General features: G+C 71.0%; 49 protein-coding genes and 2 pseudogenes (2 of these 51 running past the window's edge). 31 read left to right on the forward strand and 20 right to left on the reverse strand.

Features of this window, described 5'->3' with window-relative positions; translation table 11 throughout:
* The 5 genes from ADK57_RS13825 to ADK57_RS13845 all read left to right on the forward strand — a co-directional run.
* Positions 1-403 carry the 3' portion of an NADPH-dependent F420 reductase gene (locus tag ADK57_RS13825; RefSeq protein ID WP_053749722.1) on the forward strand. Its footprint begins 293 nt before the window's first position, so the window shows 403 of its 696 coding nt (coding positions 294-696); its start codon lies off the left edge, out of view; it ends in the stop codon at positions 401-403.
* A gap of 177 nt (positions 404-580) precedes the next feature.
* The gene (locus ADK57_RS13830) at positions 581-1,417 is read left to right on the forward strand and encodes an oxygenase MpaB family protein (RefSeq protein ID WP_234390177.1); all 837 of its coding nucleotides are present in this window, start codon (positions 581-583) and stop codon (positions 1,415-1,417) included.
* 24 nt (positions 1,418-1,441) lie between these two features.
* Entirely contained in the window at positions 1,442-3,682 is a 2,241-nt protein-coding gene (locus ADK57_RS13835) for a serine/threonine-protein kinase (RefSeq protein WP_053749723.1), read from the forward strand.
* 54 nt (positions 3,683-3,736) lie between these two features.
* The gene (locus ADK57_RS13840) at positions 3,737-5,314 is read left to right on the forward strand and encodes a phytoene desaturase family protein (protein WP_053749724.1); all 1,578 of its coding nucleotides are present in this window, start codon (positions 3,737-3,739) and stop codon (positions 5,312-5,314) included.
* 2 nt (positions 5,315-5,316) lie between these two features.
* Positions 5,317-6,159 carry a class I SAM-dependent methyltransferase gene (locus tag ADK57_RS13845; protein ID WP_078973109.1) on the forward strand — a complete coding sequence of 281 codons (843 nt, stop codon included), beginning with the start codon at positions 5,317-5,319 and terminating at the stop codon, positions 6,157-6,159.
* A gap of 127 nt (positions 6,160-6,286) precedes the next feature.
* Here ADK57_RS13845 and ADK57_RS13850 read toward each other — a convergent pair whose 3' ends face one another.
* On the reverse strand, positions 6,287-8,086 hold the full coding sequence (locus ADK57_RS13850; protein ID WP_053749725.1) for a serine hydrolase: 1,800 nt from the start codon (positions 8,084-8,086) through the stop codon (positions 6,287-6,289).
* Positions 8,087-8,326: 240 nt separating this feature from the next.
* Between ADK57_RS13850 and ADK57_RS13855 the strand changes: the two genes are divergently transcribed.
* The 4 genes from ADK57_RS13855 (at position 8,327) to ADK57_RS13870 (ending at position 14,201) form a co-directional block, all read left to right on the forward strand.
* Positions 8,327-9,436, forward strand: a complete 1,110-nt coding sequence (locus ADK57_RS13855; protein WP_053749726.1) for an NAD(P)H-dependent flavin oxidoreductase — start codon at positions 8,327-8,329, stop codon at positions 9,434-9,436.
* The gene (locus ADK57_RS13860; protein WP_053749727.1) at positions 9,433-10,986 is read left to right on the forward strand and encodes an acyl-CoA synthetase; all 1,554 of its coding nucleotides are present in this window, start codon (positions 9,433-9,435) and stop codon (positions 10,984-10,986) included. The genes ADK57_RS13855 and ADK57_RS13860 overlap by 4 nt, the downstream gene beginning before the upstream one ends.
* Before the next feature lie 220 nt (positions 10,987-11,206).
* Positions 11,207-12,073: an RNA polymerase sigma factor SigJ gene (gene sigJ / locus ADK57_RS13865; protein ID WP_053749728.1), complete on the forward strand. Its 867-nt coding sequence runs from the start codon at positions 11,207-11,209 to the stop codon at positions 12,071-12,073.
* A 607-nt stretch (positions 12,074-12,680) separates the two neighbouring features.
* A complete protein-coding gene (locus tag ADK57_RS13870; protein WP_053749729.1) occupies positions 12,681-14,201 on the forward strand; it encodes an acyl-CoA synthetase in 1,521 nt (506 codons plus the stop codon).
* Here ADK57_RS13870 and paaK read toward each other — a convergent pair.
* Positions 14,198-15,511, reverse strand: a complete 1,314-nt coding sequence (gene paaK, locus ADK57_RS13875; protein WP_053749730.1) for a phenylacetate--CoA ligase PaaK — start codon at positions 15,509-15,511, stop codon at positions 14,198-14,200. The genes ADK57_RS13870 and paaK overlap by 4 nt on opposite strands.
* 180 nt (positions 15,512-15,691) lie before the next feature.
* Here paaK and ADK57_RS13880 point away from each other — a divergent pair, with 180 nt between their 5' ends.
* Positions 15,692-16,555, forward strand: coding sequence for an alpha/beta fold hydrolase (locus ADK57_RS13880; RefSeq protein WP_053749910.1), 864 nt, complete (start codon positions 15,692-15,694; stop codon positions 16,553-16,555).
* 328 nt (positions 16,556-16,883) lie between these two features.
* Positions 16,884-17,075, forward strand: a complete 192-nt coding sequence (locus ADK57_RS51115) for an alpha/beta fold hydrolase (protein WP_234390168.1) — start codon at positions 16,884-16,886, stop codon at positions 17,073-17,075.
* A 4-nt stretch (positions 17,076-17,079) separates the two neighbouring features.
* Here ADK57_RS51115 and ADK57_RS13890 read toward each other — a convergent pair whose 3' ends face one another.
* Positions 17,080-18,990, reverse strand: coding sequence for a sulfatase (locus tag ADK57_RS13890; RefSeq protein ID WP_053749731.1), 1,911 nt, complete (start codon positions 18,988-18,990; stop codon positions 17,080-17,082).
* 125 nt (positions 18,991-19,115) lie between these two features.
* A complete protein-coding gene (locus ADK57_RS13895) occupies positions 19,116-20,735 on the reverse strand; it encodes an acyl-CoA synthetase (RefSeq protein WP_053749732.1) in 1,620 nt (539 codons plus the stop codon).
* A 178-nt stretch (positions 20,736-20,913) separates the two neighbouring features.
* Here ADK57_RS13895 and ADK57_RS13900 point away from each other — a divergent pair, with 178 nt between their 5' ends.
* From ADK57_RS13900 to ADK57_RS13935, 8 genes are all read left to right on the forward strand, one after another.
* Entirely contained in the window at positions 20,914-21,714 is an 801-nt protein-coding gene (locus tag ADK57_RS13900; RefSeq protein WP_053749733.1) for a crotonase/enoyl-CoA hydratase family protein, read from the forward strand.
* Between the two features lie 47 nt (positions 21,715-21,761).
* Entirely contained in the window at positions 21,762-22,709 is a 948-nt protein-coding gene (locus tag ADK57_RS13905) for a Zn-ribbon domain-containing OB-fold protein (protein WP_053749734.1), read from the forward strand.
* The gene (locus ADK57_RS13910; protein WP_053749735.1) at positions 22,706-23,731 is read left to right on the forward strand and encodes a thiolase domain-containing protein; all 1,026 of its coding nucleotides are present in this window, start codon (positions 22,706-22,708) and stop codon (positions 23,729-23,731) included. The genes ADK57_RS13905 and ADK57_RS13910 overlap by 4 nt, the downstream gene beginning before the upstream one ends.
* Positions 23,728-24,894, forward strand: a complete 1,167-nt coding sequence (locus ADK57_RS13915; protein ID WP_053749736.1) for a thiolase domain-containing protein — start codon at positions 23,728-23,730, stop codon at positions 24,892-24,894. Before ADK57_RS13910 ends, ADK57_RS13915 begins: the two co-directional genes overlap by 4 nt.
* Before the next feature lie 83 nt (positions 24,895-24,977).
* Positions 24,978-25,220 (forward strand): DUF397 domain-containing protein, encoded by a 243-nt coding sequence (locus tag ADK57_RS13920; RefSeq protein WP_053749912.1) that lies wholly within the window; start codon positions 24,978-24,980, stop codon positions 25,218-25,220.
* A 169-nt stretch (positions 25,221-25,389) separates the two neighbouring features.
* Entirely contained in the window at positions 25,390-26,292 is a 903-nt protein-coding gene (locus ADK57_RS13925; RefSeq protein ID WP_053749737.1) for a universal stress protein, read from the forward strand.
* A 44-nt stretch (positions 26,293-26,336) separates the two neighbouring features.
* Positions 26,337-26,936, forward strand: a complete 600-nt coding sequence (locus ADK57_RS13930; protein WP_053749738.1) for a CGNR zinc finger domain-containing protein — start codon at positions 26,337-26,339, stop codon at positions 26,934-26,936.
* 56 nt (positions 26,937-26,992) lie between these two features.
* Positions 26,993-27,490 carry a hypothetical protein gene (locus tag ADK57_RS13935; protein WP_053749739.1) on the forward strand — a complete coding sequence of 166 codons (498 nt, stop codon included), beginning with the start codon at positions 26,993-26,995 and terminating at the stop codon, positions 27,488-27,490.
* Positions 27,491-27,495: 5 nt separating this feature from the next.
* On the opposite strand, the gene ADK57_RS13940 is transcribed toward ADK57_RS13935, so the two are convergent.
* Positions 27,496-29,463: an N-acetylmuramoyl-L-alanine amidase gene (locus ADK57_RS13940; protein ID WP_053749740.1), complete on the reverse strand. Its 1,968-nt coding sequence runs from the start codon at positions 29,461-29,463 to the stop codon at positions 27,496-27,498.
* A 282-nt stretch (positions 29,464-29,745) separates the two neighbouring features.
* Entirely contained in the window at positions 29,746-30,885 is a 1,140-nt protein-coding gene (locus ADK57_RS13945) for an aminoglycoside phosphotransferase family protein (RefSeq protein ID WP_053749741.1), read from the reverse strand.
* A 245-nt stretch (positions 30,886-31,130) separates the two neighbouring features.
* Here ADK57_RS13945 and ADK57_RS13950 point away from each other — a divergent pair, with 245 nt between their 5' ends.
* Entirely contained in the window at positions 31,131-32,624 is a 1,494-nt protein-coding gene (locus ADK57_RS13950; RefSeq protein ID WP_053749742.1) for a hypothetical protein, read from the forward strand.
* A 62-nt stretch (positions 32,625-32,686) separates the two neighbouring features.
* On the opposite strand, the gene ADK57_RS13955 is transcribed toward ADK57_RS13950, so the two are convergent.
* Positions 32,687-34,117 (reverse strand): PP2C family protein-serine/threonine phosphatase, encoded by a 1,431-nt coding sequence (locus ADK57_RS13955; protein WP_053749743.1) that lies wholly within the window; start codon positions 34,115-34,117, stop codon positions 32,687-32,689.
* A gap of 415 nt (positions 34,118-34,532) precedes the next feature.
* On the opposite strand from ADK57_RS13955, the gene ADK57_RS13960 reads away from it, so the two are divergent.
* Positions 34,533-34,946, forward strand: a complete 414-nt coding sequence (locus ADK57_RS13960; RefSeq protein WP_053749744.1) for an SsgA family sporulation/cell division regulator — start codon at positions 34,533-34,535, stop codon at positions 34,944-34,946.
* Between the two features lie 16 nt (positions 34,947-34,962).
* Here ADK57_RS13960 and ADK57_RS13965 read toward each other — a convergent pair whose 3' ends face one another.
* Entirely contained in the window at positions 34,963-36,060 is a 1,098-nt protein-coding gene (locus tag ADK57_RS13965) for a hypothetical protein (RefSeq protein WP_053749745.1), read from the reverse strand.
* A gap of 96 nt (positions 36,061-36,156) precedes the next feature.
* On the opposite strand from ADK57_RS13965, the pseudogene ADK57_RS51120 reads away from it, so the two are divergent.
* Positions 36,157-36,520: pseudogene (locus ADK57_RS51120) on the forward strand (hypothetical protein); the annotation flags it as partial.
* Positions 36,521-36,577: 57 nt separating this feature from the next.
* A pseudogene (locus tag ADK57_RS47310) lies at positions 36,578-36,868 on the forward strand (arginine deiminase family protein); the annotation flags it as partial.
* A gap of 19 nt (positions 36,869-36,887) precedes the next feature.
* On the opposite strand, the gene ADK57_RS13975 reads toward ADK57_RS47310, so the two are convergent.
* Positions 36,888-38,486, reverse strand: coding sequence for an alpha/beta hydrolase (locus ADK57_RS13975; RefSeq protein WP_053749747.1), 1,599 nt, complete (start codon positions 38,484-38,486; stop codon positions 36,888-36,890).
* Positions 38,487-38,792: 306 nt separating this feature from the next.
* Here ADK57_RS13975 and ADK57_RS52225 point away from each other — a divergent pair, with 306 nt between their 5' ends.
* Entirely contained in the window at positions 38,793-39,467 is a 675-nt protein-coding gene (locus ADK57_RS52225) for a chaplin family protein (protein WP_324612190.1), read from the forward strand.
* A gap of 101 nt (positions 39,468-39,568) precedes the next feature.
* On the opposite strand, the gene ADK57_RS13985 is transcribed toward ADK57_RS52225, so the two are convergent.
* The 4 genes from ADK57_RS13985 to ADK57_RS14000 all read right to left on the reverse strand — a co-directional run bounded on the left by ADK57_RS13985 (position 39,569) and on the right by ADK57_RS14000 (position 44,434).
* A complete protein-coding gene (locus ADK57_RS13985; RefSeq protein ID WP_053749749.1) occupies positions 39,569-40,345 on the reverse strand; it encodes a methyltransferase in 777 nt (258 codons plus the stop codon).
* 13 nt (positions 40,346-40,358) lie between these two features.
* Positions 40,359-43,523 carry an aminotransferase class I/II-fold pyridoxal phosphate-dependent enzyme gene (locus ADK57_RS13990; protein ID WP_078973113.1) on the reverse strand — a complete coding sequence of 1,055 codons (3,165 nt, stop codon included), beginning with the start codon at positions 43,521-43,523 and terminating at the stop codon, positions 40,359-40,361.
* A 192-nt stretch (positions 43,524-43,715) separates the two neighbouring features.
* Complete coding sequence (locus ADK57_RS13995) at positions 43,716-44,201, reverse strand: nucleoside deaminase (protein WP_053749751.1); 486 nt, start codon at positions 44,199-44,201, stop codon at positions 43,716-43,718.
* Between the two features lie 41 nt (positions 44,202-44,242).
* Positions 44,243-44,434, reverse strand: coding sequence for a hypothetical protein (locus tag ADK57_RS14000; protein WP_234390170.1), 192 nt, complete (start codon positions 44,432-44,434; stop codon positions 44,243-44,245).
* A 61-nt stretch (positions 44,435-44,495) separates the two neighbouring features.
* On the opposite strand from ADK57_RS14000, the gene ADK57_RS14005 reads away from it, so the two are divergent.
* Together ADK57_RS14005 and ADK57_RS14010 are read left to right on the forward strand one after the other, a co-directional pair.
* The gene (locus tag ADK57_RS14005) at positions 44,496-44,873 is read left to right on the forward strand and encodes a MerR family transcriptional regulator (RefSeq protein WP_053749753.1); all 378 of its coding nucleotides are present in this window, start codon (positions 44,496-44,498) and stop codon (positions 44,871-44,873) included.
* Positions 44,874-44,913: 40 nt separating this feature from the next.
* Positions 44,914-45,690, forward strand: coding sequence for a GNAT family N-acetyltransferase (locus ADK57_RS14010; RefSeq protein ID WP_053749754.1), 777 nt, complete (start codon positions 44,914-44,916; stop codon positions 45,688-45,690).
* A 49-nt stretch (positions 45,691-45,739) separates the two neighbouring features.
* Here the strand turns inward: ADK57_RS14010 and ADK57_RS14015 are convergent, their stop codons facing one another.
* Positions 45,740-46,447, reverse strand: a complete 708-nt coding sequence (locus tag ADK57_RS14015; RefSeq protein ID WP_053749755.1) for a TetR/AcrR family transcriptional regulator — start codon at positions 46,445-46,447, stop codon at positions 45,740-45,742.
* Positions 46,448-46,582: 135 nt separating this feature from the next.
* Here ADK57_RS14015 and ADK57_RS14020 point away from each other — a divergent pair, with 135 nt between their 5' ends.
* Both ADK57_RS14020 and ADK57_RS14025 read left to right on the forward strand, forming a co-directional pair.
* Entirely contained in the window at positions 46,583-47,542 is a 960-nt protein-coding gene (locus ADK57_RS14020) for an NAD-dependent epimerase/dehydratase family protein (RefSeq protein ID WP_053749756.1), read from the forward strand.
* 53 nt (positions 47,543-47,595) lie between these two features.
* Complete coding sequence (locus tag ADK57_RS14025) at positions 47,596-48,534, forward strand: NAD-dependent epimerase/dehydratase family protein (protein WP_053749757.1); 939 nt, start codon at positions 47,596-47,598, stop codon at positions 48,532-48,534.
* Here ADK57_RS14025 and ADK57_RS14030 read toward each other — a convergent pair.
* Together ADK57_RS14030 and ADK57_RS14035 are read right to left on the reverse strand one after the other, a co-directional pair.
* Positions 48,528-49,421 (reverse strand): GNAT family N-acetyltransferase, encoded by an 894-nt coding sequence (locus ADK57_RS14030; RefSeq protein WP_053749758.1) that lies wholly within the window; start codon positions 49,419-49,421, stop codon positions 48,528-48,530. The genes ADK57_RS14025 and ADK57_RS14030 overlap by 7 nt on opposite strands.
* Positions 49,422-49,776: 355 nt before the next feature.
* Positions 49,777-50,040: a GlsB/YeaQ/YmgE family stress response membrane protein gene (locus tag ADK57_RS14035; RefSeq protein ID WP_053749759.1), complete on the reverse strand. Its 264-nt coding sequence runs from the start codon at positions 50,038-50,040 to the stop codon at positions 49,777-49,779.
* 282 nt (positions 50,041-50,322) lie between these two features.
* On the opposite strand from ADK57_RS14035, the gene ADK57_RS14040 reads away from it, so the two are divergent.
* Positions 50,323-51,771, forward strand: coding sequence for a hypothetical protein (locus ADK57_RS14040; protein ID WP_053749760.1), 1,449 nt, complete (start codon positions 50,323-50,325; stop codon positions 51,769-51,771).
* Here the strand turns inward: ADK57_RS14040 and ADK57_RS14045 are convergent.
* On the reverse strand, positions 51,758-52,309 hold the full coding sequence (locus ADK57_RS14045; protein ID WP_053749913.1) for a hypothetical protein: 552 nt from the start codon (positions 52,307-52,309) through the stop codon (positions 51,758-51,760). The two genes, ADK57_RS14040 and ADK57_RS14045, sit on opposite strands and share 14 nt — an antisense overlap.
* Positions 52,310-52,370: 61 nt before the next feature.
* Between ADK57_RS14045 and ADK57_RS14050 the strand changes: the two genes are divergently transcribed.
* Both ADK57_RS14050 and ADK57_RS14055 read left to right on the forward strand, forming a co-directional pair.
* The gene (locus ADK57_RS14050; protein WP_199830573.1) at positions 52,371-53,123 is read left to right on the forward strand and encodes a phosphotransferase; all 753 of its coding nucleotides are present in this window, start codon (positions 52,371-52,373) and stop codon (positions 53,121-53,123) included.
* 103 nt (positions 53,124-53,226) lie between these two features.
* Positions 53,227-53,994, forward strand: coding sequence for an ArsR/SmtB family transcription factor (locus ADK57_RS14055; RefSeq protein WP_053749761.1), 768 nt, complete (start codon positions 53,227-53,229; stop codon positions 53,992-53,994).
* Between the two features lie 68 nt (positions 53,995-54,062).
* Here ADK57_RS14055 and ADK57_RS14060 read toward each other — a convergent pair whose 3' ends face one another.
* The 3 genes from ADK57_RS14060 to ADK57_RS14070 all read right to left on the reverse strand — a co-directional run.
* Complete coding sequence (locus ADK57_RS14060) at positions 54,063-54,503, reverse strand: SPW repeat protein (protein WP_053749762.1); 441 nt, start codon at positions 54,501-54,503, stop codon at positions 54,063-54,065.
* Between the two features lie 348 nt (positions 54,504-54,851).
* On the reverse strand, positions 54,852-56,597 hold the full coding sequence (locus ADK57_RS14065) for a carboxylesterase/lipase family protein (protein ID WP_053749763.1): 1,746 nt from the start codon (positions 56,595-56,597) through the stop codon (positions 54,852-54,854).
* 71 nt (positions 56,598-56,668) lie between these two features.
* On the reverse strand, positions 56,669-57,671 hold the 3' portion of the coding sequence (locus ADK57_RS14070; RefSeq protein ID WP_053749764.1) for an alpha/beta hydrolase-fold protein. It continues 395 nt past the right edge of the window; only the last 1,003 of its 1,398 coding nucleotides appear in the window; the start codon falls outside the window, past its right edge; the stop codon is at positions 56,669-56,671.

Here is a 57,671-nt window from a genome sequence, read left to right on the forward strand (position 1 = left end):
CAAGGTGCTGATCGACATCGCCAACCCGATGGACGTCTCTGCCGGCATGCCGCCCACGCTGAACCCGGTGAACACCGACAGCCTCGGGGAGCAGATCCAGCGCTCCTTCCCTGACGCCCGGGTCGTCAAGACCCTCAACACCATGAACTGCCGCGTAATGGTCGAGCCCGGCCGCGTTGCCGGGGCGCACAACGTCTTCGTCTCCGGCGAGGACGACGGTGCCAAGAAGCAGGTCACCGAACTGCTGGTCTCCTTCGGCTGGCCCGAGGGCGACGTCATCGACCTCGGCGGCATCGAGACCGCCCGGGGTGCCGAGATGCTGCTGGTGCTCTGGGTACGCCTGTACGGAGCCCTGGGCCACGCCGACTTCAATTTCCATGTCCAGGGCGCGAACGCAACCTAGGGTTTGGAGGGTTTGTCTCCCCGGCCGGCATGCGACCTCAGGTCGTCCGTTGCCGGATGTGTGATGTACGTAGGCGGCCGGTTCGAGGTGTGCCATGGTGGTCGCCGACGCCTCCGGAGGTGACCCGTGAGCAGAGCCGATCCCGGGCTGTTCGGCCCCTCCTCGGTGACCTGGCAGATGCACGGCGACCCGATGATGTGGGTCGCCGGCGTCCGTGCCCTCTACCTCCAAGCCCTGCACCCACGTGCGGTCCGGGGAGTCATGCAGAACTCCGACTTTCGGAACGACGCCTGGGGCCGGCTGTTCCGCACCGCCAACTTCGTCGGCACCACGACGTACGGCACCACCCAGGCCGCCGAGAAGGCCGGCGCCCGCGTGCGGAAGATCCACAGCAGGCTGGGGGCGACCGACCCCGACACCGGCGAACGCTACGGCGTCGACGAACCCCAGCTGCTGCTGTGGGTGCACTGCGCCGAGATCGACTCGTATCTGCACGTCGCGCGACGCTCCGGGTTTCCCCTCACCGACGCGCAGGCCGACCGCTACCTGGGCGAACACCGGGTCAGCGCCCGCCTGGTGGGCCTCGACCCGGACGCCGTACCGGCGAACCAGGCCGAGATGAACGCCTACTTCGAGAAGATGCGGCCCGAACTCGCCGCCGGAGAAGAGGCACGCGCGGTGGACGACTTCCTCCTCCGCCCTCCGACGCATCCTCTTCTCATCCCGGCGCGCGAGGTGCTGTGGCGGCGTGTGGCACATCTGGCGTACGCCGCCCTGCCGCCGTACGCCCACGAGTTGTACGGCAGACCGGCCCCGGAACCCTCCACCGTCACCCGCCAGTTGCGTGCCACGGGCACCCTGCTGCGCTGCATCCCCGCACGTGTGCGCTGGCAACTCCCGCCCAAACACATCCTGCGTGCCATGGCCCGGCTCGGCCCGGGCTCCCGCCCGGCACCGTACAAACTCGGACGACAGCTCGCCATACTGGACAAGCCAGGGGAGGGCGGGACGTAGTAACGACGGGGGCGGTCGCAGGAGATGGGGGACAGCAGGCTCATTCAGGGCCGGTACCGGTTGCTCGATCTGATCGGGCGCGGCGGCATGGGGGAGGTGTGGCGGGCGCGGGACGAGTCACTGGGCCGGCACGTCGCCGTGAAGTGCCTCAAGCCGCTCGGCGCGGGCCACGACCAGGCCTTCACCCGGGTCCTGAGAGAGCGGTTCCGGCGCGAGGCCCGGGTGGCAGCCGCCCTCCAGCACCGTGGAGTCACCGTCGTCCACGACTTCGGCGAGTACGACGGCGTCCTCTACCTGGTCATGGAACTCCTGGAGGGCCGCAACCTCAGCCAGCTCCTCGAGGACAACAAGCAGCACCCGCTGCCCGTCGCCGACATCGTGGAGATCGCCGACCAGGTGGCCGCAGCCCTCGCGTACACGCACCGGCAGGGCATCGTGCACCGCGACCTGAAACCCGCCAACATCGTCCGCCTCACCGACGGCACGGTGAAGATCTGCGACTTCGGCATCGCCCGCCTCGGCGCCGACATCGGCTTCACCTCCCGGCTGACCGGCACCGGCATCGCCATGGGCACCCCGCACTACATGTCGCCGGAGCAGATCGGCGGCACCGAGGTCGACCAGCGCAGCGACCTGTACTCGCTGGGCTGCGTGCTGTACGAGATCGCCACCGGGGCGCCGCCGTTCGATCTCGACGACGCCTGGGCGATCCTCGTCGGCCACCGCGACACGCCGCCCCGTCCGCCGCGCAGCCACCGCTCCGAGCTGCCTGCCTACCTGGACAGAGTCATCCTCGACCTGCTGGCCAAGCAGCCCGAGCAACGCCCCCACGACGCCCGAGAGGTGGGCCGCCGGATCAACGCCGGCCGGTCCACACCGACGTACGTGCCGACCGTCGTCACCCCGCAGCCGGACCTCCGCCCGCCCGAGCCCGCACGGCCCCGCGAGCTGCGCCTGCCGTCCTGGACCCGCGGCATGACGACCGGCCACAAGGCCACCGGCGCCGGCCTGGGCACCGCACCCCCGGACGCCGGAGCGGGCCTGACCGGTGAGTGGATCCCACGAGCCCTCACGGGCCGGACCGAGGAACCCGTGCCGGACGCGCCGCCCACCCCTTCCGCGGAGGCGGTCGCAGCGCTCTCCGGACGGCACAACGCCGGGCTCAGCCTGGGGCGGCTGGGCCGCTGGGCCGAGGCCGGTGAGGTGCACCGCGCGGTCTCCGCCGAACGCGAGCACCTCCTCGGCCCCGACCACCCCGACACCCTCGCCAGCCGCTACGAGGTCGCCTTCACCCTCAGCCGCACCGGCCGCGCCGCCGACGCCCTGCGCGAGTACAAACACGTCACCCGCGCCAGAAGCATCGCCCTCGGCCCGGACCACCCCGACACCCTCGCCGCCCGCCAGGAAATGGCCTATGTGCTGGGCCAGCTGGGCCGTCACTTCGACGCCCACCAGGTCTACAACTCCGTCCTCGCCGCCCGCGAGCGCGCCATGGGCGCCGACCACCCCGACACCCTGCGCTGCCGCCACAACCTCGCCTTCAACCTCAGCAGGCTCGGCCGTCTGGAGGACTCGTACCGCATGGCCTGCGAGGTGGCGGCCGCGCGCGCCCGGGTCCTGGGCCCGCATCACCCCGACACCCTGGTCACCCGCTACGAAGTCGCCTACGCACTCGGCCAGTTGGGCCGCTGGCCGGAGGCCTTGCAGACCTACCGTGAGGTCGCCGAGGCCCGCGCCCAGGCCCTCGGCCCCGACCACGCCGACACCCTCGCCGCCCGCTACGAGATCGGCATCAGCCTCGGCCGGCTCGGCCGCAGCACCGAGGCCCTCCAGCTCTACCGCGACCTGATCGACGACCGCACCCGCGTCCACGGCCCCGCCCACCCCGAGACCCTCCGCGCCGGCCACGGCCTCGGCGTCAACCTCGGCCGCCTCGGCCACTGGGAGGAGGCCCTCGCCGAGGCCCGCGACGTGTGCGCCATCCGCGAGCGCGTCCTCGGCCCCGACCACCCGGACACCCTGGTGAGCCGCCGCGAGGTCGCCGTCGGCCTCGGCTGGCTGGGCCGCTGGGCGGACGCGCTGACCGAATACCGCCGCGTCGCCGCCGCCCGCGAACGCGTCCTGGGCGCCGACCACCCCGACACCCTCGCCAGCCGCAACGACGAAGCCCACTGCCTGGAACAGCTCGGGCGGGGCGCGGAGGCCGTCGAGCTGTACCGGAGAGTGGCGGTGCTGCGCCAGCAGCGGACGACGGGCGGTCACTGACCCCGACGCGGCCCATCTCTGGCCGATGTGGATCACCCCGTGTTACCAAGAACCATGCCTGCACACGAGGGACACCCGGCACACCGCACGTACGACGCCGTCATCGTCGGCGGCGGCCACAACGGCCTCGTCGCCGCCGCCTACCTGGCCAGGGCCGGACGATCCGTGCTGGTGCTGGAACGGCTGGACCACACGGGCGGCGCCGCCGTCTCCACGCGGCCCTTCGCCGGCGTGGACGCGCGGCTGTCGCGCTACTCCTACCTGGTCAGCCTGCTGCCGAAGAAGATCGTGCGCGACCTCGGCCTGGACTTCCGCGTCCGGACCCGCACCGTCTCGTCGTACACCCCCGTCGAACGGGACGGCCGGCCGACCGGACTCCTGGTCGGCGGCGGCGAGCGACGCACCCGGGAGGCGTTCGCGCGGCTCACCGGCGGCGAGCGCGAGTACGAGGCCTGGCAGCGCTTCTACGGCATGACCGCCCACGTGGCCCAGCGGGTCTTCCCGACCCTCACCGAACCGCTGCCCACCCGCGCCGAACTGCGCGACCGCATCGACGACGAGGACGCCTGGCGGACCCTCTTCGAGGAACCCATCGGGTCGACGATCGAGGATCGCTTCACCGACGACCTGGTGCGGGGCGTGGTCCTCACCGACGCCCTCATCGGAACCTTCGCCGACGCCCACGACCCCGCACTCCCGCAGAACCGCTGCTTCCTCTACCACGTGATCGGCGGCGGCACGGGTGCCTGGGACGTACCCGTCGGCGGCATGGGCGCCCTCACCGACGCGCTCGCCACCGTGGCGCGCGACGCGGGCGCCGTCCTCGCCACCGGGCACGAGGCCGTGCGGATCGACACGGACGGACGTACCGCAGAGATCACCTACCGCACCGCCGACGGGGAGGGCGTCGCCACCGCACGGCACGTCCTCGTCAACGCCTCCCCGCAGGAACTGGCGGCGCTCACCGGCGACGCCCCGCCCACCCCCGCCGAGGGCGCCCAGCTCAAGGTGAACATGCTCCTCACCCGGCTGCCGAGGCTGCGCGACGAGACCGTCGACCCCCGCGAGGCCTTCGCCGGCACCTTCCACATCGCCGAGGGCTACGAGCAACTGGCCACCGCCCACGCCCAGGCCGACGCCGGCGAACTGCCCGCCGCCCCGCCCTCGGAGATCTACTGCCACTCCCTGACCGACCCGACGATCCTCGCCCCGGACCTCGTCGAACAGGGCTACCAGACACTGACCTTGTTCGGCCTGCACACGCCCGCCCGGCTCTTCGACCGGGACAACGACGCCGTACGCGAGGAACTCCTGAAGTCGACGCTCGCACAGCTGGACGCCCACCTCGCCGAGCCCCTCGCCGACTGCCTGGCCACCGACGCCGACGGACGGCCGTGCATCGAGGCGAAGACCCCGCTCGACCTGGAGAGGGACCTCCGACTCCCCGGCGGCAACATCTTCCACCGCGAACTGACCTGGCCGTACGCCCAGGAGGGCACCGGCCGCTGGGGCGTGGAGACCCGCCACCCGAACGTGCTGCTGTGCGGGGCGGGCGCGGTGCGTGGGGGAGGGGTGAGCGGGGTGCCGGGGCACAATGCGGCGATGGCGGTGCTGGAAGGCAGTGACGACTGACGATGTCCGAGTTCTCGGAGTTCTCGGAGTTCGCGGAGCTCTCAGAGTCGTCGCGGTCGTCGCGGTCGTCGCGGTCGTCGGTTCGCGACTTCTACGACCAACTGGCCGCCTCCTACGACCTGATCTTTCCGGACTGGGACGCGAGCATGGCCCGCCAGGCCGAGGCGCTGAACGGACTCGTCCGCCGACGGCTGGGCGAAGGTCCGCAGGCGATCCTGGACTGCTCCTGTGGAATCGGCACCCAGGCGATCGGGCTGGCACTGTCCGGACACCGGGTCGTGGGCAGTGATCTGAGCCCTGCCGCCGCGTCCCGGGCCGCGGTCGAGGCCGCGGCCCGTGGCGTCCGTCTTCCTGCGGCCGCCGCGGACATGCGTGGGCTTCCCTTCCGGGCCGCCGCCTTCGACGTCGTGGTCTGTGCCGACAACTCGCTTCCGCACCTGCTCTCGACGCACGACGTCGGGGCGGCCCTGCGCGGCATGCGGCGGGTGCTGCGCGACGACGGACTCCTGATCATCAGTGTCCGGGACTACGACGAAGCGCGCCGGACCCGGCCGACGTCCGCCCCTCCCCAGGTCTCCCGGACCGCCGACGGCCGAGCGATCGCCTTCCAGCTGTGGCACTGGCACGACGACGGCGAACGATACGACCTCGAACACTTCCAGCTCGTTCCCGCCGGAAGCGGATGGGACGTCCGCGTCCGCCGGACCACCTACTGGGCACTGACCCGGCACCAGTTGACGGACGCGGTTGGGGGCGCCGGCTTCACCGACATCACCTGGCACACGCCGGAGACCAGCGGCTTCTACCAGCCCGTCCTCACGGCAAGGCCGCTCAGGCCCGCATAACACCGTCCACCCTGAGTCCGGTCCGGTGACGTAGGACGCGCGGTCGCTCAGCAGCCACGCCACGGCCTGGGCGACCTCGTCCGGGGCGGCGGACCGGCCAGCAGGGGCTGGGCGTTGAGCGGAGCCGTCAGTCCGCGGACGCCGTCCAGCCGATCGGCGCGATCCGCGCCGCGTCCGCCGGCCGTGCCTCGTCGAAGAGGACACCGTCGGCCGTCTCGACGCGCAGCCCGTCGACATAGGCACCCCGTCCGACGTACAGCCGGTCGGTCGCGTACCGCCAGCGCAGGCCCAGTTGCCGGGTGGCCGGAAGCTCGGCCGCGAGCCGGTGCCAGACGCGGCCGGACCAGCCCGTGACCGTGCCCGCCCGGTGCTCCTGCGGCCGGTCGCCGTGGCGCGTGGTCGTGAACGGGACGGGCTGCCAGGTCGTGCCGCCGTCCGTCGTGGCCTCCAGGGCGAGGACATCGGCCTGGGGCTCGGTGTCCCACCACAGCGCGCAGTGCAGCCGGGCGCCGCCGGAGGACGTGTCGAGCGAGGGCAGTGCGAGGGTGGCGGCGGTGGAGCTCGCCATACCGGAGAACCAGGCGGTACGCCCGTACGCGGGGCGGACCGGCACGGCGCGCGCCAGGTTGTTCCCCGCGGCCACCCGGGGAGCGGAACCGGAGCGCCAACTGCGCACCGGATGAACGGAGTTGCCGAGCACGACGAGGAAGGAGTCGGTCGTCGGGTCGAGCACCAGCGAGGTGCCCGTGAACCCGGTGTGCCCCGCCGTGCGCGGTGTGGCCATCGCACCCATGTACCAGTGCTGGTAGAGCTCGAAGCCGAGACCGTGCTCGTCGCCGGGGAAGGCGGTGTTGAAGTCGGTGAACATCAGCTCCACCGACTCCGGCCGCAGGATACGGACCCGGCCGTAGGCGCCGCCGTTGAGCAGCGTCCGGCCCAGGACGGCAAGGTCCCACGCGCGGGAGAACACACCGGCGTGGCCTGCCACACCGCCGAGGCTGAAGGCGTTCTCGTCGTGCACCTCGCCCCAGACGAGTCCCCTTTCGAGCCCGGACCAGGGCCTCCGCGCGTCCTCCGTGGCGGCGATCTTCGGCTTCCAGGAGGCGGGCGGGTTGTAGCGGGTGTGGTGCAGGCCGAGCGGGGCGGTGACCTCGTCGTGGAGAAGTGTGTCCAGCGGGCGCCCCGTGACCTCCTCCAGCACCAGCTGGAGCGAGATCAGGTTCAGGTCCGAGTAGAGGTACGCGGAGCCGGGCGGGTTGAGCGGCGCCTCCTTCCAGATGAGCTGGAGCTTCTCCTCGTAGGTCGGGGCGTTGTACAGCGGGATCCAGGCACGGAAACCCGAAGTGTGGGTGAGGAGCTGACGGATCGTGATGTCCTGCTTGCCCGCCCCGCCGAACTCCGGGAGGTACGCGGCGACCTTCTCCTCCAGCTCCAGCGCGCCCCGTTCGATCTGCTGCACGGCGAGGATCGACGTGAAGAGCTTCGACACCGAGGCGAGGTCGAAGACCGTGTCCTCGGCCATGGGGATCTGCCGGTCGGCCGGGAACTCGACGCCGGTGTCCGTCTTCTCGTCGTACGCCTGGTAGCGCACCGCCATGCCGATCGGCTGATGCAGGGCCACCGTGCCCCCGCGGCCGGCGAGCAGCACGGCGCCCGCGTACCAGGGGTGCTTGGGGGAGGGGGCGAGGAACGCCCGGGCGTCGGTGACGAGTTGACGCAGGTGGGCGGCGAGGAGGCCGGCGCGCTCGGCTGAGCCGTGGTGCAGGGTGCGGTGCGCGGTCGTCGGGGCGGCGGACGCCGGGCCCGCGGGGAAGGGGGCGATGGCGAGGGCGCCGCCCAAGGCCAGGGCACGTCTGCCCAGTTGGCGACGAGTGGGACCGCGTCCTTCCCGCCCGTCCGGCGCTCTGCCCGCCGCGTCTTCCGTCATGGGTGAACCTCCCGCTGCCTGAAAGTATCTTTCCGGGATCACCTTGCGCTGTGAAACTTTCGTGTCAGGTGCGCGGTGTGTCAACGGGGCGGGCGGCCATCCGTATGGCCATCTGTGCGGGCGTCCGTGTGGCCATCCGTACGGGGCGTCCGTGCGGCCATCCGTGCGGGGCGTCCAGAAAACTGACGGAGCATCAGAAATACTCTTCCGTCGTCCGGAGGACTGCGGCATCCTGCGCCCATGCAGACGGAGCTGAGCAAGACACTGGGAGTCGAGCACGCCGTCTTCGGCTTCACGCCGTTCCCCGCCGTCGCCGCGGCCATCAGCCGGGCCGGCGGCTTCGGAGTGCTCGGCGCGGTCCGCTACACGGCACCCGACGACCTCAAACGCGACCTCGACTGGATCGAGGCCCATGTCGACGGGAAGCCGTACGGCCTGGATGTCGTCATGCCCGCGAAGAAGGTGGAAGGGGTCACTGAGGCCGACGTAGAGGCGATGATTCCCGAGGGACACCGGCAGTTCGTCCAGGACACCCTCGCCAAGCACGGCGTCCCCGAACTCGCCGCGGGCGAGGCCTCCGGCTGGCGCATCACCGGGTGGATGGAGCAGGTCGCCCGCAACCAGCTCGACGTCGCCTTCGACTATCCGATACGGCTGCTCGCCAACGCCCTCGGCTCACCTCCCGCCGACGTGGTCGCCCGCGCCCACGACCAGGACGTGCTCGTCGCCGCGCTCGCCGGCAGCGCCCGGCACGCCCGCAAACACGCGGAGGCGGGCATCGACGTCGTCGTCGCCCAGGGCTACGAGGCCGGTGGCCACACCGGCGAGATCGCCTCCATGGTGCTCACGCCCGAGGTCGTCGAGGCCGTCGATCCCCTGCCCGTGCTGGCCGCCGGCGGGATCGGAAGCGGTCAGCAGGTGGCGGCCGCACTGGCACTCGGCGCCCAGGGTGTGTGGCTGGGCTCCATATGGCTGACCACCACGGAAGCCGACATGCACTCGCCCGCCCTGACCCGGAAGCTGCTCGCCGCCGGTTCCGGGGACACGGTCCGCTCCCGCGCCCTCACCGGGAAACCGGCCCGACAGCTGCGCACCGAATGGACCGACGCCTGGGACGACCCGGACGGACCCGGCACCCTCCCCATGCCCCTTCAGGGACTGCTCGTCGCCGAGGCCGTCTCGCGCATCCAGAAGTACGAGGTCGGGCCGCTGCTGGGCACGCCCGTCGGTCAGATCGTCGGCCGGATGACCAGTGAACGCAGCGTCCAGGCCGTCTTCGACGACCTGACCCGCGGCTTCGAGCGGGCCGTCGACCGCATCAACCTCATCGCCGGAAGGAGCGGCAAGTGACGAGCACACCTCCCGCGGGCTTCTGGGCCCAGGCCACCCAAGACCCCTCACGCCAGGTCCTCGTCGCCCCGGACGGCGAGCAGTGGACCGCCGGACGCCTGCACGCCGCCGCCAACCGGCTCGTCCACGGCCTGCGCGCGGCCGGGCTGGAGCGCGGCGACGCCTTCGCCGTCGTCCTGCCCAACGGGGTCGAGTTCTTCACCGCGTACCTCGCCGCCTCCCAGGCCGGGTTCTACCTCGTCCCCGTCAACCACCACCTCGTCGGCCCCGAGATCGCATGGATCGTCGCCGACTCCGGCGCCAAGGTGCTCCTCGCCCACGAACGGTTCGCCGGCCCCGCCCGCCACGCCGCCGACGAGGCCGCACTCCCGGCCACCCACCGGTACGCCGTCGGCACGGTCGAGGGCTTCAGGCCGTACGCCGAACTCCTGGACGGGCAACCGGAGTCGCCGCCCGCCGACCGCACCCTCGGCTGGGTCATGAACTACACCTCGGGCACCACCGGCCGCCCGCGCGGCATCCGGCGCCCCCTGCCGGGCAAGCTCCCCGAGGAGGCGTACCTCGGCGGTTTCCTCGGCATCTTCGGCATCCGGCCGTTCGACGACAACGTGCACCTCGTCTGTTCGCCGCTCTACCACACGGCCGTTCTCCAGTTCGCCGGCGCGTCCCTGCACATCGGCCACCGCCTGGTCCTGATGGACAAGTGGACGCCCGAGGACATGCTCCGCCGCATCGACACCCACAAGTGCACGCACACACATATGGTCCCGACACAGTTCCACCGTCTGCTGGCCCTCCCGGACGACATCAAGGCACGCTACGACGTGTCGTCCATGCGGCATGCCATCCACGGTGCCGCCCCCTGCCCCGACCACGTCAAACGGGCCATGATCGACTGGTGGGGCCACTGTGTGGAGGAGTACTACGCGGCCAGCGAGGGCGGTGGTGCCTTCGCGACCGCCGAGGACTGGCTGAAGAAGCCCGGCACCGTCGGCAAGGCCTGGCCCATCAGCGAACTCGCGATCTTCGACGACGAGGGCAACCGGCTGCCGCCCGGCGAACTCGGCACGGTCTACCTGAAGATGAACACCGGCGGCTTCTCCTACCACAAGGACGAGGCCAAGACGCGGAAGAACCGCATCGGCGACTTCTTCACCGTCGGCGATCTCGGTCTCCTCGACGAGGACGGCTATCTCTTCCTCCGCGACCGCAAGATAGACATGATCATCTCGGGCGGGGTCAACATCTACCCGGCCGAGATCGAGTCCGCCCTGCTCGCCCACCCCGCCGTCGCCGACGCCGCCGCCTTCGGCATCCCGCACGACGACTGGGGCGAGGAGGTCAAGGCCGTCGTCGAACCCGCCCCCGGCTTCGAGCCGGGCCCCGCCCTCGCCGCGGCGCTCCTCGACCACTGTGGCGAGCAACTCGCCGGGTACAAGCGGCCCAAGAGCCTCGACTTCATCGCGGAGATGCCACGGGACCCCAACGGCAAGCTGTACAAGCGGCGGTTGCGGGATCCGTACTGGGAGGGGCGTACGCGCCCCCTCTGACCGGCGTGACCTTCCCAAGCCGAGCTGCGCCGCGGACGGATCCCTCGTCCGGCAGGTCGCCATCATGAACCGCGTGCGCGGGGCGGACCGCGCACGCCGCCCTCACTCCCGAACCGGCGCCCCCGTTACGCCGAGTGGCGCGACGGGGACGCGGCGGAGTTGACTGGGCACCCACACCGATGGCGACCACCGCACCGAACGACTGGGAAGGACACGGAAATTGGATACCCCGGAGCCGGCGACCGAGCAGTTCGCGACCCATCGCCCCCTGCTGCTCGGACTCGCCTATCGGCTGCTGGGCAGCATGGGAGACGCCGAAGACGTCGTCCAGGCCGCCGACCTGCGGTGGACCGGCACCGACCGGGTCCAGATCCGTGATCCCCGGCCCTTCCTCGTCACCGTCGTCGCACGGCTCGCCCTCGACCGGCTCAAGTCGGCCAGGACGACCCGTGAGACGTACACCGGGCCCTGGCTGCCCGACCCCGTGGCCACCGACGCGCTCGGTCCGCTGGGCACGCCCGAACTGCTGGGCACCGTCGCATATGCCACCGTCCACCTGATGGAGCGTCTGTCACCCCAGGAACGCGCGGCATTTGTGCTACGGGAGACCTTCGGACTCCCGTACGGCGAGATCGCCCGCATCCTCGACGCCACCGAGACGAACTGCCGTCAGATGCATCTGCGCGCCGGCCGCCGGCTCGCCGCCGGACGGGACCGGTTCGCGCTCTCCGAGGAGGACCACGCCAAGCTGCTGGCGCGGTTCCTGGAGGCCGCGCCGAGCGGCGAGCGGGCCCGGCTGACCCCGCTGCTGACCGAGGAGGTCGTCGCCTGGAACGACGGCGGCGGCAAGGTCCGGGCGGCCCTGTGGCCCATCGAGGGCCGCGAGCAGGTCATCGCCTTCGCCGCCGACCTGGTCGCCCGCTACCCCCTCGGCACACCACGCCGCGTGGACGTGAACGGCCGTCCCGCCCTCGCGATCACAGTCGACGGCATCCACCAGCTCGTCACGATCGACGTGCGTGACGGCCGTATCGACGGCATCTACGTGGTCCTCAACCCGGACAAGCTCGGCCACATCACAACCTGACGGGGAGTGTGGTCCCGCCCCATGTGGGACGGGACCACATGACCAGCGCTCGCGTACGAGGACGATCCGCGGCGCCGGCCCGGCGAGCAGCCTCTCCACCGTGCCCGCCTCCGCCCCCGGCGGAATCAGAGGCCGCCGGAGAGGTTCTTCGCGGCCGAGGCGAGCGAGAAGTCGGACGCCGCGTCGGGCCCGAAGGAAGCGGGAGCGTTCGCCGCGGACGGTCACGAAGCCTTCGGTGAGCGTGTACACCCGGTCGGGGGCCTGCGCCCACCCGTGCCGAAGCCGAGATTCGCGTGGTCCTTCGCGACGATGTGCGCAATGCCGTACTCGGTGTGGCGGACGGCGGCGGACAGCCCTCCGGGGGACGGGGTATTCCTGTCGTTCCCGGCTCTGTGCGACGGCCTCCGGCAGTGCGGTGGCGGCGGCGAGAAGGGTGACGGCCGCGACAGCGGTTCGTCTGCGGCGGGTGCGCCTCGTGCCTCCCAACGTCATTGAGGGAAGCAATGGTTGAGCGTACTGGCAGGCATGCGCCCTGAGCCCCGGTGCGGACATGGCCCTGAGTCCGGGTGCTTGACCTCCCTCTTCCGCGGAACGAGGATCATGTGTCATGACGCCAGGACACGGCAGCACGGTTGACGGGGTGCTGCGACGAAGCGCCCGACGCACCCCCGCGCGGGTCGCGGTGGAGTACGGCGACCGATCCTGGACGTACGAGGAACTCGACGAGGCCGTGTCCCGCGCGGCGAGCCTCCTGCTCGGCCAGGGCCTGGACCCCGGTGACCGGGTCGGCGCCTACGGGCACAACTCCGACGCCTATCTGATCGGCTTCCTCGCCTGCGCCCGCGCGGGCCTCGTGCACGTTCCGGTCAACCAGAACCTCACCGGCGACGACCTCGCGTACCTCGTCGGCCAGTCCGGCAGCTCCCTGGTCCTCACCGACCCCGACCTGTCCGCACAACTCCCCGACGGAGTCCGTGCGTTGCCCCTGCGCGACGCCGAGGACTCCCTGCTGGCGCGGCTTGCCACGACACCCGCGTACGACGGTCCCGAACCGCGCAGCGAGGACCTGGTGCAGCTGCTGTACACCTCCGGGACGACGGCCCTGCCCAAGGGCGCGATGATGACGCACCGCGCCCTGGTGCACGAGTACCTGAGCGCCATCACCGCCCTCGACCTCAGCGCGGGCGACCGGCCGGTGCACTCGCTGCCGCTGTACCACTCGGCACAGATGCATGTGTTCCTGCTGCCGTACCTCGCGGTCGGGGCCACCAACGTCATCCTCGACGCGCCCGACGGCGACCGCCTCCTCGACCTGGTCGAGACCGGCCGCGCGGACAGCCTGTTCGCCCCGCCCACGGTGTGGATCGGCCTGACGCGGCGTGCGGACTTCTCGACTCGTGACCTGAGCGGACTGCGCAAGGCGTACTACGGCGCGTCGATCATGCCGGTGCCCGTGCTGGAGGGCCTGCGCGAACGGCTCCCGAAACTCGCCTTCTACAACTGCTTCGGGCAGAGCGAGATCGGACCGCTGGCCACCGTCCTGGCACCCGATGAGCACAAGGGGCGCATGGACTCCTGCGGCCGGCCCGTCCTGTTCGTGGACGCCAAGGTGGTCGACGAGGACGGCAAGGACGTGCCCGACGGCACACCCGGCGAAATCGTCTACCGCTCCCCGCAGTTGTGCGAGGGCTACTGGGACAAGCCCGAGGAGACGGCCGAGGCCTTCCGCGACGGCTGGTTCCGCTCCGGCGACCTCGCGGTGCGCGACGCCCACGGCTACTTCACGATCGTCGACCGGGTGAAGGACGTCATCAACTCCGGTGGCGTACTGGTCGCTTCACGCCAGGTCGAGGACGCGCTGTACACGCACGAAGCCGTCGTCGAAGTCGCCGTCATCGGGCTGCCCGACGAGCGGTGGATCGAGGCCGTCACGGCCGTTGTCGTCCCGCGCGGCGAGGTCGACGAGGCCGAACTCATCGAGCACGCACGCGAGAAGCTCGCCCACTTCAAGGCACCGAAGCGGGTGGTGTTCGTGGACGAGCTGCCGCGCAACGCCAGCGGGAAGATCCTCAAGAGGGAGCTGCGGGACCGGTTCGGGGACGCCCAGGCCCCCTCCGGCAGGGGTTAGCGGGGCCGAAGGTCCACGATCCGCCGGATCTTGCCCACGGACCGCTCCAACGACTCCGGATCGACGATCTCGACGGCGACGGACACCCCGATACCGTCCTTCACGGCCGCCGTGATGGCCTCCGCGGCCGTCTCCCGGTCCTCGGGCGAGGCATCGGGCCGGGCCTCCGCCCGCACGGTGAGGGCGTCGAGTCGGCCCTCGCGGGTGAGCCGGAGCTGGAAGTGGGGCGCGACCCCCGGTGTGCGCAGCACGATCTCCTCGATCTGGGTCGGGAAGAGGTTCACGCCGCGCAGGATCACCAAGTCGTCGCTGCGGCCGGTGACCTTCTCCATCCGCCGGAACACCCGGGCCGTGCCCGGCAGCAGCCGCGTCAGGTCCCGCGTCCGGTACCGGACGACCGGCATCGCCTCCTTGGTGAGCGAGGTGAAGACCAGCTCCCCCCGCTCGCCGTCCGGCAGCACCTCACCGGTGATCGGGTCGACGACCTCGGGGAAGAAGTGGTCCTCCCACACGTGCAGCCCGTCCTTGGTCTCCACACACTCCTGCGCGACCCCCGGGCCCATCACCTCCGACAGCCCGTATATGTCGACCGCGTCGATCGCGAACCGCTCCTCGATCTCCTGCCGCATCCGCTCGGTCCAGGGCTCGGCCCCGAAGACGCCCACCCGCAGGGACGTGCCGCGAGGGTCGACGCCCTGCCGTTCGAACTCGTCGAGGATCGTCAGCATGTACGACGGAGTCACCATGATGATCTCGGGCCCGAGATCCTGGATCAGCTGGACCTGGCGGGCAGTCATACCGCCGGACGCGGGGATGACCGTACAACCGAGCCGTTCGGCCCCGTAGTGCGCGCCGAGTCCTCCGGTGAACAGCCCGTATCCGTACGCCACATGGACCTTGTCCCCGGGCCGCCCGCCCGCCGCACGGAGGGAACGCGCCACCATGTCGGCCCACAGGGAGAGGTCTCCCTCGGTGTAACCGACGACGGTCGGGCGTCCGGTGGTGCCGCTGGACGCGTGAATGCGCCGGATCCGGTCCTGGGGCACGGCGAACATCCCGTACGGATAGTTCTCGCGCAGGTCCGCCTTGGTCGTGAACGGGAAACGGGCCAGGTCGGCGAGGGAGCGGCAGTCCTCCGGACGGACACCGGCCTTGTCGAAGGACTCCCGGTAGAACGGCACGTTGTCGTACGCATGCCGCAGCGACCTCCGCAACCGCTCCAACTGCAGCGCCCGCAAACCCGCTTCGTCGAGCCGCTCTCCCGAGTCGAACAGTTCCGTCGAGTCGAACCGGTCCGTCGCATCCACCATCGGCACCTCACCCTCACCAAGCACGACAATCCAGGCGACCGATCATTCGGTCGAGGTGTTCGGGATCAGTAATCCAGGCCTTCTGGGCGTGGGCAAGGTGTCTGCTTGCATTTTCTCCGCGTGTCTCCGGGTCGGACAACTCCGTTGCGGGTGCGGCGGGCGGTCGCCATGATCGGCGCCATGCCGACTTTCGCCGCGCCCGACGGGACCGAGCTCGCCTACCACGTCCGGGGCGAGGGAGCTCCGCTCGTGGTGCTGCCCGGGGGGCCGATGCGGGCCTCCGCCTATCTCGGGGATCTGGGGGGACTTGCCGTCCGTCGTCGGCTGGTGCTGCTCGATCTGCGGGGGACCGGCGACTCCGCGGTGCCGGCGGATCCGGCCACGTACCGGTGCGACCGGCTCGTGGACGACGTGGAGGCGTTGCGGGCCCACATGGGCCTGGCGCACATGGATCTCCTCGGGCACTCGGCCGGTGGCAGTCTCGCCATGTTGTACGCGGCCCGGTACCCGGAGCGAGTGGGGCGGCTGGTGCTGGTCACCGCGACGCCCTGGGCGTTGGGCATGCCGGCGACGGGCGCGGACCGGCTGGCGGCGGCGCGGCTGCGTAAGGGGGAACCCTGGTTCGAGGAGGCTTTTTCGAAGTTCGAGGCCTGGGCGACGGGTGCAGGTGATTTCGACCCGGCGCTCGCGCCCTTCTTCTACGGTCGCTGGGACGAGGTGGCCAGGGAACACGAAGCCCGCGCGGACAAGCAGTTCAACGACGAGGCCACCGATGTGTACGGCTCCGAGGGCGCCTACGACCCGCCCGCGACCCGGGCCGCCCTCACGCGCCTGGCCCAGCCCGTCCTCGTCCTCGCCGGTGAACTCGACGGCGGCCCGCGGCCCGACCTCGCCCGCCGAGCCGCCGAGGTGTTCCCGAACGCCGAGTTCGCGGTGCAGCCCGGTGCCGGGCACTACCCCTGGCTGGACGATCCGGAGTGGTTCGTACGGCGTACCGTCGCGTTCCTGGACAAGGACGGGGCCCCTCTGCCCTCGGCAGATTAGCCGTGTGATCCGGCGCCGCTCCGGTTGCTTTGCCGGGCATGGACACCGTCGAGCCAACGGCATCACCCTCGCGTACCGCGCCTGGGGCCCCGGCACCGCGCCGCCCGTCCTCCTGCTGCACTGCTGCCGCGGAGCCGACGGCGCGGACTGGACGCGGATCACAGAACGGCTCGCCGAGGGTCCGCGTCCGCGCCGCGTGTACGCGCCCGATCTTGCGCGGGCACGGGCACAGCGACCGGCCCGGCACGGAACCGGGTGCCGGACCCGAGGCGTACGCGTACGAGGCGACGCACAGCGGAACGCCCCCGATCCTGTGTGGTGGGACCACATGGGGCGGATCACCATGCCCACCCTGCTCATCGGGGCCGGTCCGACCAGCCCGATACCGCAGGGCCAGGTCACCGCGTTCGCCGGACCGCTCCCCGACGTGCGCCTCGCGACCGTCGGCGGCGGTCATCCGGTCCACGAGACCAGGCCGAAGGAGTTCCTGGCCGCCATGGAGGCATTCCTGGCGGCGTGAGACCTCACTTGCCGTAAGCCGTCATGAAGCGGTCGCGGAACTTGTCCATACCCCATTCCGGTGCGTTGCCGGCGGGCTTGAGGCCCTCGGTCCAGCCCCAGTCGGAGATCTTGTCGAGTACCTTCTGGTCGCGGGCCACGATCGTGATCGGCACGTCCTTGCCGGTGTCGCCCGCGGTGACGGTCGGGACGGGCTGGTGGTCGCCGAGGAAGACGAGGACGGTGTCGTCGTCGCCGTAGCGCTGGACCCACTCGGTCAGGCTGTCCAGGGAATACTGGACGGCCTTCCGGTACTCGGTGCGCACGCGCTTCGGGTCCTTCCAGACCTCTGTGGGGTTCGTGCCCTCCTTCTTGATCCGGTCGAAGACCGAACCGTCACCCAGGTCCTCCCAGTCGATCATGTGGGCGATGGGGGACCAGGGGTTGTGGCTGGAGGCGAGGATGATCTCGGCCATGATCGGGTCACGGTTCTTCTTGCCGTGCTCCAGGCGTTCGAACGCCTCCATGCTGAACTGGTCGGGCACGGGCGTCCAGCTGAAGTAGGGGCCCTGGTAGCCGAGGTGCTCGGAGTCGTAGATGTTGTCGAGACCGAAGTACTTGCCCTCGGGCCAGGCCTTCCGGACGCCCGGGACGATGCCGACCGTGCGCCAGGCACCGGTCTTCTGGAAGTAGCTGGTGAGGGTCGCACGGTCGCCGGTGGTCAGACTCCGGTACCGCTGCTGGTTCTTGACCCACAGGCCGGACAGGAACGTCGAGTGGGCGAGCCAGCTGCCGGCGCCCGTCACCGGCGACTTGAGCCAGGCGCTGCGCGATGCGAACCCGGCCGCCTTGAGCCTGTTCGTGCCCTCCTTGAGGGTCGCGCCCATCTCCGGTGCCATCGCCGGGTCGTCGATCGCGACACGGCCGTAGCTCTCGATGAAGGTGAACAGGACGTCCTTGCCGCGCAGTCCGGTCAGCAACTGGTCGGGCGGGGTGTCGGCGAAGGCGTCGACGGCGGCCTGCTTCTTGAAGACCTGGGCGTCCCCGAGACCGTCGCGCACCTGCTGCACACGGTTGGCGAGGTACTCGGTGTTGCCCTTGGTGGCGACCGAGACACCGCTGAACTGCACGCCCAGAGTGAAGCAGGTGATCCATGCGGTGCCGAGGACGAGGGTGGTGCGGACGGCCACGGGTCGGTTCCGGGTCATGACGTTCGTCAGCCGCACCACGGCGAGCGTGCTCAGCGCGAGCACGGCGATGAGCAGGACGATCACCCCGGTCACCGCGAGCACCTGACCTGAGCGGCCGAACGACTCCCTGACGAAGTCCGTTGCGTCGTCCAGCAGAATCCAGTCGAAGACCAGGTCGAACGGCCGGGCCAGGAACTGGTAGAAGCCGATGTCGAGGAACTTCAGGGCGGTGAACAGTCCGAGGAACACCCCCGAGACGACGGTCGCGATCCGCCGTGGCTTCGGAGGCAGCGCGAGCAGCAGGACCGCCAGCAGGATGCCCTCGACGGGGATGCGGAGGAACGCCTCGGCGTTGAGCCGGTCGAGGCGGTTGGGTACGAGGAGTGTGAAGAGGACGAACGCGCCGGCCAGGACGGTCGTCCCCACCGTCACGCCGCGTGCGGTGCGGGGGTAGCGACGGCGCCAGCCGAACCAGCCGGGTGACGGGGAGCCTGGCGGTTCGACGGGGTCGGTCGTCTCCCCGACGACTTCCTCTTCCGTCTCCTCCGCCTCTTCCGTCTTTCCGGTCTCCTCTGCCGCTCTCGTCTTCTCCGCCCCTCCGGTCTTCTCCGCCCCTCCGGTCCTCTCCGCCCTTCCGCTCTCCTCCGCCGCTCTCGTCTCCTCTGCCGTGACGGCGACGTTGTCGCCGTCCGTGCCCGCCTCGCTCTCGGTGTCCGGCAGTTGACGAGAGCGAGTGAAGAGCGACACCCGGGGGTCCTTCCGTGCGGTTCGTGCGGTCTTGCGCTGGCATGGCAAACATGGCCCGAGGACCGAGCTTGCCATCACCAGTACGTCCGCACGCCACCTTCGGTTCAATCGCACGGGTCCGGAATTCACCCGTCCGCGGCCACCGCCACCTCCCGCGCCCACCGGTAGTCCGCCTTGCCGCTGGGCGAGCGCCGGAGCGCCTCCGTGATCACCAGTTGACGCGGAACCTTGTAGCCGGCGAGCCGGGAACGGCAGTGCGCCTGGACGTCCTCCAGGGACAGTCGTACCGCCCCTTCGCGCAACTGCACCACGGCCGCCACATGGTGGCCCCACTTGGCGTCCGGCACCCCGGCCACCAGCGCGTCGTACACGTCCGGGTGGGACTTGAGAGCCTGCTCGACCTCCTCCGGATACACCTTCTCGCCGCCCGTGTTGATGCACTGCGAGCCGCGGCCGAGGACCGTGACCACGCCCTCCTCGTCGACGGTGGCCATGTCGCCGAGCAGCACCCACCGCTCGCCGTCCTTCTCGAAGAAGGTCTCGGAGGTCTTCCGGGGATCGTTGTAGTAGCCGAGCGGCACATGGCCGCACTGGGCGACCCGGCCCACCTCGCCGACGGCGACCGGCTCGTGCGTGGCCGGATCGACCACCTGCGTACGGGAGTTGACGCGGACGCGGAAGCCACGCTCCGGGCCGGAGTCCGCCGTCGCGGTGCCGTTGAAGCCGGACTCGGAGGAGCCGAAGTTGTTGAGCAGCATGACGTTCGGGACGAGCGCCTGGAACTGCCGGCGGACCGTGTCCGACATGATCGCCCCCGATGACGACACGCTGAACATCGACGACATGTCGGTGCCCTTCAGCGGGCCTTCGAGCGCGTCGATCAGCGGACGCAGCATCGCGTCGCCCACCAGCGACATGCTGGTGACCTTCTCCTTCTCGATCGTCCGCAGCACCTCCTCGGGCGCGAACTTGCGGTGCAGCACGACGCGTTGACCGAAGTTGAAGCCGATGAACGCCGTGAGCGTGGAGGTGCCGTGCATCAGCGGGGGAGCGGGGAGGAAGGTGATCCCTGCACCGCCGGCCGCGACCCGCTCGGCGAGCTCCTCCGGCTTCTTCACCGGCTCGCCGGTCGGCGCACCGCCGCCGAGCCCCGAGAAGAACAGGTCCTCCTGGCGCCACATCACGCCCTTGGGCATCCCGGTGGTGCCACCGGTGTAGATGATGAACTGGTCGTCGCCCGACCGGGACGGGAACCCGCGCTCCGCGGACCCGGAAGCCTCCGCGTCCGTGAAGTCCACGGCGGCCACCTCCGCCGCCCCCGGCCCGGGCGCCCCGACCCGCACCAGGTGTCGCAGCGCGTCCGTGTGCGGCGACGCCGCCGCCACCCGGTCGGTGAACTCCGCGTCGAAGACCAGCGCCACCAGATCGGCATCCCGGTACAGATAGACCAACTCGTCCTCTACGTAACGGTAGTTGACGTTCACCGGCACGATCCGCGCCTTCAGGCACCCCAGCACGGTCTGGAGGTACTCGACGCCGTTGTAGAGGTGGAGCCCGACATGCTGACCGGGGCGTACCCCGCTGTCGAGGAGATGGTGGCCGACGCGGTTGGCGGCGGCGTCCAGTTCCGCGTACGTCAGACGGCGCTCCGCGCCCGTGCCGGGGTGGTCGATGTACACGAGCGCCTCGCGGTCCGGGACCACGTCGACGACCGACTCGAACAGGTCGGCAAGGTTGTACTCCACCGTTCCTCCTGACCTCGGACGGGCCTGGTTCTCCGACGGTTCGCCGGTCATCAGAGCAAAGGGCGCGGCAACTGTGAAGGGTCCGCGTCGAAGAAATCTGACTGAGTGTCAGAAAACCCTTGAAGTGCCCAGGCGCCTCCTGCAACCTGTTCTCGTTCTTTCAGAGGGGAGATGGGCAATGGGTGGGACGGAACACCTCACCGTGCGGCGCGAAGGCGCCACACTGGTGCTCACGCTCAACAGGCCCGACGCCAGGAACGCGCTCTCGCTGTCCATGCTCGTCGGCCTGTACGACGGCTGGATCGAGGCCGACGAGGACGACGAGGTCCGCTCGATCGTGCTGACCGGCGCGGGCGGCGCGTTCTGCGCCGGCATGGACCTCAAGGCCCTCGCGGGCCAGGGGATGGAGGGCGAGCAGCACCGGGACCGCCTCAAGGCCGACCCCGACCTGCACTGGAAGGCGATGCTGCGCCACCACCGCCCCCGCAAGCCGGTGATCGCCGCAGTCGAGGGCTACTGCGTCGCCGGTGGCACGGAGATCCTCCAGGGCACCGACATCCGGGTCGCGGGCGAGTCGGCGACCTTCGGACTGTTCGAGGTCAAACGCGGACTCTTCCCGATCGGCGGCTCCACCGTCCGGCTGCAACGGCAGATCCCGCGCACCCACGCCCTGGAGATGCTGCTCACCGGCCGTCCTTACACCGCCCGCGAGGCCGCCGCCATCGGCCTGATCGGCCACGTCGTCCCCGACGGCACGGCGCTCGACAAGGCCCTGGAGATCGCCGAACAGATCAACGCCTGCGGCCCGCTCGCCGTCGAGGCCGTCAAGGCATCCGTGTACGAGACCGCCGAGCTGACCGAGACCGACGGACTCGCCGCCGAACTGGGGCGCGGCTGGCCCATCTTCGACACCGCCGACGCCAAGGAGGGCACCCGCGCCTTCGCGGAGAAACGACCGCCCGAGTACAAGCGCGCCTGACCTCTCGTACCAGCGCGTCCGACCTCCCGCAGAAGGAGACACCCCCGATGCCCGAAGTCCTCAAAGCGCCGCTCGTCGTCGAGTTCCCCTTCACCCGCTCCCTCGGACCCGTCCAGAGCGCCTTCCTCACCGGCCTGCGTGAACGCGTCGTCCTCGGGGTGAAAACCGGTGACGGCCGCGGCCGCGTGGTCGTTCCGCCCGTCGAGTACGACCCCGTCACCGCCGAGGAGATACGCGACCTCGTCGAGGTCGCCCCCACCGGCACGGTCACCACCTGGGCCTGGAACCACGCCCCGCGCCGCGGCCAGCCCCTGTCCACCCCCTTCGCCTGGGTCCTGGTCCGTCTGGACGGCGCCGACACCGCCCTCCTGCACGCCCTCGACGCCCCCGGCCCCGACGCCGTGCACACCGGCATGCGCGTCCGCATCCGCTGGGCCGGCGAACGCACCGGAGCCATCACGGACATCGCCTGCTTCGAGCCGTACGACGGCGACCCGGCCCGGCCGACAGGCCACACCGGCGAGTTCGAGAACCCGGTCACCGGCATCGTCGCCCCGGCCCGACTCGACTACACCTACTCGCCCGGCCGCGCTCAGTCCGCCTACATCCACGCCCTCGCCGACCGGCGGATCGTCGGCGAGCGCTGCCCGTCCTGCCGCAAGGTGTACGTCCCGCCGAGGGGTGCGTGCCCCACCTGTGGTGTGGCCACATCGGAACAGGTCGAAGTGGGTCCCGGCGGCACGGTCACCACCTTCTGCATCGTCAACATCAAGGCGAAGAACCTCGACATCGAAGTGCCGTACGTCTATGCGCACATCGCCCTCGACGGCGCCGACCTCGCCCTGCACGGCCGCATCGGAGGCATCCCCTACGACCAGGTGCGCATGGGCCTGCGGGTCGAGCCGGTGTGGACGGAAGGGTCCCGCCATCCCGACCACTACCGGCCGACCGGCGAGCCGGACGCGGAGTACGACATCTACAAGGAGCTGTTGTGACGCGCGAGATTGCCGTGGTGGCCTTCGCCCAGACCGATCACCGGCGCACCGGCGAGGAGTCCTCCGAGGTCGAGATGCTCATGCCCGTCCTGCACGAGGTGCTCACGCAGACCGGCCTGAAGACCGCCGACATCGACTTCACCTGCTCCGGCTCCTGCGACTACCTCGCCGGCCGAGCCTTCTCCTTCACCCTCGCCCTCGACGGGGTGGGCGCCTGGCCGCCGATCTCCGAGTCCCACGTCGAGATGGACGGCGCGTGGGCGCTGTACGAGGCGTGGACCAAGCTCCTGACCGGCGACGCCGACACCGCCCTCGTGTACTCCTACGGCAAGTCGACACCCGGCTCCGTCCGCGACGTCCTGACCCGCCAGCTGGACCCGTACTACGTGGCGCCCCTGTGGCCCGACTCCGTAGCCCTCGCCGCCCTCCAGGCCCAGGCTCTCATCGACGTGGGCGAGACGGACGAGCCGGCCCTGGCCGCCGTGGGAGCCCGTAGCCGCGACCAGCAGACGGCTGCGGCGTCCCAGGGGGAGTACGTCGTACGACCCCTGCGCACCGGCGACTGCCCGCCCGTCGGCGACGGCGCCGCCGCCGTCGTCCTCGCGGCCGGGGACCGGGCCCGGGAACTGTGCGAGCGGCCCGCCTGGATCCGCGGCATCGACCACCGCATCGAGGCACACGGCCTCGGCGTCCGCGACCTCACCGACTCGCCCTCCACCCGCCTGGCCGCCGAGCGGGCGGGTGCCTTCGAACGGCCCGTCGACACCGCCGAGTTGCACGCGCCGTTCAGCTCACAGGAGGTCGTCCTGCGCAAGGCGCTCGGACTCGACGACGACGTGCGGATCAACCCCTCCGGCGGCGCCCTCGCCGCCAACCCGGTCATGGCCGCCGGACTCATCCGCATCGGCGAGGCCGCCGCCCGCATCCACCGCGGCGAGTCCGACCGGGCCCTCGCCCACGCCACGTCCGGCCCCTGCCTCCAACAGAACCTGGTCGCCGTACTCGAAGGGGATGCGCGATGAGCAAGGAGCCCGTGGCCGTCGTAGGCATCGGCCAGACCAAGCACGTGGCGGCACGCCGGGACGTGTCCATCGCGGGGCTCGTGCGGGAGGCCGCTCGAAGGGCCCTGGACGACGCCGAGCTGGACTGGGCGGACATCGACGCCGTCGTCATCGGCAAGGCGCCCGACTTCTTCGAGGGCGTCATGATGCCGGAGCTGTACCTCGCCGACGCGCTGGGTGCCGTCGGCAAGCCCATGCTCCGGGTGCACACCGCGGGCTCGGTCGGAGGGTCGACGGCGCTGGTCGCGGCGAACCTGGTCGCCGCTCGTGTCCACGGCACCGTGCTCACCCTCGCCTTCGAGAAACAGTCCGAGTCCAACGCCATGTGGGGGCTGTCCCTGCCGATCCCCTTCCAGCAGCCGCTGCTGGCCGGGGCCGGCGGATTCTTCGCGCCGCACGTGCGCGCGTACATGCGACGCAGCGGAGCCCCCGACACCGTCGGCTCCCTGGTCGCCTACAAGGACCGGCGCAACGCGCTGAAGAACCCGTACGCGCATCTGCACGAGCACGACATCACCCTGGAGAAGGTCCAGGCCTCGCCCATGCTCTGGGACCCGATCCGCTACTCGGAGACCTGCCCCTCCTCGGACGGCGCCTGCGCGATGGTCCTCACCGACCGCGCCGGGGCCGCCCGCTCACCCCGGCCGCCCGCCTGGATGCACGGCGGCGCGATGCGCAGCGAACCCACCCTCTTCGCCGGCAAGGACGCCGTGTCGCCGCAGGCCGGCAAGGACTGTGCCGCCGACGTGTACCGGCAGGCCGGGATAGCCGACCCGCGCCAGGACATCGACGCCGTCGAGATGTACGTGCCGTTCTCCTGGTACGAGCCCATGTGGCTGGAGAACCTCGGCTTCGCCGACGAGGGCGAGGGCTGGAAGCTCACCGAGTCCGGGGTGACCGAACTGGACGGAGACCTGCCCGTCGACATGTCGGGAGGGGTGTTGTCGACCAATCCCATCGGCGCCTCCGGCATGATCCGCTTCGCGGAGGCCGCGCTCCAGGTGCGCGGACTGGCCGGGGAACACCAGGTGGAGGGGGCGCGGCGGGTGCTCGGGCACGCCTACGGCGGCGGATCGCAGTTCTTCTCCATGTGGCTCGTGGGGTCCGAGCCCCCCGCCTCCTGAAAGGTCCCGCTCACGTGGCCTGTTGGCACTCGGGGCCGATCGCTAGGCTGGCCGCGGACGACGCAATCGGGAGGAGCACGGACGTGGCCGAGACCACCATCCAGCAGCAGCCGCTCATGGGCTGGGACAAGCCCGAGCTGGACCTCAGCAACGCCGACTGGCACTCCAGCAGCCGTGGCCTGGGGGATGTCCAGATCGCCTTTGTCGAGGGATTCATCGCGATGCGCAACAGCGGCCGGCCCGAAAGCCCTTCCCTGATCTTCACACCCGCGGAGTGGGGCGCGTTCGTGTCGGGCGCGAGGGAAGGGGAGTTCGACCTGACCTGAATCGACGGCCGACATCTGAGCCGATGGCCGACACCTGAGCCGACGGGCCGATCCGGCGGTGTTCCGACCGTTTTTCCGGACACGCGACCTTGAGCGCTCTCCTGGGGCCGATGCCTGAGCAAGGCTGACCCCAGGAAGCGGAAGGTCGTACTCCGGAGGTGAGGGACGCATGAGCACTCTGCCCGTGGTCGCGGCTGTCGACGGGTCGGACGACAGCCTGCGCGCCCTGGACTGGGCCCTCGACGCCGCCCGCCGACGCGGGGTGCCGCTGCGGGTGGCCCATGTGCGGCAGTACGCCGCCTGGACCCAGCCCGGAGCTCCGGTCGTCGTACCGCCGGCCCCTGAGGACGACCAGGTGCTCGCGGACGTGCGCGCCCTGCTGGAGAACCGGGCCGACCTGCCCGACACGGAGTACGTCGGTCTGGACGGTGCCGTCGGCGTCCTGCTGCCCGAACTCGGCTCCACCGCCCAGTTGATGGTGCTCGGTTCCCGGGGCCGCGGCGGCTTCGCCGGTCTGCTGCTCGGCTCCAACGGCATGGCCGCCGCACGCGACGCCGAGTGCCCCGTCGTCGTGGTGCCCCGGCCCGGTCGCGAGGTACATGAACAGGTGCCGACCGAGCCCGGCCCCCGCGTGGTCGTCGGCCTCCAGGTGGACAGCCCCGACGAGGCCACGCTCGCCTTCGCCTTCACCGAGGCCGCCCTGCGCGGCGCGCTTCTCCAGGTCGTCGCCGCCTACCCGTGGCCCATCCAGAGCTGGGCGGCCCCCGCCGAACTCGTCCCGGTGATGATCGACCAGGACGCCGTCGAGAACGAGACACGGGCCCTCGCCGAGGGCTTCCTCGCCCCGCACGGCGCCCGGCACCCCGACGTCCGGGTGGAGCCGTACGTCGCCCCGGGCGCCGCGGCCGGTCACCTCGTCGCCGCCTCGAAGGACGCCGACCTGGTCGTGGTCGGCCGCCACCGACGCCGCCTGCTGGCACCGGCCCGCATGATGGGCTCTGTCACCCAGGCGGTCCTCCTGCACGCGGCAAGCCCGGTCGCGGTGGTGCCACCGACACCGCCGGAGGGCTGAGGCTCCCCGGCGCTAATGGATATCGACGGGCCTATCATTAGCCCATGCGAGACTCGACCAGCCTGGACGCCCACCTCGTGCTCGACCTCGCCCTGACCATCCGCCACGACGGACGCGGCGGGGTCGCCGACGACCTCGCCGACCCCGCCGGTCTCACCGCCTGGGTCCGGACCCGCCCCGACGTCCTGCCAACGGCCGCCGGCTTCGTCGCCGACGAGGCCGCCCTCGCCGCCGTCCGTGACCTGCGCGCCGCCGTCCGCGCCCTCTTCGCCCGGGCCGTCCGCCCCGCCGAGCCGAGCGCCGCCGACGCTGCCCGCCTCCTGCCCGTCCCCGAGGCCGTGCGGCGGCTCAACGCGGCGGCCTCCCGCATGCCCACCGTCCCGGTGCTGCACTGGGCCGAGGGCGCCGAACCCCTCGTACGGCACCAGGCAGTACAAGGCGGAGGCGAACTCACCGCGGTGCTCGCGCACGCCGCGATCGCCTTCCTCGAAGGTCCCGAGCCCCAGCGGTTGCGGGCCTGCCACGCGCCGCGCTGCGTGCGGTACTTCCTCAAGGAGCACCCGCGGCAGGAGTGGTGCGAGCCGTCCTGCGGCAACCGCGCCCGCGTCGCCCGTCACCACGAACGACACCGCAAGAACGCCTGACCTCGAAGCGCTGCCCGCACGTCACACGACAGGCCCGGGCACGTACCATTGGCGGCATGTCGTTCCTCCGCCGCCGCAGCGCCACGCCCGCCGGGCCAGACTTCGACGTACTGGCCATGGATCCGGGCGACTGGCCCGGCAATCTGGGCGCCGGCCTGCTGCCCGCCCCGGACGGCAGCTGCCAGGGCGTCTATCTGCGGTACGACCTGTTCGGCGGCCGCGGCCCTGCGATGATCATCGGCAATCTCCCGGAGGGTTCCCCGGCCCGCGAGGTCACCGAGGGCGAGATCCCCTTCGAGGTCGGCCAACTGCTGCTGGCGCTGGAGAACGACGAGGAGGTCACCGTCGTCGGCATCGAGGACGTACCGGTGATGCAGGGCGACAACCTCCTGATCGTGCGCCGCCTCAAGCTGTCGGAGAGCCGGATCTCCTGCGTGCAGTTCGACCGCAGCGACAACGTCCTGGTGACCATCGCCGCCTGGGACCGCCCCATCACCGACGACCTGTACGCCCTGCTGAAGCCGCTCCCCGCGGAGCTTTTCCAGCAGGGCTGAGGCGGCTACCCGGCCGACCGCTCCTCGCGTACGTCCGCCGCCCGCACGAACGCCACGCGGTGGCCGAACTGGATCTCGTAGTACAGGTCCTTGCCGACCACGACCTGGTGGGAGGCCTCGTCGAAGGTCACCGCGTAGTAGTACTGGCCGGGCACCTTGCCGCCGACCACGTATTTCTGGTCGGCGAGCACCTTGTACGGCAGCGGCGACACCGACTGGGCCGGCACTCCCGCCGGATACGCGGACGCCTCCGGGTAGGCGCGTCCGTAGACCGGGATGCTCGTCAGATCGTCCTTGGGTGTCACCACCAGGCCGGTCGCGTTCACCGCCGTCGGGTGCTTCTTCGGGTTCTTGAACCAGGCCTTCTGGCCGAGGTACCAGATCGCCGTCCAGTCCCCGTCACGGCCCGCGACCGCGTACTGCTGGCCGGTCGAGACCCGGGAGGACAGGTCGTTCACCCCGGTCGTCGGCGTCGTGCCCAGGCCGATGTCCTTGATCAGGGGGTAGGACTCGGCGGGACCGGAGTAGAGCCGCACCGCGCTCGAACCGTGAGCCGCGCACGGCTCGCCCTGGGCGACGCAGCCCGTGTACCCCGGCTGGTTGGTGGCGTAGTCGGGTCGGATCGTCACCATGCCGCCGTCCTTGCCGGCCGAGGGTTCGAAGGGGCGCCCCAGCAGCGCGAAGTAGTGGCCCCAGTCCCAGTACGGGCCCGGGTCGGTGTGCATGCCGCCGACGGTCGACGTGGTGGGGCCCGGCACGTTGTCGTGGCCGAGGATGTGCTGCCGGTCCAGCGGGACGCCGTACTTCTTGGACAGGTACTTCACCAGCCGCGCCGACGACCGGTACATCGCCTCCGTGTACCAGGCGTCCGGGTTCGCCAGGAAGCCCTCGTGTTCCAGGCCGATCGACTTGGCGTTGACGTACCAGTTGCCCGCGTGCCACGCCACGTCCTTGGCCTTCACATGCTGGGCGATGTGGCCGTCCGTGGAGCGCAGCGAGTAGTTCCACGACACATAGGTCGGGTCCTGCACCAGGTCGAGGACACCCTCCCAGGCCCCCTCCGTGTCATGAACGATGATGTAGTCGATGCTCTGCGACGCCGGACGGTTCCCCAGGTCGTGGTTGCCGTAGTCGCCCTCGCCGAACTCCTCGTAGGGAGCCGGGATCCACTCGCAGGACACCGTTGTCGGGCACTCCGTGCCGGACGCGTCGAGCGTGCGCAACCCCGTCCGCGCGAGCTGGGCGGTCTCGGGGGCGAGACCCGGCTGGGCGGCCAGGGCGACCTGCTGTCCGGCGTCGGTGATCCGCTCCGCGCCGGTGCGCAGCACGTCGTACACGTCGCCCGCGTAGGCCGCCCCCGTCGCGCTGTCGTCCGCGCCGGAGAAGCGGGCCACCGCCCCGTACCAGTCCGCCGGATCTTTGCTCAGCGGTTCGCCGAGGTCCTTCTGGGCGGCGGCGAGCAGCGCGGCGCCGCCGGCCACGTTGGCGGCGGGATCGGTCCGCAGCCGCTCGGCCGGGAGGCCGGTGAGCTCGGCGGCCTTCGACAGGGTCTTGAGGCGGGCCGGGAGTTCGGAGTTCTCCGGCACCTTCGCCTCGGGGTGCAGAGGTGTGCGGGCGCCGTCCCCGCGCGCGTCCTCCGTGCCCTCGCTGTGGTGCGGCGGCGCCTCGGCGAGCGCGGTGCGCGCGTCGGTGAGGTGCATCGGGCCGTACCCGCCGGTGACGCTGGGCGCACCGGCGTGCGCGTCCCAGCGGGACTGCAGGTAGGAGACGCCGAGGAGCACGCTCTGCGGCACGTGGTACTCGGCGGCCGCCGAGGCGAACGCCTGCTGCAGGCCGGCCGCGGAGTCACGCGCGTCGGAGGGGGCCGCGCCGAGCAGCGGCAGCAGCAGGGCGGCGGAACCCACCGCCCCCGCGGTCCTTCGGATACGTCTGTGCCCGGCGGCTCGGTCGATGGCGGTGGCGGATCCTCGCAATGCAGCCTCCTGGGACGGTCGAGCGCGATGCGCCGTGCGGGGCCGGGCGTCCGTCAGTGGTACCGGCTTGCCGACGATCCGTCAATGATGCCCAGGAGCAGGCAATTTCCCTTGTCAATCCAGGTGGGCGGGAGTTTCGCGGCGGAACCTCGCGGGCCTGCGGGGCGTCAGTGGCATACACCAATGGGCCGTACGGGGCGACCCGCGTACGTGTCCTTGTGCCGGACATACGACGGTCCGCGGTGCGCCGCTGACTTGGCGCACCGCGGACCGTCGTCCCCGTCAGCGAGTGCCGACCGCCGCGCGCACGGCCCGGCGGGCCAGCTGGCAGTCGTCGTGCAGCCGCCTGAGCAGCAGCCGCTGTTCCTCGCCGGACGGCGCAGCACCCGGGTGGGCCATTCCCGGTGCCGCCGGGGTCGCGTCGTGCATGGAACGCTGCACGGCCATCTCGTAGGTACGGATCTCACGGGTCAGCACGAGCATCAGGTTCACGAGGAACGCGTCCCGCGAGGCGGGGCCCGCCGACTGGGCGATCTGGCTGATCTGCCGCCGGGCCACCGGTGCGTCCCCGAGGACCGACCACAGCGTGGCCAGGTCGTACCCGGGCAGGTACCAGCCCGCGTGCTCCCAGTCCACCAGCACTGGACCGGCCGGTGACAGGAGAATGTTCGACAGCAGTGCGTCGCCGTGGCAGAACTGGCCCATGCCGTGCCGGCCCGCGGTCGCCGCGATGCCGTGCAGCAGTTTCTGCAGGTCACCCAGATCCCGGTCGGTGAGCAGGCCCAGCTCGTGGTAGCGGTTGATGCGGGTCGCGTAGTCCAGCGGGGCATCGAAGGTGCCCGCCGGAGGCCGCCAGGCGTTCAGTCGGCAGATCGCGCCGAGTGCCGCCCTGATGTCCGCACGGGGAGGAGCCTCCGCCGGATGCCGGTGCAGGGCCGCCACCCGGCCCGGCATCCGCTCGATCACCAGCGTGCAGTTGTCCGGATCCGCCGCGATCAGTCTCGGCACACGCACCGGAGGGCGGTGCCGGACGAACGAGCGGTATGCGGCTATCTCGTGACGGACCCGCTCGGCCCACGCGGGGGAGTGGTCCAGTAAGCACTTGGCGACGGCGGTGCTGCGTCCTGTCGTACCGACCAGGAGCACGGAGCGTCCGCTGCGGCGCAGCACCTGCACCGGGGCGAACTCCGGGCAGATCCGGTGCACCGACGCGATCGCCGTGCGCAGCTGGGCGCCCTGAGGGCCGGACAAGTCGAGTCTCCCGCTGAGCGGTTGGGTGCCGACCCCGGGAACGCGCCGCGTCCTGCCCGCACCGAGCACGGGAGCCGTCGGACGCGCGGGGTCGAGGTAGGGGCCGCCACCCACCGGACGGGGGTGCAGCGACCGGGGCGGGGCGGACACGGAGGACGATGCTGCGTACATGGGCGAAACAGATCCCTTCGTGTGCCTGCGACGACAGTGCGCTGCCCGGCCCGGTCACCCGGGTGCATCCTGGGGAATGCACCCGCCGGTTCAGGATGGCAACCGGGTCGGGGTGGCGCGTTCCTACCTGACACCGGATGCCCAGTGGCACACCATCTGGCGTGCCCTGGCGAACCCTGGCGAATAGTCGCCCGGCAACTCTCACCGGGCTACTGTCAACTCAGCCGAGAACCTGGGGGCTTGACGTGAGCGGACAACCCAACTCCCGCCTATCGGACCTGTTCGGCCTGGCCGGCTGGTCCAAGGGTGAACTCGCGAGGCTGGTCAACCGGCAGGCGGCGGCCATGGGCCACCCCCAGCTTTCGACCGACACCTCCCGGGTGCGGCGTTGGATCGACATGGGAGAGATCCCGCGCGATCCGGTACCGCGGGTGTTGGCGGCGCTGTTCACCGAGCGTCTCGGCCGTGTCGTGACCATCGAGGACCTCGGTCTGGTCCGGCACGGGCGTGCGGGGAAACGGCAGGGCGACGGGAATGCGGAAAATCCCGACGGAGTGCCGTGGGCGCCCGAGCGGACTGCTGCGGTCCTCACCGAATTCACGGGAATGGACCTCATGCTCAACCGACGCGGCTTGGTGGGTGCGGGCGTCGCGCTCACCGCGGGATCCGCACTCAGCAGCGCCATGTACGACTGGCTGCACACCGATCCGGCCCTGACCGCCGAAGCTCCCCAGTTCGACGACCCCCTGCACGCCGACCCCGCTGGGTTCGACCGCTACGAGGCCGCCCCCATCGGGTCGCAGGAGATCGAGGAACTGGAGCGCTCCGTCGAGGTGTTCCGGGCCTGGGACGCGGCCCGCGGCGGCGGACTGCAACGCAAGGCAGTCGTGGGCCAGCTCAACGAAGTGGGCGGCATGCTCGCCTACCGACACCCCGAACATCTCCAGCGACGCCTGTGGGGCGTCGCCGCCAACCTCGCCGTCCTCGCGGGCTGGATGTCGCACGACGTCGGCCTGGAGCCCACGGCTCAGAAGTACTTCGTCATCGCCGCCCATGCCGCCAGAGAGGGGGGTGACCGGCCCCGTGCCGGCGAGGCGCTCTCCCGAGCTGCTCGCCAGATGGTGCACCTGGGCCGGCCCGACGACGCACTCGACCTGATGAAGCTCGCCCAGTCCGGCTCCGGCGACCAGGTGCTGCCCCGCACCAAGGCGATGCTCTACACCATCGAGGCCTGGGCACAGGCCTCGATGGGCAAGGGCCAGGCCATGCGCCGCACCCTCGGACAGGCGGAGGACCTCTTCGTCTCCGACCGGGGGGACGTGCCGCCACCGAGCTGGATGCAGACCTTCAAGGAGGAGGACCTGTACGGCATGCAGGCCCTGGCCTACCGCACGCTGGCCGAGCACGAGCCGGGCGCGGCCGTGCACGCCCAGCACTACGCGGAGAAGGCCCTGGCCCTGCGCAACGACGGACGGGAGCGGTCGAAGATCTTCGACCACCTGTCCATGGCCTCCGCCTGCTTCATCGCGGACGACCCCGAACAGGCGGACCGGTACGCACGGTTGGCCCTGATGGCGATGGGGTCGAACTCCTCGCGCCGCACCTGGGACCGGCTGGGCCAGATGTACCGGCTCACCGCCGAGTACTCCAACTACCCGAAGATCAATGAGCTGCGCGAGGAGATCAGGCTGGCGCTGCCGAAGACGAAGGGGAAGGGCGGCAGCAGCGCCAGGGCATAGGGAATGACTGGGGTGCTGTGCCCCCGACCTTCCGGTGTTGTTGTGCGGTCACCCTGGCGTTGTCATGCGGTCACCCTGGCGAGGAGCACACAGGCGTCGGTCTCGCGCTCGGCCTCGCCGAACTCCTCCACGACCATCCGCACGCAGTCCTGTGCGGTGCCCGCCTCACCGAACCGTGGGGCCAGGTCGAGGAGACGGTTCACGGCCGCCGCGCCGCTGTGCGTCGGCACCAGCCCGTCGGTGTGCAGCAGGAGCAGGTCGCCCGGCCGGAGCGTTTCCTCGGTCTGCTCGTACACGGCTCCCGAGGTGGCGCCGAGCAGGACGCCGGCCGGTGCGTGCAGCCTGCGCCCCGTCCCGTCGCGGAACAGCAACGGGGCGGGGTGCCCGGCCTGCGCCCACACCATGGTGCGGGTCTCGGGCCGGTAGCGGCAGCAGACCGCGCTGCCGAGGGCCGGCTGCACGGTCGCGTCGAGCAACTGGTTGAGCCAGGCCATCAGCTGACCCGGCTGGGTGCCGGCCATCGCCATGCCGCGTACGGCGCCCAGCAGAGTCGCCATGCCCGAGGTCACGGCGACTCCGTGTCCGGTGAGGTCGCCGACGCTGAGCAGTGTCTCGCCGTCGGCGAGTTCCAGGACGTCGTACCAGTCGCCGCCGATCAGTGCGCTCGCCGACGACGGCAGATAGTGGGCCGCCAGGTCGAGCGTCTCGGGGCCCTGGTGCGGGAGCCGCAGGGAGCCGCGCCACGGCGGCAGCACAGCTTCCTGCAGCTCGACCGCGAGCCGGTGCTCGGCCTGCGCGCGGTGCCGGTGACGCTGTAACGAGTCACGGGTCTCGCTCACCGTCCGTTGGCTGCGGCGCAGTTCACTGACGTCCCGCAGTACCGCCCACATGGACGCGGTGCTGCCGTCGGTGTCGAGCACGGGCTCGCCCATCATGTGCACGGTCCGTACGTCGCCGTCCGGGCGTACCACCCGGAACTCGCCGTCGATGGGCTTGGCGTCGACGAGGCAGTCGGTGACCATCGCCGTCAGCCTCGGGCGATCCTCGTCGAACACCACGGACGGCAGCTCGTCGAGAGTCAGCGGGGGAGCGGCGGGGTCACGGCCCAGGATCTGGTAGAGCTCACCGGACCAACCGGCCTCGTCCGTCAGCAGGTTCCACTCCGCGCTGCCGACCCGGCTGAGGAGCGAGCCGCGCCGGGGAGCGGGCGGCACGGCACGGGCGGCGGGCGCCGCCTCCTGCGAGGCGGGTACGGGCGGCGGGCCGTCCCGCAGCTGGGCCAAGTGCTCGTCCAGGTCGTCGAGTTGGTGCAGCGCGAGGTCGTACAGCGCGCGCTGCCACCGGTCCTGCGGGTCGGAACCGTCACTCTGCGTGTCCCGGCGTACGGCGTCCATGTCGCCCTTGAGCCGACGCGTCTGCGAAATGAGCGCGTCGACCGAGCCGCGTCCTGGCGGCTGGGCGGCTGGGCGGTCCGCAGAGAGATGGGACGGCATGACGCACTCCGATGCGGGGACGGTACGACCAAGGCGGGCGGAAGGACCGTTACGACTGTTGCACAGCCCGCGACGCCCTGTAAGGGATTTGGCAACAACCGATACGGGGGTGCATCTGGCATATGCCACAGTCTTTACAGGGTGGGACCGGCGTACGTCCGGCGTATGTCGCCGGGTGGGTCAAGTCGTAGAAGAGGTACGTGACTTGACGGACCGTCGGGATGGTCGACGGAGTGTTCATTTGTGTGTTCGACGGCACTGTGTTCTAGGCAGTGTGGCATATGTGGATCGGGCCGTGCCAGGGGGGGAGGCGGGGTTCGGATCGACTGTGCGGGATCGGGTGGGCGTGACGCAGGTCACAAAATCCATACGTGGGTCGGCGTAATGCGAACGGCCCTTGCGAGCTCGTAATGGCATGGACATCACGCTTGCACAGCCCGCCCGCGCCCGACTGATCACCGCGGAGAACCAGGAACTGCCCGTTCCCGCCACGCTCCGCTATCTCTCCGTGGATCCGCTGGCGGTGCACGTCGACTTTCCGCCCGAGGTCGCCCTGGACGGTGAGGGGGCCACCTGGACCTTCGCCCGGGGTCTGCTGGAGGAGGGGCTGGCCGGCCCGGCCGGGAGTGGTGACGTACATCTGTGGCCGTGCGGCTCGGACCGTACGGTCGTGGAGCTCCACTCGCCGTACGGAATGGCCCTGCTCCAGTTCGACACGGCAGCCCTGCGCCGCTTCCTGCTGCGGACGTACGCGGTGGTGGGCGCCGGGTCGGAGGACGTCGGCGCCGCCGTCGAGCAGGGGCTGACCTCGCTGTTCGGCAGCGTCTGACGTGCCTCGGCGGGCCTCAGTACCGCAGTACTCCCGCGATCCCGTCCGCGTCGCCCAGCGTGCCGTCCGGGACGAAGCGCACCTCGGCGCCGGTCTCCAGGCACTGTTCGACGATCTCGTCCACGATGTCCTCGCGGGCGTCGAGGTCGCCGCCGGCCGCCGGGATCAGGTGGTTGCCGCCGTCGTCGCGGACCGTCACCCGGTAGTTCTCCTCGACGGCCAGCAGCCGTACGCGGCCCTGGCGGGCGTTCTGCCACAGCTCGTCGACCCCGGCGGCGAATGCCCGGTGGCCGCGGGCCGATTCGAGCTCCCGAGTCACGGAGTCGGTGCTCTTGCGCGCCTCGGCGGCGATCAGCGGCCGGACCGCCTGCCACACGGCGTCGGGGGTCCCGTGCGCAAGCCCGCCGTGCGGTACGTGGACGGCGTTCTTGGTGACGCTGCCGACCTCGTCCAGCAGGGACAGCGCGGCCGTCTCGCCGGTGACGTACAGCGGCCTCGCCTGTTCGCGCAGTACCGCGCCCATCGCGGTGTCCACCTCGCGCAGGAACTGGCGCGTTCCCTCGTCCCGGAAGGTGCTCGGTAGATCGCCGATCTGTTCCTGGCGTTCGGCGTCGAAGTTCTCGCGGCTCCGTGTCAGCGGGAAGTCGCCGGTGCGGTCCTCGGTGACACGGTCCGTACCGCCGCTCCACAGGGTGACCTGGTCAGCGGAGACCGAGAGCACCCAGAAGGGCTGCTCGGCGGCCTGTGCGGAGACCAGGTTGCGGGTGAGGAAGGTGTCCGACAGCACCACGCGTTCGGGCACAGGGCGGGCCAGCGACCACACCTGGTGCTCACCCGGAGCGGCGAAGATGACCAGGCCGTCCTCGGCGTGCGCCAGGTCGACCTCGGTGAGGGCCTGGTCGAGCTGCCGGGAGACGTCGAGGCGCCGATCCCGGGGGACCGCGGGATCGGCCTCCAGCTGCTTCTTGGCCTCGGCCACGACATTGCGCAGCCGGACCGGATCCTGGGCGTTCTCGGGCTCCCGGCGATGCGTCGGCGTCAGCACGGACACCGCCGGATAGGGGCGCGGGCGCCGCAGCTCGGTGAGGGTCGTTTGACTGAGTGCGTGCTCCATAAACAGCACGATAGGGCTGAATCGCCGATCGGGCATTAGGGGCAACCAAGTCGGGCAATCCCGGCAACTCGCTGCCGGCGTCGCTCGAGTCGCCGGATGACGTTCTCGGCATCACCGACGCACGACACCGATGCCCCACCGTCGCAGGACGCCCGTGCGCAGGCCGACACGCAGACCGAGGCACCTCCCACCGCGAAGCTGACGCTGTCGACGCTCACCACCATGGTCGTCGGCTCGATGGTCGGCGCGGGTGTCTTCTCCCTGCCGAGCAGGTTCGTGCAGGAGACGGGCGTGGCCGGTGCGCTGATCGCCTGGGCCGTCGCCGGTACCGGCACGCTGATGCCCGCCTTCGTCGTCCACGCGCCGCCGTCGAGGACGGACTCGACGCTCGCGGTGCGCCGGCCTGATCTCGACGCCGGGTGTACGCATACGCCAAGCCGGCTCCGGTCAATACCTCGGCGGCCGACGGCTCTTCTCGCCGCGCGAACTCGTCATCCTCGCCGTCTCGGTCGCCGGGGTGGTCGTCGGGATCGCGGCCCTGGCCCGGGGCTGGATCAGCCAGTACCTCGCGCCGGCCCGTGAGTCGACCGGGGGCGCGAGTACCTGGTGCCGCCGCTGCCCCGAACTCGACTGGCGGCAGGCGACGTTCGAGGGCGGCGACATCATGCCGGTCGGGGGCGGTGTCGTCTTGATGGGCATGAGTCAACGCATCTCACGCCAGGCCATCACCCAGGTCGCCAAGGCACGGTTCGACCAGGGTGCCGCCGAGCACGTGATCGTCGCCGGCATGCCCAGACTGTGCTCCGCAGGCCCCACCGGGAGGTGCCTCAGCGGCCGTCGTCCTCCGGCCCGCAGGAACTGCCGTCGGGCGGCAGGGAGCCGTACAGCAGGAATGCGTCGACCTTGCGGTGTACGCACTTGGAGGACGCGTAACCGGTGTGGCCCTCGCCCTTGTTGTCGAGCACCACGGCCGAGTCGCCCAGGCGCTCGGCCGTCTCCACGGTCCAGCGGTACGGGGTCGCCGGGTCGCCCCGGGTGCCGACGAGGAGCATCTTCGGGGTGCGGACGTCACGCACCTCGTCGCGGATGAAGTCGGTGCCCTTGGGACGGCCGTAGCACGTGAGCACCTCCGTGAGCCGGTAGCGGCCGAACACCGGTGACGCCTGCTCGTACTCGGCGCGCAGCCGGCCGAGGTCCTTGGCGATCCGGCGCGCACTGGGGCGGTCGGGATCGTCCGCGCAGTTGATCGCCATCAGTGCCGCCGGAAGATTGTCGAGCGGTACGTCCTCCTGATCGACCAGGCCGCCGCCCGTACCGTCGTCGGCGCGGAGAGCGACGGCTCCACCGGCACGGAAGCCCGATCCACCGCCGGAGAACCAGAGCAGCGGCCCCGTGTCGCCGTCCTCGACCAGTGCGGCGAGCGCCCGCTCCAAGGACGGCCACAGCTCCTTGCTGTAGAGGGCCTGGCTGATGGCGCCGACCAGGTCCTGCCCGGTGAAGTCCTCGCCGAAGTCGGTCGGCACCGGATCCTGGTCGAGCGAGTCGACGAGGCGTACGACCTCCTCCCGGGCCGTGCGCGCGTCCGTACCGAACGGACAGGCGATGTCCTTCACGCACCAGTCGACGAAGTCCTCGAGAGCCGTCTGCTGGCCCCTGGCGCCAGCCATGCCCTGCTCGGTCAGCGGCTCGGTGAGCGTGTCCACGCCGTCGAGAACCATCCGGCCGACCTTCTTGGGGAACTGGGCCGCGTACACCGCGCCGAGTCGGCTCCCGTAGGAGAAGCCCAGGTAGTTGAGCTTCTTGTCGCCGACGGCCTGGCGCATCACATCGAGGTCGCGCGAGGCGTTCACCGTGCCGATGTGCGGCAGGACGGGACCGGAATGCTTGGTGCATGCGTCGGCCGCCTTCCGCAACTGCTTGAGGACGGTCTGCGGATCGTCGTCGACGTCCGCCTCCGTCGCCGCCGCGGCCTCGTCGGAACCGTCGCCGCAGGTGACCGGTGAGGACCGGCCGACGCCGCGGGGATCGAAGGACACCACGTCGTAGCCGTTGGTCAGACTCATGAAGTCCTTGCCGCCGGCGGCGAGTTCACTGACGCCCGCGCCACCGGGGCCGCCGAAGTTCAGCAGCACCGAGCCGCGCGACTTCCCCGTCGCCCGGTAGCGGGCGAGAGCCAGATCGAGGGTGCCGGCCCGCGGCCTGGCGTAGTCGAGGGGGACGGTGACCTTCCCGCACTGGAGGTCCTTCGGCGTATCCACGCCGTCGCACTTCGACCACGTGACCTTCTGGCGGTAGAACCGCGACAGGTCGGCCTCGGAACCGTCCGGGCCCACCGCCCCCAGCCCCGCGCCGAGCAGGGCCAGGCCGACGCCTGCGGTGATCGAGCAGCGACGGAGCGTGGGCCGAGTCGACAGCTTGGCCGGCATGGATGCCTCCAGGGACGCCTGCCGCGGACCGGGACCGGCGCCCGGTCCGAGCGCCCTCGATCACGATAAGCGCAGCTCTCGGGGCCCGCCTCCGGACGAGCGGGGCCGCCGAGGGCGCCCTGCCCTGTGCCCATCGATGCGCATACGACGGTTTTGCCTACAGTTCGACAACTGTGACCCTCGATGGAGTGAAATGCCGAAAAGCCATAACTCGGACGGTTCGCCCGCGTTCTATCCGGTGCGGGCGAGTGCCCGTGACCATGTCTGGAAGGCAGGGAACCTATGAGACGGGTTACCCGAAACGGTGTGATCGCCGTCGCCGCCGCGTCCGGCGCGATGGCAGTGACGATCCCCGCGTACGCCGGCGTCGCGGACGTCGCCGCCGCAGGCTTGCCCGGAGTGATCTCCGGCAACACCGTCCAGCCCCCGGTACACGTCCCGGTGGACGTGTGCGGGAACACCGTGAATGTGGTGGGGCTGCTCAACCCGGCGGCGGGCATCAGCTGCGCCAACGAGGACGTCCGTGCGGACGTCCGTGCGGTCGGCGGCGCAGACGCGGCCGAGACGCCCGGCAGGGCGATCGCGAACGGCGCCGTAAAGGATTCACCGGGCGTGCTCTCCGGCAACGGTGCGCAGCTCCCGGTACACCTTCCGGTGAACGTCATCGGCAACAGTGTGAGCGTCGTGGGCGTGGACAACACGGCGGTCGGCAACGAGTCGAACACCCCCGGCGACCTCCCCGAGACTCCGGACCTCCCCGAGAGTCCGGTCCTCCCCGAGCAGCGGACGCCGAAGCTGCCCCCGCCACCCGAGGTGGACCCGGGGCTGGAGGCGGCTCCGTCCGTTCCGCAGCCGCACTTCACCGCCGAACTCGCCGACACGGGAACGGACCAGATCCTGCCCGCCCTCGGGGGGAGCGCTGCGCTGATCCTGGGCGGAGCGGTCGTGTACCGGCGCTGCCGCCCGCGCGTGATGCGCTGACCGCACCCGCGACGGAGGACGGAAGGCCCCACCGGTCATGCCCGGTGGGGCCTGAGGCGCTTGGCGGCCCGGCCGACCGGACTGCGTGCGCAGCACAGCGTTCACACCGCCGACACCGCCGACACTGCCGTGAGCAGCACCATCCCCGAGTCCCCGTAATCGGGCAGGGTCGGGTCGGCGTCGGTGCGCGTGACCGTCAGCTCTCGGGTCAGCGGCGCGAACACCTCCGTGACGATCTTCGGATTCACCGGGCAGCCCGGCCAGCGCGATGCGGGCCCGACGCGATAGGTCGGCATGTTCTCCATGAAGGCGGCCACCAAATGCCCGCCCGGCGCCACACAGCGCACGAAGGTTCGGCAGAAGTCGGCGAACTCCGCGCGGTCCTCGGTCGCCCCTTCCGCGACGAAGTGCATGGACGCGAGGTCGTACCCGCCCGGCGGGAGGTCCCGGACATCGCCGTGGACGACGTCGACGTGGGCCAGCGACCCGGCCAGCGTGGCGGGCAGGTCCGGATTCAGCTCCCGGCACAGCGCGTGGAAAGGCAGCCAGCTGGCCTCCGGCCCGCACATGATCTGCCGCTCCAGATAGGCGACGTTGCCGGCCCCTGCCTCGACGGCGTCGATACGGCGGCTCGCCGCGGCCGCGAGGATCAGCGGGTAGAGGTTCGGGCCGGCGCCGAACTCGACCGAGCGGCCGATCGCGCCCGGTGCGAGCCGCCGGTAGAACGCGGAATGGTGGCCGATGACGGCCGCGTCCGAGGGGTGGACCTCGCGGTAGTTCTCGGCGAGATAGTCCGCCACCGGCCAACTGTCCCAGTCCACTTCGTCGTTGTGGGTCGGGGTGGCCTTGTCGGCCTTCGGCGTGACTCTCTCCGTCATCGGCGTGGTCCTCTCAGTCCTTGGCATGACCCTTTCGCTCCTTCGACCGCAGCGGGAACCGTGCCGCCAGCGGGATCTCCACGATGGGCAGCCGGTACCTGCTGAGGGTGTACACGTCCAGGTCGTCGAGATGGTCCAGTACCCGGACCGTCTTGCGGTACAGGTCCGCGCGCAGCGCGTCGCCGCGGCGGTCGTTGACTTCCAGCCCCGCCAGTGCGGTGGCCAGGGACGCCGTGGGGGAGGGCCCCGAGTACAGGTAGGGCGCGGCGACCGTCTTGAGGCGGTTCTTCAGCTCGGTGGGCAGCGCGAGGAACGCGAGCAGCGACGAGTACGCCTTGGAGAAACCGCCGGCCAGCACGATCCCCTCGTATGACTCACCGGTGTGCCGCACCACGCCGTTGCCGCGCGAGCCGTACGGACAGGGCTGGTCCGGCCCGCGCTCCCCGATCACGCCGAAGCCGTGCGCGTCGTCGATGTACAGCGTGGCGCCCCGGTCACGGCACACCGCGGTCAGCGCGGGCAGGTCGGGGAGGTTCCCGCTCATGCTGTTGACGCCGTCCAGCTGCAGTGACCCCGGAGCCAGCCCCGGCGTCCGCAGCGCCTCGCCGACCTGGTCCACGAACCCGGCGTCGCGGAACTGACGGGCGGACACGTTCACGCTGACGTATGGCGGCCCGCCAGGCGCCGGCAGCCGTTGCAGCCCCGCGATGTCGTGGACCGCGTTCTCCAGGACCCACGACCCCAGTGGCCCGATGTGCCCGGTCTCCTCGGCCAGGGTGATGAACTCCTCCGGCGGCACCGGCGGGCGCGGGGCGCGAGGCCAGCGCACCAACGCCTCGAAGCCGGCCACCTCGCCCGCGGTGATGTCCATGACGGGCTGGTAGCGCAGGGAGAACTCCTGCCCGGCGACGGCCTGGGCGAGCCGGCTCTGCAGGTCGTGCCGCTCGACCATTCGCTCCCGCAGCATCGGTTGGAACCGCCGCCACTGCCGCTTGCCGGCCGTCTTCGCCGCGTACAGCGCCAGGTCGGCGTGGCCGAGCAGCTCCTCGGCGTCCGAGCTGTCGCGCACGGTGGCCACACCCACGCTCGCGGACACCGTCACCGACTCCCCGCTGAGGACGAACGGCCTGGTCAGCGTCTGGATCACCTGCGCCGCGAGCAGTTCCGCGTCGAGCGGCTCCCGGGCGTCCTCCATCAGGACGGCGAACTCGTCGCCGCCCAGCCGGGCCGCTGTGTCGGTGCGCCGCAGCGCCCCGGACAGGCGCCGCCCGACGGAAGCCAGTAGATGGTCGCCCGTCGAGTGCCCCAGCGTGTCGTTGACCAGCTTGAAGTCGTCCAGGTCGACGAAGAGCAGACAGGTCAGAGACGACTCGCGGCGGCCGCGCAGCAGGGCGCGCTCGATCCGCTCCAGCAGCAGCGTCCGGTTGGGCAGCCCGGTCAGTGAGTCGTGGAAGGCCCGCTCGGTCAGCTCGTGCTCCAGCCGGCGCTGCTCGGTGACGTCGCGCAACGTGACGACCAGCCCGGCCACGGTGCGATCGTCCCGGAAGTCGCTGCACCGCACCTCCACCTCGACCCGGCCGCCCCGGTGCCCCACCCACCAGTGGTCGAGGGTCGTGCGCGGCCTGTTGTCCCGTACGGAGGTCAGCTCGCGGCTCGCCCGCTGCCGGTCACGTGGTTCCAGCAGCTCCGGCAGCGAGGCGCCCGTCAGCTCTGCGGTGCCGAACACGGACGCCGCGGACGGGCTCGCGTACCGGATCGTGTCGTCGTCCTCCAGGATGAGGATGACGTCCGAGGCGTTGCGCACGAGAGTGCGGAAGTACGCCTCGCTCTCCCGGCGTACGACCTCCTGGCGCAGCACGACGCGTTCCATTGCCAGCCTCGCGTGCGAGGCGAGGATCTCCAGGGAGCCCCATGACTCGGTGAGGGGGCCGCGCGGACCGGCGACCAGCAGCACGCCCGGGACCTCGGCGGCCGGCGGACGGTCGGGCGGGGTCATCGGGCACACCAGGACGGCCGTCAGGCCGTCCAGCTCGGCGGCGAGGCCGGGGCCGAGGCCGTCGGCGGGGATGAACCGGGTGCGGCCCGGGGCCAGGTCCACCGTCCGTTCGGCGGGCAGCAGCAGGGTCCGGTGCCGGGCCGTGGACCCCAGGAGTCTGTCGACGGCCGTCTCGCACGACCGTGGCACGTCCTGTTGCCGGGTGACCGAAACCAGCGAGGCTGCCGGCGAGCGCAGTTCCTGCTCCCGCGCCACCACCTTGCGGTGCGCCACGACCATCCCCGCCAGGCGCAGGATGACCAGCAGGAACAGCACGCCCGAGAACACGGCGATCACGGCGGCGTCGTGCACCCCGCGCGTGAGGCCCTCGTGCAACAGGATCCCCGGCGCGATGAGCGTCGCCAGGGCGAGCAGCACCAGTCGGCGCGGCGGCGGCAGCAGCGGCTCCGGCTGCGGTGCGGCGGCCGTCAGCTCCACCATCGAGGGATGCAGTGCGGCCAGCCCCCAGGCCGTGTAGAAGACGATCCACCCGGCGTCCAGCAGCGTGCCCGTCTGCCATGCCGCGTTGAGCTGCAGGATGCCGTAGGCGATGTCGAAGCCGAGCAACGTCACCGTGCCCACGATCAGCAACTGCACGGACCGGTTGTGCCCGCGCAGGGGGCGCGGGGTCAGAAGCCGTGCCAGCAGGGCCAGGACAAGCACGTCACCGAGGGGGTAGGCGATGCTGATGGCCCGCTGCTGCCAGGTCAGCCCCTCGACCTCCGTGAGCGGCTGCACGAGGTGCACCCACACCGGCAGCGCGAGGCCCGCGGTGAAGATCAGCGCGTCGAGGAGGCTGGGCAGGTCGTAGCCCGTCCGGCGGTGGCGGATGAGTCCGTACAGCCCGGCGGCGAACAGCGGATAGGTGGCGAGGTAGCACGCGTCCGCGGGGGAGGGGAACGGATTGGAGGCGTTGAAGTACTCCTCCATCACGTTGTAGTACGTGTCTCCCGCGATGAAGGTGAGCAGTCCGGCTGCGAGGAGCCACCAGGGCCGGCGGTGCGCGGGGCGGTGCAGGTGGGTGCCGGTCAGTACGGCGGCGACACCGGTGAGGCCGATGACGGCCCACAGGGAGGTGCGGGCCGCGGGAACCGTCATGTACACGGTGGTGGCCGTCGTGATCAGCGCGAGATGAGCGGCCATCAGCCGATGTGCCGGCAGCACGGCAAGCGCCTCCCCCCGGCCGGAGGAGACCGGGCGGTCCACCTGGCCTGGGTCTTGCTCGATGGTAGGCGCCGCAGGGTGGCGCCTGCATCTCGGGCGGACCGGGGCCGGGTCGTGCCGGTGACGGACGGTGCCGCGGTCGGTGATCTGCGCTGACGGAGCGGGTCGCGGTCAGTGCTCGCCGCGATGGAAACGGTGGTGCAACGCGCGTACGTCCTCGGCCAGTTCGGGCACCGGACCGTCCACCGGCACGCCGGGCGCCACCTCGTTGACCGGCAGGGTCCGCACCGGCGGGGCGGGTACCCCCAACTCGGTGAGCCAGGAAGCCAGTTGCTCCGACGAGGCGACGTACACGATCCGTCCGAGGCCCACCCAGGCGTGCGCGGCCGCGCACATCGGGCAGTGCTCGCCGGAGGTGTACACGGTCGCGGCCGCCCGCTCCTCGGGCGTCAGCCGGTCCGCCGACCAGCGCGCCAGTTCGAACTCGGGGTGGCGGGTGCGGTCGCCGGAGGCCACCCGGTTGTGGTCCTCGGCGAGCACCGTGCCGTCCGCGCCGACCAGCACCGAACCGAACGGCTCGTCCCCGGCCTCCAACGCCTGGGCCGCCAGCTCCACACAGCGGCGCAGGTACGGCAGCTCCGCGTCCTTCACGACCATGGCGCAGTGCCCTCCTCGTGATGCGATCTCCGTTCCGCAGCCTACGGTCGCCGGCGCACGACCGGAATGGCGTGCCGGCGACCGAGCGTCACGGTCGCCAGAGCGAGGGCGACGGGCGGGAGCGCGGTCCAGGGGAGCGCCCCGGCGCCCAGGTTCTCCAGGACGACACCGCCGGTCAGCGAACCCGCCGCGATGCCCGCGTTGTACACGGTGGTCTGCAAGGAGGTGGCCACGTCGCCGTGGGCGGGCCCCGAGGCGTCGACCAGCGCGGTGCCGACTTCCCGGAGGAAGCCAATGAGGATCGGAGAACTGTCCCGTCGTACCGGCGTCCCCACCCGACTGCTGCGCTACTACGAGGAACAGGACCTGCTCCACCCCGGCCGGGCGGTCAACGGCTACCGCGACTACGGGGAGACGGACGTCCGGGACGTCCGGCAGATCCGCGGACTGCTCGACTCCGGGCTGACCACGGAGATGATCCGGGCGATCCTGCCCTATCTGTCCGGCCCCGACGAGATCCACCTGCCGCCGCAGTGCCTGACCCCGCAGACAGCCGCGCTGCTGCGCGGCGAGATCGCCCGCATTCAGGCGCGCATCGACTGTCTGGCCCGCAACCGCGACCGGCTGAGCGCGTATCTCACGGCGGTGCAGCCGAATGAGGTGGACTCGTAAAGCTGTTGCCCTGGCCGGGTCCGGGTGCTGGAGTGAACGCATGGATCATGCCGCGGTACTCGCCCTTTACGACCGGGACATGCGCGAGGGCGCTCAGCCGGACGGTCCCGGTGCACGGATCGAGCGGGCGGGGCGGGTGGTCCGTCAGGTATCCGACGCGCACGGCTGGAACGGCGTCGTCTGGTCGGACCTGGACGAGGCGAGCGCCGACGCGGCGATCGCCGAGCAGGTCGCCCACTACTCCGGCCTCGGTCTCGACTTCGAGTGGAAGCTCTACGGGCACGACCTGCCCATGGACCTCGGACCGCGGCTCGCGGCCGCCGGGTTCACGCCCGAGCCCGAGGAGACGCTGATGATCGCCGAGGTCGCCGATCTGACCCTGGACGCCGAGCCGCCCGAAGGCATCCGCTTCCTTCCGGCCACCGACCGGGCGGGCGTCGACCTCGTGGCGGAGGTCCACGAGAAGGCCTTCGGCACCGACGGTTCCCGACTGCGCCACCAACTGCTCGCCCGGCTGACGGACGATCCTGACACCGTCGTGGCCGTCGTGGCGCTCGCCGGTGACACACCGGTCAGTGCCGCCCGTATGGAACTGGTGCCCGGCACCCGCTTCGCCGGTCTCTGGGGCGGCGGCACCGTCGAGGACTGGCGTGGCCGCGGAATCTACCGCGCCCTGGTCGCCCAGCGGGCCCGCGCCGCCGTCGACCGCGGCTACCGCTACCTCCAGGTCGACGCCACCAGCCAGAGCAGGCCCATCCTGGAACGCCTCGGCTTCCATTCGCTGAGCACGACGACGCCGTACGTGTACGTGCCGTAGGCCCCGCTCTTCCCGTCTTCCCGAACGTCCCTCGCGCCGCCGGCGCGGCTCAGTCGAGGCCGAACGCGTCCGCCAGCGCGTCGATCTGGGCCGTGAGCAGCGTGCCCCCGTCATGGCCCATGCCCTCGAACTGGCCGGACACCTCCAGGCTGACGGCCCCGTGCATGTGCGCCCAGGCGAGCACCGCTCCGGCCAGCGCGGGGCCCTCGGCCCCGGCCGCCACATGCCCGTGCGCCCAGGCCGCCACCGCCGGATCGTCGTCCGCCCAGGCCTTCATCTGCGCCACGACCGGCGCCACCGCCGCCGACGGCTCGGCCCCCTCGAATGCCGGCAGGAAGGGCGAGAGCACCGCCCGCGCGCTGTCCAGTGTGTCCGGGGGCGCCGTGTAACCCGGTACGGGCGTGCCCTGGATCAGCAGATAGCGGTGCGGCTGAGCTGCCGCCCATCCCCGGCAGGCCGCCGCCAGCGTCCGCAGCCGGGCGCGCGGCGCGGTGTCCGGCGGCAGCCCCGTGCCGACCCCCGCAACGGTCGTCGCCAGGTCGGCGTACGCGTCGCGGATCAGGTCCGTGAGCAGTGCGTCCCGGCTGTCGAAGTAGCGGTACAGGGCCGGCCCCGACAGGCCGACCTCCTTGGCGATCCGGCTCAGGGCCACGGCCGCCGTGCCCCCCTCGGCCAGCTGTCGCAGCGCGATCTCCTTGATCTCCGTGCGCGTCTGTTCGCGGTAACGGGCCCTCGGACTCTGCACGCTCCCGGCCATGGGGGGCTCCTCTCTCGATCCTTGTGACACACCTTAACGTCAGTCCGAGTCAACCACCCTTGCTAGAGACAGTCGTAAGAGTTACAGTCTCTAACAGAAGTGATAAGAGCTCGCTCCTTTGGGGAAGGGATCACCATGACTGCCCACGCCAACGCCGCTCGTTCCCTGCACACCGTCCTCGGCTCGGGACCCGCCGGTACCGCGCTGGCCCGCGAACTCGTGCACCGGGGCCACTCCGTACGCCTGGTCGACCGGAAGGGCGAGGGGCCGGCGATCGAGGGCGTCGCGCGGCACGCCGCCGACGTCGGTACGGCCGAGGGGGCGCGAGAGGCCGTGGCCGGAGCCGCCGTCGTGTACCACTGCGTCAACGTCGCCTATCACCTCCAGGTGGAGGCGATGCCCCGCATCCAGGACGCCGTCCTCGGCGCCGTGGAGACGTCCGGAGCCCGCCTGATCGTGCTCGACACCCTCTACCCCTACGGCGAGACCGGGGGAGCGGTGATGACCGAGGACACCCCGTGGAAGGCGACGACCCGCAAGGGCCGGATGCGCGCCGAACTCGACGAGAGGTATCTCGCCGCGCACCGGGAGGGCAGGGTCAGGGTGTCCGTGGGCCGCTCCGCCGACTTCGTCGGGCCGGGCGTGCTCAACTCGACGCTCGGCGCGGCCGCGTTCCCCGGGGCGCTCACCGGCGGCACGGTCCTCGGGATCGGCGACATCGACCTGCCGCACAGCTACACGAACATCCAGGACGTGGCCGCCGGGCTCGCCACCCTGGGCGAGCACCCGGAGGGCGACGGCCGCGTCTGGCACCTGCCCACCGCGCCCGCCGTCAGCACCCGCGACATCCACGCCATGATCGAGAAGCGGGTCGGCCGGCCTCTCGACGTCGTGGTCGTGGCGGAACCCCGCCCCTTCGGGCCGTTCGACGAACAGTTCATGGCCGAGTACGCGGAGATGTTCTACCAGCACACCGAGCCCCAGATCGTGGACTCCTCCGCCTTCGAGCAGGCCTTCGGCGCCACGCCGACACCACTCACCGAGACGGTCGACGCCACCGTGGCCTGGTACGGCGAGTGGCTCGCGCAGCAGTGACGCGGGGGTCGATGCCGCCGGGATGTCACATCTCCGGCGGCCCGATCCGTCGCATGGATATGGCGACCAACGACACGAACCACCGGAACCAGAGCATCCTTTTCGCGGGCGCGACCGGCGTCCTCGGCCGGCACATCGCCCGCGCCCTCACCGAGGCCGGTCACAAGGTCACCGGGCTCGGCAGGGGACCGGCAGCCGGCATCCGCGCCGACCTCATGGACCGCGACGGGCTGCTGCGCGCCGTCGACGGACATCGCTTCGACACGGTGATCCACGCCGCGACCGCCCTGCGCAAGGCCCCCATGCGCCACCGCGACATGCATGCCACCAACGCCCTGCGCACCGAGGGCACCGCCCACCTCGTCGAGGCCGCACAGGCCGTCGGCGCCCGCCGCTTCGTGACCGAGTCGATGGTCTTCGGATACGGCTACGGCGACCACGGCGACCAGCCGGTCACCGAGGACGCCCCCTTCGGGCCGCACGGCACCTCCCCGGAATTGGAAGGTCACCTCGCGGGCATGCGCACCAAGGAACAACTCACCTTTGGAACCCCGGGGTTGGAAGGCATCGCGCTCCGCTTCGGCCTGTTCTACGGCCCCGGCGGCACCGATGCCCTGCTGCCCCTGCTCCGCAAGCGCCAGCTGCCCCTGCCCGACGACCACGGCCGGGTCCTGCCGTGGGTGGAACTCACCGACGCGGCGCGTGCGGTGGTGGCGGCCGTCGAACGCGGCCGGCCCGGCGAGGCGTACAACGTCGCGGACCGCACACCGCTCGGCTTCCGGGCCCATGTGCTGTGCGTGGCCGAACAGTTCGGAGTGCCGAAGCCGATGACCGTACCGCTGTGGCTGATGAAGCCGATGTCGTACGCGCACACGATGATGTCGGCGACACTGCGGGTCTCCACGGCGAAGGCGGAGCGGGAACTGGGGTGGACGCCGGTGTATCCGTCCACCCGGGACGGCCTTGCGGCGATGAGCGGCACGGCTCAGTGAGCGGTCCCCAGATCGAGTTGGTACTCGACCGCCCGATGCGTCGGTACGTAACCCAGCGCGTCGTTCACCGCGCGCATCGGCGCGTTGCCGTCCGCCGTGTCGGTGCACAGCCCGGCGAGTTCGGGGTGCCGCTCGCGGGCCCGGAGGATCGAGGTTGCCTTCATCCAGTGGGCGAGGCCGTGACCGCGGTGTTCGGGGAGGACCGCCGTGCCGTAGTGCCGGCCGTCGCCCCGGCCGTCCCCGGGGACGACGAGTTCGGAGAACCCGACCACCGAGCCGTCGGACACGTCCACGGCGGCCACGGTGTGCAGCAGTTCCCCGCGCTTCGCGACCGCCTCGGCCACCGCGACCACCCGCTCCACGTCCCAGACGACCGTGCCGTAGTCGGTGCCCTCCATCGGCATGTCGTCCATGGCCCGTCGCGAGTCGGCGTACGACCGAGCCGACTCGGTCGGCACGGTGCCGTCCCACTCCGTCAACCGGTAGCCCGGGCACGGGCGTCGTGCGAGCCGCTCGATCGCTGCGAGGTCGATGTCCGCCAGCGGCAGCCGGGCGTACGTCAGCCCCAGTACCCGGCGAAAGCCCCGCGCCGCCAGAAACAGATCGGCGGGGGAGTCCTGCTCGGCCTGCGCGAGAACCGACCGTCGCCCTTCGGCGCGCGCCGCCGCCACGGCGGCCTCCAGCAGCAGTGTGCCCACACCCCGCCGCCGCTCCGCACCGTGCACGGCGATGTCCAACTCGGCGAGGTGTTCCTGGCCCTCCTTCGTGAACAGCCGCAGGAACGCCGACCCGAGTGGAACCCCGTCGGCCCCGGAGGCCAGCCAGGCCAGGCGACGGCTGGAGGCGCCGGCCTCGGGATCGGCGAGCGGCGTGATGCGCAGGGTCAACGGAACTCCGTCACGGTCGATTCGGGCGCGAGCGGCCGAAGCTAGCCGTCGTGGGATGCCGTCCGCAACGGAATTCACGACCGTCGGCGGCCGGGCACGCGCCGAGCACCGTCCGGGCCCCCGCAACCCCGTCCGGCACACGCCGAGCACCGCTCGGCCCCGCCCCGCAACCCCGTCCCGCAGGTGAGGCGCGCCCCGTGCATGCAGGGCGCGCCTCACCTCACATGCGGCGGCCTGCCTCACGCGCGCCGCCTCGTCTCACCTGTGGCGCATCACCATGCGTGCTGCGCCTCGCTCCATGTCCGACGCCTCGTCCTAGGCGTATGTCACCTTCCGCACCCGCCGGTCGCACGCCTCAGCGGCGTGCCTTCGACCGGTCCAGCGCGGCCACGCCGAGCGCGGCGAGGCCGATCTGGATGAGCCACTCGACCCAGTCCACGCCCTTGGTGTCGGCCACGTCGAACGCGCCTGCGACCGCGGAACCGATCAGCGCGGCAACGATGCCGACAAGGATCGTCCACAGGATCCCGATGCGCTGGCGCCCCGGGATCACGAGCCGACCCAGGACACCGATGACGATGCCGATCACGATGGCACTGATGATGCCGTCGATCTCCATCTCCGCCCCTTTTCGTGAAGACCCCCGCACCACTGCGTGTGCCCCTTGTGACCGCGGACAGTCCGCTCCCTCTTCAACCAATGGCCAAAGCCGGGTCAACGTCTGGCCGGGTGGCCCGATGGCGCCTGTTCAGCCCCCCGGGTTGCCATGTACGGTTCAAGCCGTCGGTTGCGCGGAGTGCCGTGCAGTCGATGTTCTACGCGCGCAGACGTGCCCTGTATCTACGCGCGTAGGTCCGGCCCCGCACCGCTCCATCCCCAACCCCTCACGGAGGTACGCCGGATGCTCGGACTCATGAGGCCCCGCCACAGACTCGGCACCGCTCTCGCGGCCCTCGGGCTGCTCACCACGGGCGTCGCCCTCCAGGCCACGGCCGCCGCGACGCCCGCCCACGCGGCCACCCCGCACCGCGTCCTGTTCGACAACGCCCACGCGGAGACGGCCGGCAACGCCGACTGGATCATCTCCACCAGCCAGCCCGACCCGCTGGGCCAGGACTCCACGCCGTCCGCCGAGACTGACTGGACCGGTGCGCTCTCCTCCTGGGGCGTCGACCTGCAGAAGACAGGCGACTACAGCCTGAAGACCCTGCCGTCGGGCTCCAGCCTCGCCTACGGCGGCTCGGCGGCAACCGACCTGTCGAACTTCGACACACTGGTCCTGCCCGAGCCGAACACGCTGTTCACCACGGCCGAGAAGACCGCCATCATGACGTTCGTCAAGAACGGCGGCGGCCTGTTCATGATCTCCGACCACACCGGCGCCGACCGCAACAACGACGGCGAGGACGCGGTCGAGATCCTCAACGACCTGATGACCAACAACAGCGTCGACTCGACCGACCCGTTCGGCTTCTCGATCGACTCGCTCAGCGTCAGCTCCGGCTACCCGGCCGCCATCAGCGACAGCGGCGACCCGGTGCTGCACGGCTCCTTCGGCACCGTCACCAAGAGCCTGATCGCCAGCGGTACCACGGCCACCCTCAAGCCCGCCGACAACGCCGACGTCAAGGGCCTGCTCTACCGCAGCGGTTACTCCGGCAACACCGGCGCCTTCTTCGCCACCAGCACCTTCGGAAGCGGCCGGGTCGCCTTCTGGGGTGACAGCTCGCCCGTCGACGACGGCACCGGCCAGTCCGGCAACACCCTCTACGACGGCTGGAACGACACCGGCGCCACCAACGCGCCCCTCGCCCTGAACGCCACCGAATGGCTCTCCGGCGCGAGCGGCGAAGGAGGCGGTGACGACGGCGGAACCACCTGCACCGACGCCCAGCTCCTCGGCAACCCCGGCTTCGAGTCCGGCGCCACGACCTGGACGGCCACCAGCGGTGTCATCACCAACTCCAGCAGCCGGTCCGCCCGTTCGGGGTCGTACTACGCCTGGCTCGGCGGCACCGGCGCCGCCGCCACCGACACCCTCGCGCAGTCGGTGGCCATCCCGTCCGGCTGCGCCGCGACCCTGAGCTTCTACCTGCACATCGACACCGCTGAGACCACCACCAGCACGGCCTACGACACCCTGAAGGTGCAGGTACTGAACAGTTCCGGCACGGTCCTCGGCACCCTGGCGACGTACTCGAACCTCAACGCCGCCTCCGGCTACACCCAGCGCAGTCTCAGCCTCAGCGGCTACGCCGGCCAGACCGTCACGGTCAAACTCACCGGCACGGAGGGATCCAAGCTCCAGACGTCGTTCGTGGTCGACGACGCGGCGCTCAACGTGAGTTGATCCGCGGCGCCGTCCATCCCGCCGCGGCGAGCACCTCGGCCGCGATGTCGGGCACCGTGCGCCCGTCGGTCACCACCCGCAGGGTGCCGGCGGGCGCACGCTCGTCCAGCAGCCGCGCCTTGCGGGCACTGTTCCGGAGCTCGTGCTCCAACTCGGATCCCAACTCCCGCCCCGTCAGCCGCTGCTGCGTGGTTTCGTCGGTCGCGGTGAGCAGCACTCGTACGATCCGTACGTCGTCCCCCATCGCCCGCCGGAACATGCCCGCCGTCTCCTCGAGCACGCTCACGGTGTTCGTGTAGACGAGGCGCCGGCAGCCCAGGTCGGCGTAGTTCCCCCAGACCGCGGTCAGGTTCCGTTCGACGATGGCGGCCCGGTGCGGATCGCCCTCCGGTGCCGGATGCACCTGCCCCATGAAGTCGCCGTCGATCACGGCGTGCGCGACCTCGGCCGCCCGCAGCCGCGCCGACACCTCCCACCCCACCGTCGTCTTGCCGGCTCCAGCGCGTCCGCCGATGAGCAGTGCCTCCGCCTGATCCATGCGGGCAGCGTGCCAGTCGGCCCCGACGCCCGGATACTCCTTTTCGGGGTCGAGCCGTGACATGGAGGCGTTCAAGGTGGAGGAGATGTCCCTCGAAGGCGGTGCCGTCAACGAGGTCGTGCGGATCGGCGCGACGGTGCGGCGAACGCCGACGGCACGGTCGGGCTACGTGCGGGACCTGCTCGCGCTGTTCGCGCGGCGAGGGTGGCCGGGGGCGCCGCGCTTCCTGGGAACGGACGAGCAGGGCCGCGAGACGTTCGGCTACATCGAGGGGCGGGCGGCCGTGACCCGGGAGGAACGGGCCGCCGCCCGCACCGACGAGAACCTGGTCCGCGTAGCCCGGCTCGTCCGCGCTTTCCACGACCTGACACACGGCACGCCGTTGGCCGGTGACCTGGACGTCGTCTGTCACAACGACCTCGCCCCGAAGAACACCGTGTACACCGTGGCCGGCGACGACTGGTGCCCGCTGGCCTTCGTCGACTGGGATCTCGCCGCTCCCGGTGAGCGCGTCCACGACGTCGCCCACCTGTGCTGGCAGTACCTGGGCCTGGGCCCCGAGGTGGCCGACGTGCCGGAGGCGGCGCGCCGGATCCGTCTCGTGTGCGACGCCTACGGCCTCGACGAGCGCGGCGGCCTCGTCGACACGGTCCTGTGGTGGCAGGACCGCTGTTGGCGGGGCATCGACGCCGCTGCGGACCGCGGCGAACCCGCCATGGCCGCGCTGCGCGACGCCGGAGCCGTCGACGAGGTGCGGGGCGCCCGGGGGTGGGTCGCGGAGCATCGTCGTGAGCTGGGGGCCTTGCTGCACTGACGTCTCGGTTCGGGAGGGCCGCCGAGGATGGTCATGGTCCGGCATTGACAGGCAGGCAATTGCCTGCATAACGTTGAGTGTGCAATCAGGAGACGACTCGGGGATGGACAAGGTCTTCAAGGCACTGGCCGACGAGACGCGCAGACGGCTGCTGGACCGGCTGCACGAGAACAACGGTCAGACCCTGGGCGAGCTGTGCGAGCGCATCGACATGGCGCGTCAGTCGGTGACCCAGCACCTCGCCGTCCTGGAGGCCGCCAACCTGGTCAGCACGGTGCGGCGGGGGCGGGAGAAGCTGCACTACCTCAACCCCGTCCCGCTCCACGAGATCCAGGAGCGGTGGATCGACAAGTTCGAGCGCCCGCGCCTCAGCGCGCTCGGCGCCGTGAAGCGACGAGCCGAGGAAGCCATGGCCGACAAACCCGCATTCGTGTACGTCACGTACATCAGGAGCACACCCGAGAAGGTCTGGGAGGCCCTCACCGACGCCGACCTGACCGCCGCCTACTGGGGACACCGCAATGTCTCGGACTGGCGGACCGGCTCACGCTGGGAGCATGTGCGCACGGACGGCTCCGGCATCGCCGACGTCGTCGGCACCGTCGTGGAGAGCGAGCGCCCGACCCGCCTCGTCACCACCTGGGCGTCGCCCGACCAGGAGGACCAGCCGGACCGGCACTCCCGGGTCACCTTCGACATCCGGCCGCACGCCGACATCGTGCGCCTCACCGTGACCCACGAGGACCTCGACGACGAGGGCGAGCGCGCGGACGTCGCCACCGGCTGGCCGGCCGTGCTGTCCAACCTCAAGTCCCTGCTGGAGACCGGCAGCCCGCTGCCTCAGGAGCCGTGGCAGGTACCCGCCTCCTGACCAGGCGAGAGAGGGCCGGTCCGCGCGGGCGCGGGCCGGCCTGTCCGTCTGTTCCTCCTTGCGGGTGCCTACGTCCTCGGGGCGCTCCTCGCCGCCGTACCGATGCATATCAACCCCAGCATCACAGCGACAGCACCGATGACGATGTTGTTCCAGATGACCCCGGCGTCCGGGCTCTCGCCGACGATCCACGGCGAGACGATCATCCATACGCCCAGCGCGCACATGGCCCAGCTCAGGCCGTACATGCGCTCCGGAGTCTGGGTGAACCCGAGGGCCAGCAGGCCGATCGCTATGCCCACGATCAGGTTGTGGGTCACGAGGTTGGGCTGGCTCGTCGTGTAATGGAGTATCCACGGGGATACGGCACAGTACAGACCGAGCAGGAACACCGGTCCGTCCACGAGCGCCACATCGCGACCGCCGAGCATGCGGGCGTAGCGTTCCCGCATTTCTGAAGCATCAGGGTGGGTGGTGATGTCCCCTCTGGTGTGCGAGACGTTGGCCATGACTCGTCTCCTTTGACTCACAGGCCTGACCGCGTCCGGTGCGGTATGCGGTAAGCGCCGCGTACGTTCATTCTGCTCTTATTTCTCCTTTATGTGTAGAGGTGGGCGGCCTCCCGGACGCTCGGCCGGCCTCAGCTCTCCGGCGGCAGGACTCCGCAGGTCGCTCCCCGGGGGTGGCACCGACAGCATCTGTACGGCCCCGGGTGGGCCGTGAGCTCATCAGCGGGCGTTTGCCCTGCAGGGCAGGGCAGGGGCGGGGTGGGGCGGATGCGGTGGGTGCGACATTGCGGCCGTCGCCACGTCTGCACGTGTCGCGGGACCGCGGACGCCGATGCACGGCGCCCGCGCCTACCAGGCCTCCTGGGTCGCGAAGTACCGCTTCCAGAAGTCGACCTTCTCCGCTGACGCCACTCGCATCGGTCCGTAGTGTTCGCCGACCTCCATCACCGTCGGCGAGTCGGGGCGGTAGGCGGGCCACCTGGGCAGACCCGGACCGTTCGGGCTGCCGGTGGTGATGTAGTTCGCCAGGTAGGAGGACATGGTGTCGGCGATCGCGCGGTCCTGCTCCGTCCATCCCTGGGTGTCCGGGGAGAGGTTGCCGAAGAAGTAGACGATCTCGGAGCCGTGGTAGGCGCCCCGGATGTCGTGGTCGGGGCCTGGCGGGCGGTGCGTCCAGAAGTACGTGTACACCGGCCGGTCGGCACCCTTCAGCCACTCCTGGCCCCACAGGTACGTCGAGACCCGGGAGTTGTCGCGGATGGCGTCGTTGCTGGCGCGAGCCGCCTCGTCGTCCGTACGCGCCGGGTAGAGGGCGAGGAACTCGTCGGCCATCGCGTCGAACTTCTGCCGAGCGGCGCTGACGTAGTCGTCCAGGGTGACGTGGACGGGCGGGGCGCCGGGGCGGTCCGGATAACCGGCCTCCCGCCAGTAGTCGAAGGCCGTCTCGGGCACGGCCCCGCTCTCGTCGAGGTTGTTGCCGGCCAGGTACCAGACGTCGTTCTGGGCACGGGCCTCGTAGGTCGCCAGGTATCCGGCCGGCAGTACCCAGCCGTCGACGACGGGCCTGAACAGCGGTGGTTTCGCTACGGACTTGGTGTCGACGGTCTCGTCCTTGAGTGAGGCGCCGTCGGTGAAGTCCTGCCACGGCAGGGCCCGCAGGTCCTTCAGGGCGGTCGCGCCCTTCTGCGCCGCATAGGCCGTGCCCTGCTGGAGAGCGGTGCCCATCTTCCGCAACGACACACCCAGATACCGGAGTTCTGGATCGCTCGGGTAGCGGACCTGGCTCTCGGCGACCGACCGTTGGAAGAGGCCCGTGGCCAGGGGTGACATGGACAGCATGTCCGTGGAGCCGGCGCCGGCGGACTGGCCGCCGAGGGTGACGCGCCGCGGATCGCCGCCGAACGCGGAGATGTTCCGGCGGATCCACTTCAGGGCGGCGATCTGGTCGAGCAGGCCGTAGTTGCCCGAGACGCCGTGCAGGGACTCCGCGTTCAGCTCGGGGGAGGCGAGGAAACCCAGAGCGCCGAGCCGGTAGTTGATCGTGACCACCACGACGCCCTTGCCCGCCAGCACCGAACCGTCGAAGCTCGGGTCGGATCCGCTTCCGGCCGAGAACCCGCCGCCGTAGAGCCAGACGTAGACCGGGCGCCGCTCCCCGCTGCTTCTGGCGCCGGTCCAGATGTTGAGGTTGAGGCAGTCCTCGCTCATGGTGAGGGTGGTCGAGGCCTGTGGGGGCGCGTCCCCGAACGTGTCCGCCTTGCGGACACCCTTCCACGACGGCGCCTGCTGCGGCGGGCGCCACCGGTTCTCGCCGGCGGTGGAGGCCGCGTAGGGGATCCCCTTGAAGACGGTGACGCCGGACGCGGCGGCCGGCACACCGGAGACGAGGCCGGACTCGGTCCGCACGGGCCGGTCCCCGAACGGCTCCGCCGCCGACGAGGGGTCCTCGACCGGCTCCGCCGCCGATGAGGGCTGCGCACCGGCCCCGTCGACGAGTACGGCGCCCGCGGCGATGCCGGCGGTTCGGCCGAGGAAGTCACGTCGGCGCAGCAACGGGTCGGCGGGACGGGGGTGTTGGCTGTCTGGCGCGGTCATAGGGATCTCCCGATCGGTGTGCGGATGGGGGGTGGTGTGGGGGGCCGGCGGTGCGGATCGGGGGCGCCGGTTCACCCCGTCACGAGCGGGAACAGAGCGGTGCGGGTGAGGAAGTCCTTGATCAGCTGGCGCCAGACGAACCACTCGTGGCCGCCGTTGACGAAGTCCGCGGTCAGCCCCACGCCCTTCTCGGCCAGGGTGGACACGACCCGGGCGTGGTAGGAGTGGCCCGCTCCGTGCACGCCGCTGGGCGTGACGCTCGGCTCCTGCCAGCCGCCGCCTACGAGGACTCCCACCTTCTTGATCGCCGCCACCTGGGCGTCGGTGATGTCCGACGCGTCCGGGACGGTGAAGGGGGCGATGACGCCGGGGCTCAGGATTCCGTAGGAGCCGAACCGGTCGGTGTGCCGGAACAGCAGCGACATCGCGATCGAGCCGCCGAAGCCCTGTCCGCCCACGGCCCGTTGGGAGGGCGAAGCGGAGACGTGGTAATGCGACTCGACGTAGGGAATGACGTGGTCGATGACGTTGGCGTCGAAGGCCGGATAACCGCTGGAGTCCTGCGTCTCCCCGAGGGAATTGGGCATCACGACCACCATCGGCTGGATCTGCCCGGTGTTGATCAGGTTGTCCAGGATGTTGGACACATCGCCCTGGGTGCTCCAGTCCGTCTCGTTGTCGCCCCCGCTGAACAGGTAGACCGTCGGATACGGCTTCGACCGGTGCGCGTCGTAGCCGGGCGGTGTGTAGACGGCCAGGCGATTGGTGCCCGCGGGAATGATCGGGCTGGACGTCGGATAGCTGACGTCGGCCAGCCTGCCCCGCTCGCCGTCGGCGGGAGCCTGCCAGCCATAGTCGACCGTCCCGAAGTCGGGGTCCGAGGGAACGTGGACCTGGCTGAGTGCCTGGACCGAGCCGGTGGTCTTGCCGTTCCTCGTGTTCCACGGCGGGTTGCCCGGATCCGACACCTGAGTGCAGCCGGTCTGCGTCGAGCTCGAACAGTCCACGTAGAAGCCGTAGTTGAAGACACCGGACGGCAGCGGGACCGTGTACGACCACACGCCGGTGCGGGAG

It is taken from the genome of Streptomyces sp. MMG1533, from assembly GCF_001279775.1.
Classification (GTDB): Bacteria; Actinomycetota; Actinomycetes; order Streptomycetales; family Streptomycetaceae; genus Streptomyces.

Coding starts and splice junctions, on each gene's coding strand:
- ADK57_RS13830 (WP_234390177.1), top strand. CDS start 581: ATGCACGGCGACCCGATGATGTGGGTCGCCGGCGTCCGTGCCCTCTAC.
- ADK57_RS13835 (WP_053749723.1), top strand. CDS start 1,442: ATGGGGGACAGCAGGCTCATTCAGGGCCGGTACCGGTTGCTCGATCTG.
- ADK57_RS13840 (WP_053749724.1), top strand. CDS start 3,737: ATGCCTGCACACGAGGGACACCCGGCACACCGCACGTACGACGCCGTC.
- ADK57_RS13845 (WP_078973109.1), top strand. CDS start 5,317: ATGTCCGAGTTCTCGGAGTTCTCGGAGTTCGCGGAGCTCTCAGAGTCG.
- ADK57_RS13850 (WP_053749725.1), bottom strand. CDS start 8,086: ATGACGGAAGACGCGGCGGGCAGAGCGCCGGACGGGCGGGAAGGACGC.
- ADK57_RS13855 (WP_053749726.1), top strand. CDS start 8,327: ATGCAGACGGAGCTGAGCAAGACACTGGGAGTCGAGCACGCCGTCTTC.
- ADK57_RS13870 (WP_053749729.1), top strand. CDS start 12,681: ATGACGCCAGGACACGGCAGCACGGTTGACGGGGTGCTGCGACGAAGC.
- paaK (WP_053749730.1), bottom strand. CDS start 15,511: ATGGTGGATGCGACGGACCGGTTCGACTCGACGGAACTGTTCGACTCG.
- ADK57_RS13880 (WP_053749910.1), top strand. CDS start 15,692: ATGCCGACTTTCGCCGCGCCCGACGGGACCGAGCTCGCCTACCACGTC.
- ADK57_RS51115 (WP_234390168.1), top strand. CDS start 16,884: ATGGGGCGGATCACCATGCCCACCCTGCTCATCGGGGCCGGTCCGACC.
- ADK57_RS13900 (WP_053749733.1), top strand. CDS start 20,914: ATGGGTGGGACGGAACACCTCACCGTGCGGCGCGAAGGCGCCACACTG.
- ADK57_RS13905 (WP_053749734.1), top strand. CDS start 21,762: ATGCCCGAAGTCCTCAAAGCGCCGCTCGTCGTCGAGTTCCCCTTCACC.
- ADK57_RS13915 (WP_053749736.1), top strand. CDS start 23,728: ATGAGCAAGGAGCCCGTGGCCGTCGTAGGCATCGGCCAGACCAAGCAC.
- ADK57_RS13925 (WP_053749737.1), top strand. CDS start 25,390: ATGAGCACTCTGCCCGTGGTCGCGGCTGTCGACGGGTCGGACGACAGC.
- ADK57_RS13930 (WP_053749738.1), top strand. CDS start 26,337: ATGCGAGACTCGACCAGCCTGGACGCCCACCTCGTGCTCGACCTCGCC.
- ADK57_RS13935 (WP_053749739.1), top strand. CDS start 26,993: ATGTCGTTCCTCCGCCGCCGCAGCGCCACGCCCGCCGGGCCAGACTTC.
- ADK57_RS13945 (WP_053749741.1), bottom strand. CDS start 30,885: ATGTACGCAGCATCGTCCTCCGTGTCCGCCCCGCCCCGGTCGCTGCAC.
- ADK57_RS13955 (WP_053749743.1), bottom strand. CDS start 34,117: ATGCCGTCCCATCTCTCTGCGGACCGCCCAGCCGCCCAGCCGCCAGGA.
- ADK57_RS13960 (WP_053749744.1), top strand. CDS start 34,533: ATGGACATCACGCTTGCACAGCCCGCCCGCGCCCGACTGATCACCGCG.
- ADK57_RS13965 (WP_053749745.1), bottom strand. CDS start 36,060: ATGGAGCACGCACTCAGTCAAACGACCCTCACCGAGCTGCGGCGCCCG.
- ADK57_RS13975 (WP_053749747.1), bottom strand. CDS start 38,486: ATGCCGGCCAAGCTGTCGACTCGGCCCACGCTCCGTCGCTGCTCGATC.
- ADK57_RS13985 (WP_053749749.1), bottom strand. CDS start 40,345: ATGACGGAGAGAGTCACGCCGAAGGCCGACAAGGCCACCCCGACCCAC.
- ADK57_RS13990 (WP_078973113.1), bottom strand. CDS start 43,523: ATGGCCGCTCATCTCGCGCTGATCACGACGGCCACCACCGTGTACATG.
- ADK57_RS13995 (WP_053749751.1), bottom strand. CDS start 44,201: ATGGTCGTGAAGGACGCGGAGCTGCCGTACCTGCGCCGCTGTGTGGAG.
- ADK57_RS14005 (WP_053749753.1), top strand. CDS start 44,496: ATGAGGATCGGAGAACTGTCCCGTCGTACCGGCGTCCCCACCCGACTG.
- ADK57_RS14010 (WP_053749754.1), top strand. CDS start 44,914: ATGGATCATGCCGCGGTACTCGCCCTTTACGACCGGGACATGCGCGAG.
- ADK57_RS14015 (WP_053749755.1), bottom strand. CDS start 46,447: ATGGCCGGGAGCGTGCAGAGTCCGAGGGCCCGTTACCGCGAACAGACG.
- ADK57_RS14020 (WP_053749756.1), top strand. CDS start 46,583: ATGACTGCCCACGCCAACGCCGCTCGTTCCCTGCACACCGTCCTCGGC.
- ADK57_RS14025 (WP_053749757.1), top strand. CDS start 47,596: ATGGATATGGCGACCAACGACACGAACCACCGGAACCAGAGCATCCTT.
- ADK57_RS14035 (WP_053749759.1), bottom strand. CDS start 50,040: ATGGAGATCGACGGCATCATCAGTGCCATCGTGATCGGCATCGTCATC.
- ADK57_RS14040 (WP_053749760.1), top strand. CDS start 50,323: ATGCTCGGACTCATGAGGCCCCGCCACAGACTCGGCACCGCTCTCGCG.
- ADK57_RS14045 (WP_053749913.1), bottom strand. CDS start 52,309: ATGGATCAGGCGGAGGCACTGCTCATCGGCGGACGCGCTGGAGCCGGC.
- ADK57_RS14050 (WP_199830573.1), top strand. CDS start 52,371: ATGGAGGCGTTCAAGGTGGAGGAGATGTCCCTCGAAGGCGGTGCCGTC.
- ADK57_RS14055 (WP_053749761.1), top strand. CDS start 53,227: ATGGACAAGGTCTTCAAGGCACTGGCCGACGAGACGCGCAGACGGCTG.
- ADK57_RS14060 (WP_053749762.1), bottom strand. CDS start 54,503: ATGGCCAACGTCTCGCACACCAGAGGGGACATCACCACCCACCCTGAT.
- ADK57_RS14065 (WP_053749763.1), bottom strand. CDS start 56,597: ATGACCGCGCCAGACAGCCAACACCCCCGTCCCGCCGACCCGTTGCTG.